Source organism: Nocardia sp. CA-135953 (genome assembly GCF_050955735.1).
Classification (GTDB): Bacteria; Actinomycetota; Actinomycetes; order Mycobacteriales; family Mycobacteriaceae; genus Nocardia.
Window position 1 is genome coordinate 632,380 of record NZ_CP192082.1, and the last position, 56,741, is coordinate 689,120.

The 56,741-nt window shown below is 65.7% G+C and carries 53 protein-coding genes, 3 pseudogenes and 1 riboswitch (1 of these 57 running past the window's edge); of the genes and pseudogenes, 34 read left to right on the plus strand and 22 right to left on the minus strand.

What is annotated here, in order from left to right:
- Positions 1–472 precede the first annotated feature (472 nt).
- Positions 473–931, plus strand: coding sequence for a DUF2752 domain-containing protein (locus ACQPXH_RS02910; protein WP_433600786.1), 459 nt, complete (start codon positions 473–475; stop codon positions 929–931).
- A gap of 23 nt (positions 932–954) precedes the next feature.
- Positions 955–1,143: a hypothetical protein gene (locus ACQPXH_RS02915; RefSeq protein WP_433600787.1), complete on the plus strand. Its 189-nt coding sequence runs from the start codon at positions 955–957 to the stop codon at positions 1,141–1,143.
- Positions 1,144–1,150: 7 nt separating this feature from the next.
- Here ACQPXH_RS02915 and ACQPXH_RS02920 read toward each other — a convergent pair whose 3' ends face one another.
- The 4 genes from ACQPXH_RS02920 to ACQPXH_RS02935 form a co-directional block, all read right to left on the minus strand.
- Positions 1,151–2,506 carry a M1 family metallopeptidase gene (locus ACQPXH_RS02920; protein ID WP_433600788.1) on the minus strand — a complete coding sequence of 452 codons (1,356 nt, stop codon included), beginning with the start codon at positions 2,504–2,506 and terminating at the stop codon, positions 1,151–1,153.
- On the minus strand, positions 2,506–6,537 hold the full coding sequence (locus ACQPXH_RS02925; RefSeq protein WP_433603275.1) for a Pls/PosA family non-ribosomal peptide synthetase: 4,032 nt from the start codon (positions 6,535–6,537) through the stop codon (positions 2,506–2,508). The genes ACQPXH_RS02920 and ACQPXH_RS02925 overlap by 1 nt, the downstream gene beginning before the upstream one ends.
- Before the next feature lie 62 nt (positions 6,538–6,599).
- A complete protein-coding gene (locus ACQPXH_RS02930; RefSeq protein WP_433603276.1) occupies positions 6,600–6,959 on the minus strand; it encodes a MarR family winged helix-turn-helix transcriptional regulator in 360 nt (119 codons plus the stop codon).
- A gap of 153 nt (positions 6,960–7,112) precedes the next feature.
- Positions 7,113–7,748: a LysE family translocator gene (locus ACQPXH_RS02935; RefSeq protein ID WP_433600789.1), complete on the minus strand. Its 636-nt coding sequence runs from the start codon at positions 7,746–7,748 to the stop codon at positions 7,113–7,115.
- Between the two features lie 114 nt (positions 7,749–7,862).
- Positions 7,863–7,976, plus strand: a riboswitch (SAM riboswitch).
- 45 nt (positions 7,977–8,021) lie between these two features.
- On the opposite strand from ACQPXH_RS02935, the gene ACQPXH_RS02940 reads away from it, so the two are divergent.
- Positions 8,022–9,377 (plus strand): aminotransferase class V-fold PLP-dependent enzyme, encoded by a 1,356-nt coding sequence (locus ACQPXH_RS02940; RefSeq protein WP_433600790.1) that lies wholly within the window; start codon positions 8,022–8,024, stop codon positions 9,375–9,377.
- Positions 9,378–9,470: 93 nt separating this feature from the next.
- Here the strand turns inward: ACQPXH_RS02940 and ACQPXH_RS02945 are convergent, their stop codons facing one another.
- Both ACQPXH_RS02945 and ACQPXH_RS02950 read right to left on the minus strand, forming a co-directional pair.
- The gene (locus ACQPXH_RS02945; protein ID WP_433603277.1) at positions 9,471–9,938 is read right to left on the minus strand and encodes a flavin reductase family protein; all 468 of its coding nucleotides are present in this window, start codon (positions 9,936–9,938) and stop codon (positions 9,471–9,473) included.
- A gap of 185 nt (positions 9,939–10,123) precedes the next feature.
- Positions 10,124–10,597: a YbaK/EbsC family protein gene (locus ACQPXH_RS02950; protein WP_433600791.1), complete on the minus strand. Its 474-nt coding sequence runs from the start codon at positions 10,595–10,597 to the stop codon at positions 10,124–10,126.
- A 163-nt stretch (positions 10,598–10,760) separates the two neighbouring features.
- Here ACQPXH_RS02950 and ACQPXH_RS02955 point away from each other — a divergent pair, with 163 nt between their 5' ends.
- The 3 genes from ACQPXH_RS02955 to ACQPXH_RS02965 all read left to right on the plus strand — a co-directional run bounded on the left by ACQPXH_RS02955 (position 10,761) and on the right by ACQPXH_RS02965 (position 13,977).
- Positions 10,761–11,582, plus strand: a complete 822-nt coding sequence (locus ACQPXH_RS02955; protein WP_433600792.1) for a crotonase/enoyl-CoA hydratase family protein — start codon at positions 10,761–10,763, stop codon at positions 11,580–11,582.
- Positions 11,583–11,671: 89 nt separating this feature from the next.
- A complete protein-coding gene (locus tag ACQPXH_RS02960) occupies positions 11,672–12,178 on the plus strand; it encodes a MarR family winged helix-turn-helix transcriptional regulator (protein WP_433600793.1) in 507 nt (168 codons plus the stop codon).
- Positions 12,175–13,977, plus strand: coding sequence for an MDR family MFS transporter (locus tag ACQPXH_RS02965; protein ID WP_433600794.1), 1,803 nt, complete (start codon positions 12,175–12,177; stop codon positions 13,975–13,977). Before ACQPXH_RS02960 ends, ACQPXH_RS02965 begins: the two co-directional genes overlap by 4 nt.
- A gap of 137 nt (positions 13,978–14,114) precedes the next feature.
- Here ACQPXH_RS02965 and ACQPXH_RS02970 read toward each other — a convergent pair whose 3' ends face one another.
- The 8 genes from ACQPXH_RS02970 to ACQPXH_RS03005 form a co-directional block, all read right to left on the minus strand.
- Positions 14,115–14,633, minus strand: coding sequence for a hypothetical protein (locus tag ACQPXH_RS02970; RefSeq protein WP_433600795.1), 519 nt, complete (start codon positions 14,631–14,633; stop codon positions 14,115–14,117).
- 23 nt (positions 14,634–14,656) lie between these two features.
- The gene (locus ACQPXH_RS02975) at positions 14,657–14,998 is read right to left on the minus strand and encodes a hypothetical protein (protein WP_433600796.1); all 342 of its coding nucleotides are present in this window, start codon (positions 14,996–14,998) and stop codon (positions 14,657–14,659) included.
- Positions 14,999–15,389: 391 nt separating this feature from the next.
- A complete protein-coding gene (locus ACQPXH_RS02980; protein WP_433600797.1) occupies positions 15,390–16,193 on the minus strand; it encodes an ESX secretion-associated protein EspG in 804 nt (267 codons plus the stop codon).
- Between the two features lie 575 nt (positions 16,194–16,768).
- Entirely contained in the window at positions 16,769–18,046 is a 1,278-nt protein-coding gene (locus ACQPXH_RS02985; RefSeq protein ID WP_433600798.1) for a hypothetical protein, read from the minus strand.
- Positions 18,043–18,420, minus strand: a complete 378-nt coding sequence (locus tag ACQPXH_RS02990; protein ID WP_433600799.1) for a hypothetical protein — start codon at positions 18,418–18,420, stop codon at positions 18,043–18,045. Before ACQPXH_RS02990 ends, ACQPXH_RS02985 begins: the two co-directional genes overlap by 4 nt.
- Positions 18,421–18,430: 10 nt before the next feature.
- On the minus strand, positions 18,431–19,024 hold the full coding sequence (locus ACQPXH_RS02995) for a DUF3558 domain-containing protein (RefSeq protein WP_433600800.1): 594 nt from the start codon (positions 19,022–19,024) through the stop codon (positions 18,431–18,433).
- A 163-nt stretch (positions 19,025–19,187) separates the two neighbouring features.
- On the minus strand, positions 19,188–19,406 hold the full coding sequence (locus ACQPXH_RS03000) for a DUF397 domain-containing protein (protein ID WP_433600801.1): 219 nt from the start codon (positions 19,404–19,406) through the stop codon (positions 19,188–19,190).
- Complete coding sequence (locus tag ACQPXH_RS03005; protein WP_433600802.1) at positions 19,375–20,283, minus strand: helix-turn-helix domain-containing protein; 909 nt, start codon at positions 20,281–20,283, stop codon at positions 19,375–19,377. The genes ACQPXH_RS03000 and ACQPXH_RS03005 overlap by 32 nt, the downstream gene beginning before the upstream one ends.
- Before the next feature lie 620 nt (positions 20,284–20,903).
- Here ACQPXH_RS03005 and ACQPXH_RS03010 point away from each other — a divergent pair.
- From ACQPXH_RS03010 to ACQPXH_RS03020, 3 genes and pseudogenes are all read left to right on the plus strand, one after another.
- The gene (locus ACQPXH_RS03010) at positions 20,904–21,329 is read left to right on the plus strand and encodes a DUF4254 domain-containing protein (protein WP_433600803.1); all 426 of its coding nucleotides are present in this window, start codon (positions 20,904–20,906) and stop codon (positions 21,327–21,329) included.
- Between the two features lie 28 nt (positions 21,330–21,357).
- Positions 21,358–21,447 (plus strand): annotated as a pseudogene (locus ACQPXH_RS03015) (DUF1542 domain-containing protein); the annotation flags it as partial.
- A gap of 468 nt (positions 21,448–21,915) precedes the next feature.
- A complete protein-coding gene (locus ACQPXH_RS03020) occupies positions 21,916–22,134 on the plus strand; it encodes a hypothetical protein (RefSeq protein WP_433600804.1) in 219 nt (72 codons plus the stop codon).
- 121 nt (positions 22,135–22,255) lie between these two features.
- Here the strand turns inward: ACQPXH_RS03020 and ACQPXH_RS03025 are convergent, their stop codons facing one another.
- Complete coding sequence (locus ACQPXH_RS03025; RefSeq protein WP_433600805.1) at positions 22,256–22,747, minus strand: inorganic diphosphatase; 492 nt, start codon at positions 22,745–22,747, stop codon at positions 22,256–22,258.
- 203 nt (positions 22,748–22,950) lie between these two features.
- On the opposite strand from ACQPXH_RS03025, the gene ACQPXH_RS03030 reads away from it, so the two are divergent.
- The 4 genes from ACQPXH_RS03030 (at position 22,951) to hpt (ending at position 27,300) form a co-directional block, all read left to right on the plus strand.
- Positions 22,951–24,390, plus strand: a complete 1,440-nt coding sequence (locus ACQPXH_RS03030) for a D-alanyl-D-alanine carboxypeptidase/D-alanyl-D-alanine-endopeptidase (protein ID WP_433603278.1) — start codon at positions 22,951–22,953, stop codon at positions 24,388–24,390.
- Positions 24,391–24,403: 13 nt separating this feature from the next.
- The gene (locus ACQPXH_RS03035) at positions 24,404–25,528 is read left to right on the plus strand and encodes a zinc-dependent metalloprotease (RefSeq protein ID WP_433600806.1); all 1,125 of its coding nucleotides are present in this window, start codon (positions 24,404–24,406) and stop codon (positions 25,526–25,528) included.
- A 68-nt stretch (positions 25,529–25,596) separates the two neighbouring features.
- On the plus strand, positions 25,597–26,622 hold the full coding sequence (gene tilS / locus ACQPXH_RS03040) for a tRNA lysidine(34) synthetase TilS (protein WP_433600807.1): 1,026 nt from the start codon (positions 25,597–25,599) through the stop codon (positions 26,620–26,622).
- A 120-nt stretch (positions 26,623–26,742) separates the two neighbouring features.
- The gene (gene hpt / locus ACQPXH_RS03045) at positions 26,743–27,300 is read left to right on the plus strand and encodes a hypoxanthine phosphoribosyltransferase (protein ID WP_063042806.1); all 558 of its coding nucleotides are present in this window, start codon (positions 26,743–26,745) and stop codon (positions 27,298–27,300) included.
- 70 nt (positions 27,301–27,370) lie between these two features.
- Here the strand turns inward: hpt and ACQPXH_RS03050 are convergent, their stop codons facing one another.
- Genes ACQPXH_RS03050 through ACQPXH_RS03060 form a run of 3 tightly spaced genes read right to left on the minus strand, consistent with a single transcriptional unit; the run spans position 27,371 to position 32,957 of the window.
- Entirely contained in the window at positions 27,371–28,093 is a 723-nt protein-coding gene (locus tag ACQPXH_RS03050) for a cyclase family protein (protein WP_433600808.1), read from the minus strand.
- Positions 28,090–30,330 carry a protein kinase domain-containing protein gene (locus ACQPXH_RS03055; RefSeq protein WP_433600809.1) on the minus strand — a complete coding sequence of 747 codons (2,241 nt, stop codon included), beginning with the start codon at positions 30,328–30,330 and terminating at the stop codon, positions 28,090–28,092. Before ACQPXH_RS03055 ends, ACQPXH_RS03050 begins: the two co-directional genes overlap by 4 nt.
- Positions 30,327–32,957: a protein kinase domain-containing protein gene (locus tag ACQPXH_RS03060; RefSeq protein ID WP_433600810.1), complete on the minus strand. Its 2,631-nt coding sequence runs from the start codon at positions 32,955–32,957 to the stop codon at positions 30,327–30,329. The genes ACQPXH_RS03055 and ACQPXH_RS03060 overlap by 4 nt, the downstream gene beginning before the upstream one ends.
- An 800-nt stretch (positions 32,958–33,757) precedes the next feature.
- Here ACQPXH_RS03060 and ACQPXH_RS03065 point away from each other — a divergent pair.
- Entirely contained in the window at positions 33,758–35,131 is a 1,374-nt protein-coding gene (locus tag ACQPXH_RS03065) for an amidase (RefSeq protein WP_433603279.1), read from the plus strand.
- 582 nt (positions 35,132–35,713) lie between these two features.
- On the opposite strand, the gene ACQPXH_RS03070 is transcribed toward ACQPXH_RS03065, so the two are convergent.
- The gene (locus ACQPXH_RS03070) at positions 35,714–36,604 is read right to left on the minus strand and encodes a LysR family transcriptional regulator (protein ID WP_433600811.1); all 891 of its coding nucleotides are present in this window, start codon (positions 36,602–36,604) and stop codon (positions 35,714–35,716) included.
- Positions 36,605–37,345: 741 nt separating this feature from the next.
- Here ACQPXH_RS03070 and ACQPXH_RS03075 point away from each other — a divergent pair.
- On the plus strand, positions 37,346–37,498 hold the full coding sequence (locus tag ACQPXH_RS03075) for a helix-turn-helix domain-containing protein (protein WP_433600812.1): 153 nt from the start codon (positions 37,346–37,348) through the stop codon (positions 37,496–37,498).
- 11 nt (positions 37,499–37,509) lie between these two features.
- On the opposite strand, the gene ACQPXH_RS03080 is transcribed toward ACQPXH_RS03075, so the two are convergent.
- Entirely contained in the window at positions 37,510–37,761 is a 252-nt protein-coding gene (locus tag ACQPXH_RS03080; RefSeq protein WP_433600813.1) for a DUF2277 domain-containing protein, read from the minus strand.
- A gap of 109 nt (positions 37,762–37,870) precedes the next feature.
- Between ACQPXH_RS03080 and ACQPXH_RS03085 the strand changes: the two genes are divergently transcribed.
- Positions 37,871–38,704, plus strand: coding sequence for a DUF1266 domain-containing protein (locus ACQPXH_RS03085; RefSeq protein WP_433600814.1), 834 nt, complete (start codon positions 37,871–37,873; stop codon positions 38,702–38,704).
- Here the strand turns inward: ACQPXH_RS03085 and ACQPXH_RS03090 are convergent.
- Positions 38,684–39,631 carry a hypothetical protein gene (locus tag ACQPXH_RS03090; RefSeq protein WP_433600815.1) on the minus strand — a complete coding sequence of 316 codons (948 nt, stop codon included), beginning with the start codon at positions 39,629–39,631 and terminating at the stop codon, positions 38,684–38,686. The two genes, ACQPXH_RS03085 and ACQPXH_RS03090, sit on opposite strands and share 21 nt — an antisense overlap.
- A 356-nt stretch (positions 39,632–39,987) precedes the next feature.
- On the opposite strand from ACQPXH_RS03090, the gene ftsH reads away from it, so the two are divergent.
- The 12 genes and pseudogenes from ftsH to ACQPXH_RS03150 form a co-directional block, all read left to right on the plus strand.
- Positions 39,988–42,369, plus strand: coding sequence for an ATP-dependent zinc metalloprotease FtsH (gene ftsH, locus ACQPXH_RS03095; protein ID WP_433600816.1), 2,382 nt, complete (start codon positions 39,988–39,990; stop codon positions 42,367–42,369).
- Positions 42,370–42,568: 199 nt separating this feature from the next.
- Positions 42,569–43,159, plus strand: a complete 591-nt coding sequence (gene folE / locus ACQPXH_RS03100; protein ID WP_433603280.1) for a GTP cyclohydrolase I FolE — start codon at positions 42,569–42,571, stop codon at positions 43,157–43,159.
- A gap of 80 nt (positions 43,160–43,239) precedes the next feature.
- Positions 43,240–44,067, plus strand: coding sequence for a dihydropteroate synthase (folP, locus tag ACQPXH_RS03105; RefSeq protein ID WP_433603281.1), 828 nt, complete (start codon positions 43,240–43,242; stop codon positions 44,065–44,067).
- Positions 44,068–44,090: 23 nt separating this feature from the next.
- Positions 44,091–44,492 (plus strand): annotated as a pseudogene (gene folB / locus ACQPXH_RS03110) (dihydroneopterin aldolase); the annotation flags it as partial.
- A 154-nt stretch (positions 44,493–44,646) separates the two neighbouring features.
- Positions 44,647–45,183: a 2-amino-4-hydroxy-6-hydroxymethyldihydropteridine diphosphokinase gene (gene folK / locus ACQPXH_RS03115; RefSeq protein ID WP_433600817.1), complete on the plus strand. Its 537-nt coding sequence runs from the start codon at positions 44,647–44,649 to the stop codon at positions 45,181–45,183.
- A gap of 2 nt (positions 45,184–45,185) precedes the next feature.
- Positions 45,186–45,656 (plus strand): DUF3180 domain-containing protein, encoded by a 471-nt coding sequence (locus tag ACQPXH_RS03120; RefSeq protein WP_387294284.1) that lies wholly within the window; start codon positions 45,186–45,188, stop codon positions 45,654–45,656.
- Between the two features lie 70 nt (positions 45,657–45,726).
- The gene (locus ACQPXH_RS03125) at positions 45,727–46,773 is read left to right on the plus strand and encodes a DUF6779 domain-containing protein (protein WP_433600818.1); all 1,047 of its coding nucleotides are present in this window, start codon (positions 45,727–45,729) and stop codon (positions 46,771–46,773) included.
- A 724-nt stretch (positions 46,774–47,497) separates the two neighbouring features.
- Positions 47,498–48,442 carry a Rossmann-like and DUF2520 domain-containing protein gene (locus ACQPXH_RS03130; RefSeq protein ID WP_433600819.1) on the plus strand — a complete coding sequence of 315 codons (945 nt, stop codon included), beginning with the start codon at positions 47,498–47,500 and terminating at the stop codon, positions 48,440–48,442.
- Complete coding sequence (gene panC / locus ACQPXH_RS03135; RefSeq protein WP_433600820.1) at positions 48,439–49,467, plus strand: pantoate--beta-alanine ligase; 1,029 nt, start codon at positions 48,439–48,441, stop codon at positions 49,465–49,467. Before ACQPXH_RS03130 ends, panC begins: the two co-directional genes overlap by 4 nt.
- A gap of 13 nt (positions 49,468–49,480) precedes the next feature.
- A complete protein-coding gene (gene panD / locus ACQPXH_RS03140) occupies positions 49,481–49,900 on the plus strand; it encodes an aspartate 1-decarboxylase (RefSeq protein WP_040686161.1) in 420 nt (139 codons plus the stop codon).
- Entirely contained in the window at positions 49,900–50,694 is a 795-nt protein-coding gene (locus ACQPXH_RS03145; RefSeq protein WP_433600821.1) for a type III pantothenate kinase, read from the plus strand. Before panD ends, ACQPXH_RS03145 begins: the two co-directional genes overlap by 1 nt.
- Before the next feature lie 179 nt (positions 50,695–50,873).
- Positions 50,874–51,116 (plus strand): annotated as a pseudogene (locus ACQPXH_RS03150) (cysteine dioxygenase); the annotation flags it as partial.
- Between the two features lie 5 nt (positions 51,117–51,121).
- On the opposite strand, the gene ACQPXH_RS03155 reads toward ACQPXH_RS03150, so the two are convergent.
- On the minus strand, positions 51,122–51,886 hold the full coding sequence (locus ACQPXH_RS03155) for a transposase family protein (RefSeq protein WP_433600729.1): 765 nt from the start codon (positions 51,884–51,886) through the stop codon (positions 51,122–51,124).
- Positions 51,887–51,997: 111 nt separating this feature from the next.
- On the opposite strand from ACQPXH_RS03155, the gene ACQPXH_RS03160 reads away from it, so the two are divergent.
- The 6 genes from ACQPXH_RS03160 to ACQPXH_RS03185 all read left to right on the plus strand — a co-directional run.
- Positions 51,998–52,471, plus strand: a complete 474-nt coding sequence (locus ACQPXH_RS03160; protein WP_433603282.1) for a hypothetical protein — start codon at positions 51,998–52,000, stop codon at positions 52,469–52,471.
- On the plus strand, positions 52,471–52,902 hold the full coding sequence (locus ACQPXH_RS03165) for a rhodanese-like domain-containing protein (RefSeq protein WP_433600822.1): 432 nt from the start codon (positions 52,471–52,473) through the stop codon (positions 52,900–52,902). The genes ACQPXH_RS03160 and ACQPXH_RS03165 overlap by 1 nt, the downstream gene beginning before the upstream one ends.
- Positions 52,903–53,211: 309 nt before the next feature.
- Positions 53,212–54,678, plus strand: a complete 1,467-nt coding sequence (gene lysS, locus ACQPXH_RS03170) for a lysine--tRNA ligase (protein WP_433603283.1) — start codon at positions 53,212–53,214, stop codon at positions 54,676–54,678.
- 115 nt (positions 54,679–54,793) lie between these two features.
- Positions 54,794–55,153, plus strand: coding sequence for a histone-like nucleoid-structuring protein Lsr2 (locus tag ACQPXH_RS03175; protein WP_040686163.1), 360 nt, complete (start codon positions 54,794–54,796; stop codon positions 55,151–55,153).
- Between the two features lie 251 nt (positions 55,154–55,404).
- Positions 55,405–55,965 (plus strand): FHA domain-containing protein, encoded by a 561-nt coding sequence (locus ACQPXH_RS03180; protein ID WP_245672443.1) that lies wholly within the window; start codon positions 55,405–55,407, stop codon positions 55,963–55,965.
- A gap of 136 nt (positions 55,966–56,101) precedes the next feature.
- Positions 56,102–56,741: the 5' portion of a DUF1772 domain-containing protein gene (locus ACQPXH_RS03185; protein WP_433600823.1), read on the plus strand. Its footprint extends 17 nt past the window's final position; 640 of the gene's 657 nt are visible here — the first part of the coding sequence; the start codon lies at positions 56,102–56,104; its stop codon lies off the right edge, out of view.

Here is a 56,741-nt window from a genome sequence, read left to right on the forward strand (position 1 = left end):
AACATCGGGCACGAGCTCTTCTTCCTGGATATCGCCTGTGCCCGAGGCAGCCGTTACCCCCGCCGCCCACCCTGTCTTGCCCCGATCCCCTTGCCTCACCCCACAATCGCGCGCCCGTTCTCGGGATCGGCCCGGTTCTGTGGCGCGGAGCCCGACAAAGGGGCGGCGGTCAGCTGGGGGTCAGGAAATCAGCGATATCGTCGGGCATCACCAGGCAGACCTGATCGTCCGGATGGAAATCACCGGGGATGTCGCGGCGGTTGGGGGCGCGCACGAAAACGACAACGGACGCACCGTCTCCGGGGTCTATTTCGACCGCGACCGAGCCGGAGAAATCGCTGTCCGTGGGTGCGTGCCAGTGGCCCGCAGGCTCGAATTCGAGCCTGCGGGCCGCGCTGCCCCCGAATCCGTCGAGCCGGCATGAGCTGTGGCGGGCGTGGGGCGACCGCGGCTACCGTTGGTGCTTGTGGAGATGAGTCATGCGGTACCGGTCGTACACCAGGAAGCGGTGGCGGAACAACCGAGGCGCACCGGCCTGCGCGCCTTGGGGTGGCCGGTGGTGGCGGCGGGCGTCGGGGTCGGTGCCGCGGTCCTGCTGCATTTCCGGGATCCGCACGGCGAAGGCTCCTATGGAATCTGCCCGGTCTACGCACTGACGGGGTTGTATTGTCCCGGCTGCGGCGGCATGCGGGGCATGCACAATCTGACCGACGGCCGAATTCTCGATGCGGTACACAGCAATCTGCTCGTACTGCCGCTGGTGCTGGCCTTCGTGCTGTGGATCGGTGACTGGTCGATCCGTGCCTGGCGCGGTGAGCGGATGCGACTACCTCGGATCGGTCGCAGCACGATGTGGGTGTTCTTCGCGCTGCTCATCGGCTATACCGTGTTGCGAAATACGCCGTGGGGGACCTGGCTCACGCCGGTCTAGCGGTTTTCAGGCAGGCTTCGTATATGAGTGATTCGCTGAAGGAACGCGTGCGGGCGAAACTATTGCGCCAGCTCGCCGAGGACGGCACGCCCGACTCGGAACAGGATGATCCGCGCCTGATCTCGGTCGAGTCCGATCTCGATACGCTGAACAGCGTCGCCGATGACGATCCGTTGGTCGAAGAATTGGCCACGCGCTACTTGGTCTTCTGACGGCGCTTCAGCGCGATGTCTTATCGACCTGCCCGCCGGAGGGCGGCAGTTGCGGCAGCGGCTCACCGAGCAGCCACGCATCCCAGAGCGGCCGCAGCGGCACCAGACTGTAGTGGCCCGCCAGATCGGTGAATTCCTCCGTGGTGACCGAGCCGTGTCGGTAGCGGATCGTCCACTCGCGCAGCAGATCCCAGAAGGCGAGTTCGCCGAGTTCCAGGCGCAGAGTATGCAGGGTAAGTGCGCCGCGTTTGTACACGCGGTCGTCGAACATACGTCGCGGGCCGGGGTCGCCGATGATGATGTCCTGCGGTTCGCGGGACAGGTTGTGCCGGGCGGCGCGGGCCAATTGGTCCGCGGTGGGCCCGCCCGCGGCTTCGGACCAGATCCATTCGGCGTAACAGGCGAAGCCTTCGTGTAGCCAGATGTCACGCCACTGCCAGATGGTGAGGCTGTTGCCGAACCACTGGTGCGCGAGTTCGTGTGCGACAAGGCGTTCCGCGCCCCGGCGGCCGTCGCAGTGGTTGGCGCCGAAGACGGAGATGCCCTGGGCCTCGATCGGGATCTCGAGATCGTCATCGGTGATCACGACGGTGTACGCCTCGAACGGATACGGGCCGAACTTCTCGGTGAACAGCTCCATCATCTGCGGCTGGCGCTCGAAGTCGTGTTCGAAATTCGCGCGCAGTCGTGGCGGGATCACCGCCTGCATCGGCACCGAACCGCGCGGGCTGCCGATCCGGTGTTTCCGGTACTGCCCGATCTGGATGGTGGCCAGATAGGTCGACATGGGCTCGGACTGTTCGTAAACCCAGGTGGTCTGGCTGGCCTTGGTCTGCTTGCGCATCAAGGTGCCGTTGGCGAGCGCGTAGTACGGGGTGTCGGTGGTGATCGAAATCCGGTAGCTGGCTTTGGAACTCGGATGGTCGTCGCAGGGGAACCAGGACGCGGCGCCGTTGGGCTGGCTGGCCACCAGCGCGCCCTCGGTCAGTTCCTCCCAGCCCACCTCGCCCCACGGCCCGCGCACCGGCTTCGGCAGCCCGGCGTATTGGATGACCAGCTCGAGCAGCCCACCCGCGGGGATGCGGTGCTGCGGCGTCATGACGAGCTTGCCGCGCTGGTGGGAGTATTTCGCGGCCTTGGTGCCGTTGACGAGCACCTTGGACACGGTGAGCGACTGGGACAGGTCGAGCGCGAAACGGTCACGGACGGCGTCGGTCACCGCGATGATCCGAGCTCGGCCTGCCATGCGATTACTGGCGACCTTATAAGTGATCTCGAGTTCGTACCGCGATACCCGGTAGCCCCAATTTCCGTTCTGCGGTAGGTATTCGTCGACGGGCTCTTCGTAGTACTTGCCCGCCATCAGGAGGCCGCTCCCGCCTCGCTGAGGCTCGGCGCCGCACTCGACCACGGCGCTATCGGATTGCCCCACCAGCGGGTGGACGGCGGCACGGTGTCACCCCGCATGACCAGCGAGGCGGGGCCGACGGTCGCGCCCGCGCCGATGCCCGCGGCGGGCAGGGCGACGCAGTGCGGCCCGAGGGTGGCGCCCGCGTCGAGGGTGACGGTGTCCATGGCCATGATCCGATCGTGGAAGAGGTGGGTCTGCACAACACAGCCGCGTTCCACGGTCGCGCCGTCACCGAGTGTCACCAGGTCCGCCTCCGGTAGCCAATAGGACTCGCACCATACCCCGCGTCCGATCTTCGCGCCGAGTCCACGAAGCCACAGATTCAGTACGGGGGTACCAGTCGCGGCGCGCGCGAACCACGGCGCGGCGACGGTTTCGACGAAGGTGTCGGCAACCTCGTTGCGCCACACGAACGAACTCCACAGCGGATGCTCCTCGGCGCGAATTCGCCCGACCAGTAACCACTTCGCGGTGACCGCACTGGCCCCCGCGATGGCACCGGCGCCCATCAGGACAAAACCGCAGAGCAGTCCGGCGACCAGGTATCCGGCCGATTCCGCGATCCAGGCCAGCGTGAACAGCACACCGAGGCCGATGGCGAAACTCACGAGCACCGGGACGAGCCGGCAGGTCTCGACTATGCCGCGGAACACCTTCAGCCGCAGCGGCGGATCGAAGGTGCGTTCGGTATCGCCGCTTTCGGAGGCGCGCCGCAGTCGCACCGGTGGGCTGCCGAGCCAGGACGAACCCGCCTTGGCCTTGGACGGTGCGGCCGATAGCACGGCGACCAGCCCGTTTTTCGGCACCCGTCGACCGGGTGCGGTCATACCGGAATTGCCGAGGAAGGCGCGCTTGCCGACCTTCGCGTCGCCGATGTGCAGCCAGCCGCCGCCGAGTTCGTAGCTGGCGATCATGGTGTCGTCGGCGAGGAACGCGCCGTCGGCGACCGTGGTGAATTTCGGCAGCAGCAGCACGGTGGACGCCTCGACGCTCTTACCGATCTTCGCGCCGAGCAGACGCAGCCACAGCGGGGTCAGCAAGCTTGCGTAGAGCGGGAACAGGAAGGTGCGCGCCGAATCCAGCAGCCGTTCGGTGGCCCAGGCCTGCCAGCCGACCCGGCTGCGCACGGGATGATGGCCCTCGGTGAGTCCGATGCTGAGCAGCCGGACCGCGATGACCGTGGCCACCGCGTACACGGCGAGGCTCAGCAGCGTTGCGACGGGCAGGATCGCGAAACCCTTGCCGAGCGCACCCGCGAGTGTGCGGGCGTCGCGGATGAACCATGCGAGGAATGCGCCGCCGGTGGCCAGACCGAGAATGGGCATGGCCGCCAATGCCATCGAGGTCGCGCCGAAAATCGCGACCCAGTGCGCGGCCCGTGCCGGAGTATGCGACGGCCAACGATGCTGGGCCTTACCGACTTTCGTGGCGGGCGAGCCTGCCCACTCCTGTTCGGCCTTCACCCTGCCCGATACCGAAGATCCGGCCGCGATCTCGGCATTCTTACCGATTTTGCTGCCGGGCAACAGGATCGAGCGGGCGCCGATCACCGCGCCCGCACCGATGGTGATCGGTCCGATGTGCACCACATCGCCGTCGATCCAATAGCCGGACAGGTCGACCTCGGGCTCCACACTGCACCCGTCACCGAGTTCGAGCATGCCGGTGACCGGCGGCAGGGTGTGCAGATCGACGCCCGTGCCGATCTTCGCGCCGAGCGCCCGTGCGAACGGCACCATCCACGGTGCGCCGGAGAGACTCTCGGCGCCGCTGGCCTCCGAGAGCCGCACCGCCGTCCACAGTCGCAGGTGCTCCGATCCGCCGCGGGCATAACTGCCGGGCCGCACGCCGCGCAGCAGAATCCGAGCGCCGGTCGCGCAGATCACCATGCGACCGGGCGGCGAGATGAACAGCAGGAAGGCGGCCAGCGTCCACCACCAGGACAGATGCGGCAACCACGGCAGCGAGCCGGACCAGCCCGCGATATTGCCGACAATGGCCAACCAGGTGAGCCACTGCAGTCCGGTGAGGGTGGTCAGCGGGATGGTGGCCAGCACCTGGGTCCACTGGGCGCGCAGCGGCGTCGGGCGCACGATGCGTTCCTCGACGGCGGCGCTCGGCGCGGTCTCGTCGAGCAGTCCGGCCAGTGCGCCGAGGCGAGGATGGTCGTAGAGATCGGCGACAGTGATCTGCGGATAACGTTCGCGCAGTGCGGTGACCAGTTGCGCCGCCGATAGCGAACCACCACCGAGATCGAAGAAGTCGGTATCCGGACCGGTGATTTCGGCGCCGAGAATCGAATCCCACAGTCCGGCAATCCATTGCTCGGTTTCGGTGAGATCGCCGGTCGCGGTTTCGGTTTCGGCGGTGTTCGGCAGCGGCCACGGCAGGGCGTCGCGATCGACCTTGCCGGAGGTACGGGTGGGCAGGTCGGCGACGATGGCGAGCCGGGGGACCAGCGGGGCCGGAAGTTGTTCGGCGAGTTGGGCTCTGGCGGCCTTTAGGTCGAAATCGGGTCCGGTGCCGGTCAGGTAGCCGACCAGGATCTTATTGCCCGCCTTGGTGGTTCGGATCGCGGCCGCGGCACCGGTGACGCCGGGTAGGTGCTGCAGGGCGTTGTCGAGTTCGCCGAGTTCGATGCGGCGGCCGCCGAGTTTGATCTGATCGTCGGCGCGGCCGAGAAAGACCAGACCCGCGCTGTCCTTGCGAACCAGGTCGCCGCTGCGATAGGCGCGCTCCCAGCCGAGTGACGGTAGCGGAGCGTACTTTTCGGCGTCCTTGGCCGGATCGAGGTAGCGGGCCAGGCCGACGCCGCCGATCACGAGTTCACCGGATTCGCCCTCGTCCACTGGATTTCCGGCGGCATCGACGACGGCGAGATCCCAGCCGTCCAACGGTAGTCCGATCCGGACCGGGAAGCCGCCGTCGAGCAGCGCCGCACAGGCCACCACCGTTGCTTCGGTAGGGCCGTAGGTATTCCAGACCTCGCGCTCGGAATCTGTGTCTGATTTGCGGCGTTCGCCGGGCCGTGCGTCGTTACGCTCCGCTACCTCCTCCGGGCCCGTCGCTCGCGCCGCGGGGTTTCCGGCAAGGCGTTCGGCAAGTTCGGGCGGCACCGCCTCACCGCCGAAGATCAGCAGCCGGACCGGGTCGAGCGCCTCGGCGGGCCAGGTCGCGGCGAGTGTGGGAACCGTCGAGACGATGCTGATTTCGCGGCGCACCAGCCAGGGACCGAGATCCGCGCCGGTGCGGACCAGGGCGCGCGGCGCGGGCACAAGACACGCGCCGTTGCGCCAGGCCAGCCACATTTCCTCGCAGGAGGCGTCGAAGGCGACCGAGAGTCCGGCGAGAACCCGGTCGTCCGGACCGATCGGGGCATCCGGCAGGAACAGGCGCGCTTCCGCGTCGACGAAGGCGGCGGCATTGCGGTGGGTGACCGCGACGCCCTTCGGGGTTCCGGTGGATCCGGAGGTGAAGATGATCCACGCGTCGTCGCCTGGGGTGGGGCGAACGGTCGAGGCGTCAGTGGACGTTGGCCGTTCGACGGCCGTCGGCTCGATGCCTGCCGCGGTCACGATCGCGGTGACGCGGGCCTCACCGAAGACGAGCCGGGCGCGCTCGTCCGGATCGTCGGCGTCCACCGGGACGTAAGCCGCACCGGCAAAAAGAATCGCCAGAATAGTGACGTAAAGCTCATGTGTGCCGGATGGCATTCGCACGCCGACGCGGTCGCCGGGGCGCACACCCGCCGCGGTCAAACGCACGACTCCGGCGTCGATTTCGGCCAGCAATTCGGTGTAGCTGAGCACTATGCGACCGTCATCGATCGCGGGCGCCTCCGGATGGGCTTGCGCGGTGCTGTTCAGGATGTCGACAAGGGTCCTGGCCTGCGGCGCGAGTGCGGCGCGTAGCAAGGGTTCGGGGGTGCGGAGCCGGTCGGTCGGGCCTGTGCCCACCGCCGTGTCGACCTGCGGCCGCAGCATCACGTCCTGCCCACCTCTCATTGACACGCCTTGCGCTTCCTCGTTGTTGTTTCACAGCAGGGTTACCAGTGGGCAAACGCCATGGTGACCAACTGTCTACGGTACCTGCGGTATCGGTCAGAGTTCTTCGCCCAGTGCTTCAGCGCAAGGCGACGCAGGGTCTGCCGCTCGTCCTCGTCGAGGCGATACAGCACCCGCTCGGCGGCCTCTTCGATGAGTTCGTCGGTCTTGCGGCGCTCGGCGCGTCCGGCCTGGGGGATGGACAGCCGGTATTTACGCCGGTCCGCCGAATCGCGGGTTCGGATGACGAAACCGGACTCCTCGAGGCCGTCGATCAGCCGGACCACCTCGCTGCGGTCGATGCCGAGCGCGGTGGACACCTGCTGCTGGGACAGGTCGTCGAATTCCTCTGGACAGCCCAGTACCCATTGCCGGGTTCCGGCAGGCGTTCTGGTGGCTCACGGCCGCGTCGTCATCTCGTTGATCGCATCACTATTGTTGTGGCGCAAGGAGATTCAGCCGAACCGGTGACACTTTGCGCCTGGTCGGTGGCGGCCGGCCCGGCGCATTTCGGATTACGCGGCAGACGCGGCCGTGCCGATGCCGAGCGCGGCGAGTACGGCCGCGCTGATCTGTTCGAGCCGATCGCGAACCTGTGGGCGGCGCAACATGGCAACCGCTCGTGACGCCAGCATGGCGAGCAGGATCATCTCGACGGCGGCAATGGAGCATTCGATGGCGCCGAGGGCGAGGGTGTTCAGAAATGTGACATCGGTCAGGAATTGCGGCAGTACCGCCAGGTAGAACAGCCCGACCTTCGGGTTGAACACGCACGACACCACGCCAGCGGCGAATGCCGAGCGGATCGAGGCGGGAGCCTGCGCGGCCAACTGTCCGGACGCCGCGGCGGTGCCCGCTCTGCGCTGCTTGCGGTGATCGATCAGCGCGCGAATTCCCAAGTACACCAGATAGATTCCGCCGATGACCTTGAGTGTGCGGTAGGCCGTCGCGGACTGTTCCAGCAGAGCGGCGACACCTGCCGCGACCACCACCGCCCACACGATCCCGCCCAATGCCGAGCCGATCGCCGCGGCAATGCCGGGTCGCGCGTCCACGATCGAGAAGCGCAGCACCAGAAACGAATCCGGGCCGGGCGTGATCGACAGCAGAATGCACAGGCCGATAAAGCTGAGCAGCAGGGAAAGCGTCACCTCTCGATCAGATCGCACATCACTCGGCATTGCAAGGTTATTTATTTGACTGCATGTATATGCAGCGATGGACCCGGTTGACAGGGCGGTGCGGTATCTGCCAATCTCGGTTCAGGTCATGAGTACCAGCGTCAAGCCCCGGCTAGCTGGTCGGCAACCCTCCTCCGCGGTGGGGTGCTCCGGGTGACGACCGGGCCGCAGCCCGACCGGGTGCGGCAAGCGCGGACTCGGATGATCAGCTGATTTCGGGTCCTACAGCCGATGGGATTTGTGATGACCGCTGTAATCGAGCAGAGCTCTGTTTACCCGCCCTGCCGACTGCCGTCCCCCTGTGCCGCCCTTGCCCGGGTTTCCGGCGACGATCTCCAAGTGCCGCTGGTACAGGGCGGAACGACCACCTACGCGAACTTCGACTATGCCGCTAGCGCACCGGCATTGGCGCAGGTAACCGACCGCGTGCAGCAGCTGCTGCCGTTCTACGCGAGCGTGCACCGCGGCGCCGGTTACGCCTCGCGGATCTCGACCGAGTGCTACGAGGCCGCGCGCGGTTCGGTCACCCGCTTCCTCGACGCCGCCGACGACCAAGTCGTGGTGTTCACCCGCAACACCACCGATTCGCTGAATCTGCTCGCTGCCTGTGTGCCCGGCGACACCGTGGTGCTGGATATCGAACATCATGCGAACTTCCTGCCCTGGACCCGGCACGGTCGCCGCGTCGTCAAGGCCGCGGCGACCGTCGAGGAGACGATCCGCCAGCTGATCGCCGAATTGTGCAGTAAGCCGGCGGCATTGCTCGCGGTCACCGGCGCGTCCAATGTGACCGGTGAGGTGCTGCCGCTCGAGCGCCTGGCCACCATCGCGCACCAGTGCGGTGCGCGCATTCTCGTCGATGCCGCGCAACTGGCACCGCATCGTCGAATCAGCCTGCGCGCCACCGGAATCGACTACCTCGCCTTTTCCGGTCACAAACTCTACGCACCGTTCGGCGCGGGAGTGCTTGTCGGACGCCGGGATTGGCTCGATGCCGCCGAACCATATCTGGCGGGCGGCGGGGCGGTCCGCGAGGTCACCACCACCAGGGCGGAATGGGCATCGGCGCCGCAGCGTCACGAGGCCGGTTCGCCGAATGTCCTGGGCGCGGCCGCACTCGCCGCCGCATGTGAGGCGCTGTGCGCGATCGATCCGAAAACCCTTGCCGCGCATGAGCGACAGCTCGCCGATCGCCTGCGCGCCGGGCTGTCCGCGATTGCGGGGGTCGAACTGCTGCGCATCTGGGACGACAGCCCCGACACCGTCGGCATTGTCGCCTTCACCCTGGACGGATTCGTCCCAGGCCACGTCGCGGCCTATCTCTCCGCCGAACACGGCATCGGCATTCGCGACGGCCGCTTCTGCGCCCACCCGCTGCTCGAGCGGCTCGGCCTCGACGGTGCGCTGCGTGCCAGTATCGGCCTCGGCACCAGCACCGCCGATGTGGATCGGCTGGTCGAGGCCATCGCCACTCTTGTCGACAAGGGTGCGTCGTGGAATTACGCCAGTACTGACGGACTTTGGAACCCGACACCGGAGACCCGCGCCTTCGCCCACCCCCAAACCAACGACGGCGCCGCGCCGTGCTCGATCGGCTGATCTGCGCCGTCCGCAACTTTCACATCGAGGTGCGCACCTGGCTCATCGCTCGATCTATAGCGTTGCCGCGCAGGTGAATCCGCCCGGCCGCGTTCAGTCTTCGAGCGAGGTCGGGCGGTAGTAGCGGCCGCGGTAGTAGAGCAGGGGAGCGGCGCTCGGCTGTTCGTCGGTGTTGTCGTGGACCCGGGTCACCAGGCCGACGACGAGGGTGTGGTCGCCGATGGGGATCAACTGCTGGATGTTGGCGCGGATCCAGATGGGCGTGCCGTGCAGCACGGGCTCACCGGTGTCCAGGGTGGTCCACAGCGAGCGGTCGCTGAAGCGTTGGTCGGCAGTGCGGGCGAATCGCTTGGCCAGATCGTGCTGGTGTTCGCCGAGGAAATGGACCACAACGGAGTCGGCCGCCTGCAATGCCGTCAGGCTCGACGAGGTGTGGGCGATATTGAAGGAGACCAGCGGCGGCTCCAGGGACAGCGATGCGAAGGAGGTCGCGGTGAAGCCGACCGGGCCGTTCACGGAGCCCAGGGTGACGACGGTGACGCCCGCCGGATAGTGCCGCATGGAGGCGCGGTACAACTCGGCGGTGATACCGCTCAGATCATCGGGAATCCGGATGTCCGTGGCGGGGGGTTGACCTTCGCTCACAGCTGCGCCTCGCTGGCGCTCGGGTCCGCTGCGACCGTTGGTGCTGTGTTGATGGTTCGCTCGCTCACATGACGAAACTACGCCGAGCGTCTGAGTGGCGCTTAGTCCACGTCTATCGGGAGCCCGGCGGTGATGCGTACCAGTTCGCGAAACGAGGTGCGGAACACGGTATTCGGATGGCCGCCCGCGGCCCAGACCTCCTGGTGCGTGGACAGCACGTTGTCCACCCAGGTCGGCAGGTTGGTGGGATGGCCGACCGGCGCGATGCCGCCGATGGGCTGACCGGTCACCGCCTGCACCATCGCGGCGGGGGCGCGGGTGAGCTTGCCTTCCAGCCGTTCGCCGGTGCGCCCGAGATCGACCTGGTGTGCACCGGAGACCAGCAGCAGCACCGGATCGTCATCCAGGAGGAACACCAGTGATTTCGTGATGGCGCCCACATCGATGCCGAGTGCCCGCGCGGCATCGGCGGCAGTGGGTGTGGGGGCGGGCTGAGTGACGATGACACCATGGTGGCCGCGCGCGATCAGGGTATCCGCGACCCGGCATGCGACTGGTGGAAGCGACCTGCGCATGAAACCAGAGTAGAGCGATTGCGGGCAGTGTGCCGGTCGAGTTTTCGGTCAGTGGTCGCGATGTCCGATGGGAGAACCGGTGCGGCGCACCGACTTTGCACAGCATTTGCGCGCGGCACGGACTGGTCGGCTGGCTAGAGCACTTCTGCTTTACGCTATACGAATGACTGATTGGCAGGCTTTCACCGTTGCGACCAAGGACCACATCGCGCAGGTCACGCTGACCGGCCCCGGCAAGGGCAATGCCATGGGTCCGGATTTCTGGCGGGAGCTGCCGGAGATTTTCCGCGGGCTGGACGCCGATCCCGAGGTTCGCGCCATTGTGCTCACCGGTTCCGGAAAACATTTCTCCTACGGACTCGACCTGCCCGCGATGACCGGCACATTCGGTCCGCTGATGGCGGATAGGGCGCTGGCCGCACCGCGCACCGACTTCCTCTACGAGGTGCGCAGTATGCAGGCCTCGGTGACCGCGGTGGCCGATTGCCGCAAGCCGGTCATCGCCGCGGTTTCCGGCTGGTGCATCGGCGGCGGGCTGGATCTGATCGCCGCCGCCGATATCCGCTATGCGAGCGCGGACGCGAAGTTCAGCCTGCGTGAGGCGAAGGTCGCGATCGTCGCCGATATCGGATCGCTGCACCGGCTGCCCGGCATCATCGGTGAGGGCCATTTGCGCGAACTCGCCTACACCGGTAAAGACATCGACGCGGCGCGTGCCGAGAAGATCGGCCTGGTCAACGATGTATTCGCCGATCAGGAGGCGGTACTGGACGCGGCGCACGCCGTCGCCCGCGAGATCGCCGCGAATCCGCCGCTGGTGGTGCAGGGTGCGAAGGATGTGCTCGAGCAGCGCACCAAGGATCAGGTGGCCGCCGGGTTGCGCTATGTCTCCGCGTGGAACTCCGCATTCCTGCCGTCCGAGGATCTGACCGAGGCCATCCAGTCGGTGTTCGAGAAGCGCGCTCCGAAGTTCAAGGGCCGGTAAAGGCCGCATATTCGCTTGCCCTAGCCGTTGGCTCGCACACATACTTGTATCACGCAATTAGTTGATTGACGCAAGTAAAGGTGAGTCGAGTGGATGAGGACGGGCTGGCGGTCGAGGCGATCGCGATGCAGCTCACCCGGCTACAGCGAATGCGCGAACGGACCGCGGCGCAGCTGCGCAGCCGGGACGGCGTGGATCCCGCAGCCTTCGCGATTCTGTTCCGGCTGCTCTGTGACGGGCCGATGCGGTCGGGTGCACTCGCCGATGCGGTGCATTCGGATGCGTCGACGGTCAGTCGGCACATCGCCCATCTGGTCGAACGGAAGCTGGTCGAGCGGCAGGCCGATCGCAATGACGGCCGCGCCACCGTACTGGTCGTCACCGAGCACGGTCGGGAGGTCGCCGAGCGGATCCGCAGGCGTCGACACGAAAACCTGACCCGGGTGATGGCGGCTTGGACGTCGCAGGACCGGGCCACCTTCGCCGGGCTGCTGCGGAAGTTCGTCGACGACTACGAGCAGGCCAAGCCCGCCATGATCGCGGCCATGCGCCAAGACCACAACCTCTACGACCTTCGGACGGAGAACGATTCGTGACCGCACCGGCCACCGTGGCGGAGCCCACGGGTTTCACCCACAGACAGATCCTGACCATCATGAGCGGTCTGCTGCTCGGCATGCTGCTCGCGGCGCTGGACCAGACGATCGTCTCCACCGCGATCCGCACCATCGCCGACGATCTCGACGGCTATTCGATGCAGGCCTGGGCGACCACCGCCTACCTGATCACCGCGACGCTCGCGACGCCGCTGTACGGCAAGTTGTCCGATATGTTCGGCCGCAAGCCCTTCTTCATGGCGGCGATCTCGATCTTCGTGCTCGGTTCGCTGCTGTGCACGCTGGCGCAGTCGATGTACGAGCTCGCGGCTTTCCGCGCATTCCAGGGACTCGGTGCGGGCGGCCTGATGTCGCTGGCGCTGACCATCCTCGGCGATATCGTCAGCCCGCGCGAACGCGCCAAGTACCAGGGCTACTTCCTCGCGGTATTCGGCACCTCCAGCGTGATCGGCCCGGTGCTCGGCGGTGTGCTGGCCGGACAGGACAGCATCCTCGGGATCAGCGGCTGGCGCTGGGTCTTCCTCGTCAACGTGCCGATCGGACTGGTCGCGCTCGGCGTCGTCTCCAAAGTGCTCAAGCTGCCGAAGCGGCCGCATTCCACCGACCGGGTCGACTGGTGGGGTGTGCTCGTGCTGGCGATCGGACTGGTGCCGCTGCTCATCGTTGCCGAGCAGGGGCGCGAATGGGGTTGGGGCAGTGGACGATCCATCCTCTGCTATGTGATCGGTGTGCTCGGTGTCATCGGGTTCGTGCTGGTCGAGAAGACTATGAAGGATAAGGCGCTGATTCCGCTGCGGATGTTCGCCAATAAGACTTTCGCGCTCGGCGTGGTGATCTCGGTCGTGGTCGGCTCGGCGATGTTCGGCGGTATTTCGCTGCTGCCGCAGTACCTGCAGGTGGTGCGCGGATCCAGTCCGACACTGGCAGGGCTGCAGATGCTGCCGATGGTGCTCGGGATGATGACCGGCTCGATCGTCTCCGGCCAGCTGATCTCGCGTACCGGTCGTTACCGGATCTTCCCGCTCATCGGCGCGACCGTGTTGACGCTCGGCCTGTTCCTACTGCACTTCGTGAATGCCGACAGCCCACTGTGGGTCACGATGATCTTCATGGCCGCCACCGGCTTCGGACTCGGCAACCTCATGCAGCCGCTCACCATAGCGGTGCAGAATGCGTTGCCGCCCAAGGATATGGGCGTATCCACTGCCGCCGCGACGTTCTTCCGGCAGATCGGCGGCACGATGGGTGTCGCGGTATTCCTTTCGATCCTCTTCGCGCAGTTGACGCCGAATATCTCCACCGAGATGAAATCCGCAGCCGCCGATCCGGCATTCCAGCACGCGGTGGTCGAGGCAGCACAGAGCGGCAATCCCGCCGATGCCGCGCTCGCGAAAGGTCTACTCGCGCAGGACACCTCGGCGGCCGGTGGAGTACTGAAGGACAGCTCGATCGTGCAGCAGCTCAGCCCGGAACTGGCGCGGCCGTTCAAGGTCGGCTTCGCGGAATCGATGTCGACGGTGTTCCTGTCGGTGACCGGTATGGCACTGCTCGGGCTGATCCTGGTGCTGTTCTGGAAGGAAGTGCCGCTGCGTACGGTCGGCGGTATCGAGGCGGCCAAGGGTGATCCGTCGGCGAACGGATCCGACGTTCTCGAGCACACCGAGTTGTCGACCGGGGGCGGCGAAACATCGAGTCCATCCGAGGCGAAGGTGGATGCCATGGTGAGTTCGACGAACGGTGTCAAACCGCAATCAACGGGTGCCGCTGGTTCGGCGTGAATCCATCGGATGTGCCCGCGCCCGGTGCCGATAGGTACCGGGCGCGGACATCCGGCTACTGGCCGATTTCTCGCCGAGAGCGGAAGCGAATTCTCGCCGTACCGCGAATTCAATTGCCGTCGTAGCGCATTCGAAGGCTAGTTCTTCAATGCACGAATCATTTGCACGAGTGTCTCCGCGCCTGCTTGTATCGTTTGCTCGTCGCGGCCCACTAGTTCGAACTCGCCTCGCCAGCCGTCAATAGTTGCAGACAGCAGTGCGTATTGCGCCGGGTCGTTTCTGAACGGAGGTAAGGCTGGCTGCGTTAGCGGGGTATCCGTGACGGAAATACCGTCAACCATCAAGATGCGTGGAGTGCCGCTTTCTGCATGAGAATTCGACGGTGCCGCAGGGGGGGCATCGAGAAATATATATCCGAGATAATTCGAGTCCGCGCTATGGTAATCGCACCCATTTCCGGTACCGATCTGCTCGGTAAGTGGCTTTGTTGCAATGACACCCACGCCAAGGTTTTCGGCATGATACTTCGCAGCATAGAACTGCTTCGGGTAGTCGCACAATTCTTGGAGCGTGTGACTACTTGTTTTGATTTCGCTGGGACTGTCGGTGTGAGATTTCGGCAGCAGCCCGCAGCTCGAAAGAAGTAATGTAAGCATTACCAAAGATATGGATCTTGTGTTCATTCTGCCGCCGTCCACGCTGGAGTCGGATTACTGGCATCGAATTCGGTGGAAGCGCTTTGCGGCCAATGATCGTTGTAGATCCCCTTCGGGTTGCTTATGGAATATTTTATGTTATTAATACTGTCCACTTCGGCACTGAGCGCGCTGAAGTTTCCGGTAGCGATGATGGCCGCATCGCGTATCCACAGCGCTTTGTAGTAGCCGGTCATAGCGGCAGTCGAGAAGTCTCGTGCATCCAAGTGGCTGTGCAGGTTTCGGTTCACATCGACCTGGACAGGAAGGCGGCCGTCGTCGAGTGTCATCTCGAATAGCCCCACCCCGACCAAAGAAGTATTCATGCTGTTATTCACTCCCCTTGCTATCGAATCTCGCGTTCAGTCGAGTGCTGGTTCGGTGTCCGGTTGGCCGCGTGGACGAGCTCGGTACCCGACTTCGCCAGCGCCGGTGATAATCCGCACTGCGAGGGGACGGACGCGGACGCACCCTTATCTGTCCAGCGCGTGTTCGCCAACTGTTCCCCCTCATTTGATCTTCGACACCGATCCTATCGAGAACTCAACAGGCTGGTGCGGCAACCAGCTAGCCTCCGCTGTATCGAGCTTGCGGCCCGGGAATTCCGTCGAACGTAGTCGAATTGTGGTCGCCCACGGCGTGTTCCACCGCCATATCGCTACGCTGGGCGGAGCGGCCTGAGCTATCTCGATGTTGCGGAAGCCCGAGCAGCGGGGGTCAGTGGCGGGTGCGGAGGTATTCGTCGTGTTCGCGGTCTTCTTGGTGGTAGCGCTGGGTGAGGGTGGTGAGGCGATGGATTTCGGTGGCCATGGCTTGGGGGGCTATGGGTTTGGCGATTATGGGGTCGCCGGTTTTTGCGTAGTAGCGGCCGTCGGGGTAGTCCATCCACCAGAAGCCGCGGGCGGGGGTGGGGCGGGCGTCGAGGGCGGGGCCGGGGCAGATGGTTATTTCGCCGAAGGCGGAGCGGGGGCGCTGGAAGATGCGGTCCAGTTGGTCGATGGGACCGAGGTCGTGGGCGTGGCGGATGTGGCGGTCGCGGTCGGCGGCGATTTCCGCGCGCCGGATCTCCAGCGGCGGGTGGGTGCCGGGGCCGCACGTGGGGAGTGCGATCACCGCCTGCCGGGCGACTTGCTCTGCGGCGCAATAGGTTACGAAGACGTCGCCGCCGGTGTCCGGATTCGGGCCGGGGAGTTGATGCAGGGCGGCCCCGGCTTGCGCGCGAACCGCGCCGTGGAACCGGTGGGTGTGCGATAGGTCGGTACCGTCGAACCCCTTCGACTCGACTCGCACATCCGGCTCGAGCAGAACCTCGATGGCGCGTTCCAGTTCGGGCGAATACTTCGCGAGCAGGGAACTGACGGCGGCATCGCGGTGGCGCTTCAGCTCATCGAAGTCGGCGATCTCCGTCCGATAATGCAGCGGATAGGGCAAGCGATCGCGACCATATGCGGCCCAAAGTATTTCGAACTCCAGACCGCTGAGCCTGTGCGCACCCACGCCATCGCCTCCGTCGACTGCCATCCCGCTGTCCTTCCCCACTCTGCCACCTTCACCGATTGCCATTCCCGCGCTTACCCACTCTGTCAGCTGCTGCCGTATCGCTGCTCAGGCCCGGGGTTTCGTCGAACGTAGTCGAATGGTGGTCGCCCACACCGAATTCGGCCGCCATATCATTACGCTCGGCGAGCTGCCGGCGGTGGACAGCGCAGCAAGCGATCTGGGCGCGGCGGCAGGTCGGTTTGCTGGCGCGCGTCGATTCGGGTGGTGCGCACGTTTTGGCTGGTGAATTGGTGTGTGGCGTGCGGATCGGTGCGTAGGGCTGACTGACTTGTGCTCCGCGCGTGCTGTATTGCTCGGGGTGGTGCCGCGTGCCGGTTGGTTTGCCGTGTGTGTTGGTTGGGTTGACCTGTTGGTGTGTGCCGATTCGCGTGCTGCGGATGTTTCGGCCAGCGATTTGGTTCGTGGCGTGCGAATCGTTGTGCGGGGGTGCGGTATCGGGATGTAGGCCGCTGCGCCACGATTCCGAACGATCTACGCGAGGATTCGAAGATTGGTTCGCCCAGCATTGTCGGTGGGGTGACCGGGTGGGCACGGGTTCAGTCCCGGGTCGGGGCGTCGGGGTCGGCGCCGATCACCGGGGGGACGGTTTTGGGTTGGGAGTCCAGGCCGGTGAGCTGTTCGCCGTGCTCGGCGGTGATCAGGTAGTCGGGAACGCTCTTCTTGCGGTCGTCGTCGTTGCCCTTGCTCTGGCCGGGAGCACCCATGCCGGACATGCCGGAGCGGCCCGATGTGCCGGTGCTCTGGCGAGTGGTCGCGGCGGACGTGGTTGTCGCGGTCGTGGGCGTGCCTGCGATGCTGCGGCCGGGGCTGGGTTGGGTGGTGCCCGGGGTGCCGGGGGTGCCGGTGCTGGTTGGGCGGCCGGTGGTGGTTCCGATGCCGGGGGTATTGAGGCTCGGGGTGGACGTGCTCGGTGCAGCGGTGGTGGGGGAAGTGGATTGGGTTGTCGCAGTTGTGCTTTGGGGCGCGGTGCCGGCCGCGGTGGTGGCATCCGGTGACGCTGTCGACGGGGTCGTGTCGGTGCCCGCCTGCTGACCCGAGCCCTGGCCCTGGTTGCTCGAGCCGTCCGAGCCGTCGCCACCGGAATCCGACGAACCGTCATCGGAACCCGAAGGTCCGTGCGTGCCACCGGAATCGACTCCCGGTATGACCGGGCCCGGGCCGTCGGTGATCGTCGGCGCGGTCGGCATATAGGGCACCCCGACATCGGTCTGCCCCGCGACCTGGCCGTACACCGTGCGCAGGATTCTGCGCCCCTCCTGCTCGGCTTCGGTGCTGGTGTATTCGCCGGTCTTCATGACGCCGTCTTTGGGCAGCGTCTTTCCCGCTATATCCGGGCGTTCGGTCAGCCCCGGCATCAATGCCTGGGTCTGCTCCAGGCCGGTCTTCATTTCCGAGAGTTTGAGACTGGTCAGCGTGGCCGCCTGTGCGAGCGGAACGGACTTGTCGTAGTAGTTGTTCACCGCGGTGGTGGCTGCCTGAGCTGCGGCACCGGTCCATCCGGCGTGGCCGTTCTGGCCGGTAATGGTGCGACCGAATTCGCGCTTGAAGACCTCGAAGGTGCCGGTCAGGTCCGCGCCGATGTTTGCCCACATGGTGACCGCATCATCGACGAGCTTCGGTTTCATCGCCGAGACGGCGGTCTGCATTTGCTCGAGGGTGAGGTGGTCGTAGCTGTCGGGAGTCGTGATGTGCGGTGGTTGCGTCTCGCCGTCGAAACCGATGTAGCCCGACTCGGTTTTGTAGATCCAGTCGCGGTCTCGGTTCCATTGCTCTTGGGCCTCGATGACCCGGCGCTGGTAGTCCTCGTAGGTCATTCCGGAGTCACCTGCGCAAACTGGGAGGCGCGGTCTTGGTCTTGGGCGACGAAGTTCGCAATTGCTTGCGCCACAACCTGTTTCACGGTTTCGACCGTCTCGATGTGCTGCTTGATCACTGCGTCCAGCGACCGGTCGGTCCCGGCAGCGGTTTCGGAGAACTTCTTCTCGAGAATCTTGCCGGAGTTGAAATCGCCGAATCCCGTTATTAGGCTTATGTTGCCGATCTTGTCCAGCACCGTATTCAGCCTGTCGATTTGGTCGTCGCAGACCTTGTCCAGGTCCTTTCCGACTTCAGGGTCCAGTGAGAGCGCACCGATGTTGGCCTGGTCAAGTAGCCGATTCCATTCCCCCGGATCGACACCGTTGGTCATTCCCCCTCCTTCAATGTTCAGGCAGGTACGGAGCCAAGGCTTCGCTGAGACGATGTACTTCAGCGCATGGTTCACCAGCGCTGGCGCCGACAGTCCCGGACCGGTTCATTACCTTGAAGTCGACTATCCCACGCGGCACCTCGACGGCGAGCCAGCAAGTCTGGTCATGCGTGGCGCCGCGTGGGCGAAATTGGAGTGCCGTTCGGGAACCAACAGTCGTCGACACATAGTCCACGTAATCGGTCCTCTGTCTGCTCTCCTCTAAGGTGTGTTCCGACGACAAGATTCCGAAGTTGTAGGTTTTCGCTGCGGATAGCCAACCGCAGACCTTCCAGCCTGTCGGGTCGACTCCGGCGACTGTGGTGTCCTTGCTGGCGGCGTTCAGTCCGAGCGCGGATATCGCCGAATCCGGTATGTCGCAGGGATTCCAGATCGCTGCTTCAGGATCTTTCGATGTGGTGGCGGTTACCGAAGTGGCTGCCGATGCTTTCGTGCTGCTCGGCGTCGGAGCGCTATCGCTTGAGCTGCTATTGCATCCGGCAAGTGCCAGCGCCGCGCCAAGGATCAGGGCCGCGACGCGCGGCATCTTTGCTTTACCAGCCATCCGCGAACCCCTTCGCTGCCACGCGTCCCGAGGGCAACACGCAATCCCCCATTGCTCCGCAACCCTACCGGCTCTCGCGGGAGACCGGCAATGAGACGAGCCGATGTTCAGGCACCGAAAGCCTCCCGCACTCGCATCGTGCGGGAGGCTGCGTATCGATCACTCAGGACTGGCTGAACTTTCCATCGGAGACGGCCGCAGTGAAGGCATCCCACTGATCGGAGGTGAACACCAGTGCCGGACCAGCCGGGTTCTTCGAGTCCCGCATACCGACGAAGGAGTCGACCAGGAAGGCGACTTCAACGCAATCTTTACCGCCCGAGCTGCGGATACTCTTGAACCACTGAGCTTCAGATAGGTCGACGTCGTACTTGTTGGTCACCGCCGTACTCCCTTGCGATCTGCCGAAGCAGGCTCCTGCTTGCGGTCTCGTCCAGCGCTCGCCGCCAGATGGCGTCATGGGCAACATGGTAGCGCTGGACATGATGTGGTGACTCCAAATACAAATCCCCCGTGAAGTTTTCGAGGTAGACAACCGATGGCTCGATCGGCTCTCCCTTCTTGTCGACGTCGAAGTCGACGATCGTGAACAGCCCGATGGGATCACCCAAGGGGATGCCAGCTGAGTGCGGAAGGATTCGCAGCGAGACGTTCGGCAATGTGGAAACGTCGGCAAGATGCTTCAACTGTGCGCTCATCGTCCTTGCATCGCCGACGACGCGGCGCAGTGCGCACTCCAAAAGCACTATCTTCAGTTCGATTGGCCGCCGTTTGCGAGTGATCGCGCGCTGTCGCCGAAGCTTCAATTGCACGCGGCGATTGATTTCGTCATCAGTGTCGGTCGGGAACACGTCGCGAGCGAGTACACGCGCATAGCCGGGAGTCTGCAGCAACCCCAACACGACATCCGGCGCATACGAAGTCAACCGCCGCGCCGCTGCCTCCAAACCCACATACACATCGAAGTCTTCAGGAATCAACTTCCCGTACTCATGCCACCAACACTTCCCCGACGCCTGCTGCGCCAACCCGAGCAGCCCTTCCGTGACCACCTCTTCCGCGTCATACACCGCGCACAGCTCTCGAATATCCAGCAGCCGAATCCGATTCGTCTGCCCGGTCTCCAACCGCTGCAAGGTCGTCTGACCGCGTTCGATCAACCGCGCCGCCTCCGGCATCGTCATCCCCGCCTGTAGGCGCAGGTCACGCAGATGGCGCCCCAGTTGTCGTCGCGGAACTGTACTTCCTGAATCCGTCATAGCCCCCTGCCTCAGTTTTCGGTAACGAGTGTGATGTGTCCACGGACGTGCCGATCCGCGGACACGGAACTTGTCCTCGCCTTTCGGCGCGATTCGAATGCAGACCCCATGTAGACGCTGACTCCTCCGCCTGTCGCGTGCTGTGCTGTTGCCGCGCCCGGCCGGAGAGCCGTAGGAAACTCGAGAAACCTATTGGATCACAACGGATTGCCGCGTATCCGCAGTTTCGGCCGGGCGCTTTCGAACTCACCGATACGAAGGAGGCATCCGATGGATCACCGAGACCGGCCGTGCGCCTCGGGGTTGGGTCGGGCGTATCCGAGCGCACCGAGGCGAGTTGTGGATTGCCGGGGCTGGTGGTGTGTTTCGGGGTTGGGTCGGGTGGATTCGAGCGCGTCGCGGCGAGTTGGGGGTGTCGTGGATTGCCGCGGCTGGTGGTGTGTTTCGGGGTTGGGCCGGGCGTATCCGAGCGCGCCGAGGCGCGTTGAGGGTGTCGTGGATTGCCGGGGCTGGCCGTGTATCTCGAGGTTCGCCCGTGCGCATCCGAGGGTGCCTGGGCGCATCGGGAATCCAGTGGGTGACAGCGCGGTCGCCGATGCGCCCAGGCCGGGCTCGCGACCTTGCTGATCGAACCTCTGCCGACGAAGGGTGAGGTGCTGCGTGCCTGTCGCGGCGTCGAGCAAGCCGCCCACCCGCTGCTGAGCGCCGCGTATGAACTCACCTGCCTGCACGAGAGTCGGCTCGTCGGCGGCTGCCGAATCACTGACATCGACAGTCGGAGAGCGAAATTGGTGCGTGAGATCAATCACTGGGTCCGTGCGCACCTACCGCCCGCACACGGCAGCGCCTCGGTGCACACCGAAACGCTGGGTGCGGTGCTCGACCGGCTCGCCCAATACACCGCTACCGCCTACGCCGCCCTGGCGAGCGCAGCGGACTACGACCTCGGCGACGTCTGGGAGTCGCTGGCCGAATTGGCCATCGGTTACGAGGATTTGGCAGCCGAGGTCAGCGCGGGCCGCCGCCGACTCCCCGGCGGCCCGTGACCATCCCCCGCCACGCCCGAACACAGCGGGCCGAGAGGTTGCGGGATCGTCGAATCCCGCAGCGGAGACGCCGGATTCCTATCCGGGCGGGCGCGTCGCCGGGCGGCCGGACCCCGCACCCTGATGGAGTTTCGGCTGGCGCGCGTCGGATCGACGGCGGCTGATGCGCTACTTCCCCGGTGGTGGGTGAATCTGTGCTGCCATTGCCGACGGCCGCATCCTGCATGGGGTTTCGGTTGTCGAGGGGTGCGTGTCGGATCGACGGCGGCTGATGCGCCACTTCCCCGGCGGTGCGTGAATCTGCGCTACCACTGCCGACTGCCGCACCCCGATGGTGTTCGGCTGTCGAGGGGCGCGCGGGTCGATCGTGCCACCCCGGCTGGCATTCCGATACCGGTGCCGAATTGATCGCCGAATGATGGGTTCGCCGAAAATCCTTCGGGCACACCGTCGAACGGACGCAGGGTGGGGAAGGTGGCATCGCCCAAGGGGGGATTCTTCGAGCCCTAGGGTTGGCTGTTCAGGGCGCGAATCCTCCCTAACGTAAGCGAGGTAATCAATCAACCTCGCTTTCAGGAGCAGTGAAATGCGAATCAAGTCCTTCATCGCGGCCGGTCTTCTCGCCACCGCCGCCGTCGCCGGGGTGTCGACGGCAGCAACCGCGTCCGCGGCCCCGGCCTACTACTACGGCACCTACGCCACTTCCGCCGCATGTGCGGCGGACGGCGCCTCCCCCACCACCGGCGGCTACTACTACGAGTGCGTCGAAACCTACAGCGGTTGGGATCTCTACATCTACTACTGAGTCGATCCGCCGATAGTCGAAATCGGCGGCACGACACAATGATCAAAAGCGGGAAGTCCGAACGCACCGGACTTCCCGCTTTCGTTGTGGGCAGGCGAATCATCCGCCAGCCCAGCAAGACTCAGTGGCCGCCGTTCTCCTGCAGCCGCTTGATCGAGGCCTCCACCTCGGCCTCGGCCTCGGCGCGGCCGACCCACTCCGAGCCCTTGACGAACTTGCCCGGCTCCAGATCCTTGTAGCGCTCGAAGAAGTGCTTGATCGCGGCCAGTTCGAACTCCGGCACATCGGCCAGGTCCTGGATGTGATCCCAGCGCTGGTCGCCCGCGGGCACGCACAGGACCTTGTCGTCGCCGCCCTTCTCGTCGACCATCTTGTACATCGCGACCGGACGCACCTCGATCAGGCAGCCCGGAAACACCGGCTCCGGCAGCAGGACCAGCGCGTCCAGCGGGTCGCCGTCCTCGCCGAGGGTGTTCTCGATGTAGCCGTAGTCGGCCGGGTAGACCATGGACGTGTAGAGGAAGCGGTCGAGCCGGACCCGACCGGTCTCGTGATCGACCTCGTACTTGTTCCGAGAACCCTTGGGGATCTCGATGGTGACGTCGAACTCCACGCCATCTCCTTACTGATGCTTCTGGGTGACTGTCGTCGGAACGCCGACTCGACAGGTGTTCGGGGGGAACGGTGCCGGAACGAGGATAGTGTGGTCCGCGGGCACTCGGGTGCGGTAGGTGGGTGGACCCGGCGACGGTGCGACGGTCGGGCGGTACGAGACGGAGAGACGGCGGGCACGTGGTGGGTGGCAGCAATAGGAATATCGGTAGCTTGGCCACCAAGCGACGCCGCAATATCTGGATCGGCGTCGCGTTCACGCTGGCCTTGCTGCTCGGTGCCGGGGCGGGCGTGGTGATCGCGGTCAAGCCGTGGACCGAGGAATTCCGACACGGCGGGCTCACCATCGCCGCGCCGCCCGAACCGATCAAACCGGTTCCGCGAGTCACGCCCGCGCCCTCGAATGCGCCCGCGCCGACTCCGTCCGGTGTCGCCGCCGCGCTCGCGCAGGTGGTCGCCAATCCGGACCTCGGTGCGTTCGCCGGTGAGGTCACCGATGCCGACTCCGCGACAGTGCTGTGGAGCGGCGAATCCGATAAGCCGATGATTCCGTCGTCCACCGCCAAGGTCCTCACCACCGCGGCCGCCCTGCTCACCCTGCCCGCGGATCATCGGGTGACTACCCGTGTCGTCACCGGATCCGCGCCCAATGAACTCGTGCTCGTCGGTGGTGGCGATCCGACACTGACCGCGCAGCCCGACGGCAAAGGGTATTACCCGAACGGGCCGCGGCTGTCGGATCTGGTGTCGCAGATCAAAGATTCCGGCCATCCCGTCGACACCATCGTGGTCGACACCTCCGCGTATTCCGGCCCGCCCATGGCCCCCGGCTGGGATCCGGTCGATATCGGCGAGGGTTCCATCGCACCGATGGATCCGGTGATGCTCGACGGCGGCCGTCTCGACCCGCTGGTGGAGTATTCGCCGCGCACCCCGACTCCGGCCCTGGCCACCGGACAGCGTCTGGCCACCGAACTCGGACTCGATCCCGCCAAGGTGCGGATCGGCAACGCCGCCGCCGATGCGACCGAGGTGGCGAGCGTGCAATCCGCGCCGCTGCGGGACCGCCTGCGCGACACCATGGTCCATTCCGACAATGTGCTCGCCGAGGCCATCGGCCGCGAGATCGCGGTTGCGTCCGGTAACGAGGCATCGTTCACCGGGGCTGTCGCCGCCCTCGAAACCGCGCTCGGCAAGGGCGGATTCGATCTCAACGGACTTTCGATGCGCGATAGCAGCGGCCTGTCGACCGAGGACCGGGTGCCTCCCCGGCTGCTCGACAAGATCATCTCGACCGCCGCGAAGCCGAGCGGGGCCAATGCCGCGCAACCGAGCAATACCAAGGCCAGGCCGGAGACCGACCGCATAGCGACCACCCTGGCGCCGCTGCTCGACGATCTGCCCATTGCGGGTGCGACGGGGTCGCTGAGCAGCCGTTATGTCACGCAGAACCGGGGCGGCGCGGGCTGGGTGCGGGCCAAGACCGGAACTCTCTCGGTGGCGAGCACGTTGGTCGGGTATGTGCTGGACAGCGACGGGCGGGTACTGACCTTCGCATTGATGTCGAACGATCGGCCACCGGAGCTGAGCCGGCCCGCATTGGACGCCATCGCCGGCACGCTGCGTAACTGTGGATGCTCGTGACGGGTGGTTGACCATGTTCGAAGGCACTGAAAAATCGGGCGCCGCGCCCGCCGTGAATTCGGGTGCGGACGATCCGGCCGAGCGCAGACGCTCCGGATTTTCCGGTGCCGTCGATTGGCGTCTTGCCGCGCGCACCGGCGCCGCGCTGGTGCCGTCCGGCCCGCGGACCTCGCGGTATTCGGCCGAGCAAGTAGTGAGCGAGCTGTCCGAGGCATCGGTGCGGGCGGAGGGGCCGGTTCGTGAGGTGACCGGTCTGCTCGACGACCAGCCGGTGCCCTCGGCCCTGGTCGTGGACCGACCCGGCTGGATCAATGCGGCCGCCGATTCGATGGCCCAGTTGACCGGCACCGGGCAGGCGTCGGACCAGGGCCTGCTCGCAGGCAAACCCGCCGGTGTGCAGGCCGGCGCGATGCTGGCCTTCCTGTCGACCGCGATCCTCGGCCAGTACGACCCGTTCACCGGACCCGATGGGACGCTGCTGCTCGTCGCGCCGAACATCATGGCCGTCGAGCGTGCACTCGGCGTCTCGCCGACCGACTTCCGCTTCTGGGTCTGCCTGCACGAGGTGACCCACCGGGTGCAGTTCTCCTCCGCGCCATGGCTGGCCGATTACATGCGCGCCAATGTCGACACCCTCGGCGAAGTCGGCGAAGAACCGCTCGCCGATATGCTCGGTCGCCTCGTCGAAGAGGTGCGCGACCGTCGCCGCGGCACCGGGCCGGCAGACCCGAATTCACGCGGTGTGGTCGGCCTGCTCCGCGCGACCCAGGCCCCGCCGCAGCGCGAAGCCCTGGACCGCCTGCTGATGCTCGGCACCCTCCTGGAAGGCCACGCCGACCACGTCATGGATGCCGTCGGCCCTGCCGTCATCCCCACCGTCGAACAAATCCGCGCCGCCTTCGACAAGCGCCGCAAACGCCCCACCAACCCCCTCCAACGCCTCCTGCGCGCCCTGCTCGGCGTGGACGCCAAGGTCGCTCAATACGTCCGCGGTAAGAAATTCGTCGACGCGGTGGTGGCCCAAGTCGGCATGGCCCAGTTCAACACCGTCTGGACCAACTCCGAAACCCTTCCGCTCGCAACGGAAATCGAGGCTCCTGAACGCTGGGTGGCGCGCGTCCTCGGGGGCGTCTCATGATCGGCGAAGGCTTCATCGCTCAGCTTCCCGAGCGAATCGCGGGCACTGATCATCGATAGTCTCCGGATATGAGCCGGAGGGCGGGAGCGATGCCCGGGAATTCGCGGCGGCTGCCCGAGACCGAGGCGGTGCTCGAAGTGCGGCGGGCGGTGCGGGGGTGGCTGGCCGATTTCGAGACGGGTGATGTGGCCGTCGCGTTGTCCGGTGGTGCGGATTCGCTGGCGTTGACGGCGGCTGCGGTGGTGGAGGCGGCACAGGTCGACGCACTGGTCGTGGATCATCAGTTGCAGGCGGGATCGGAAAAGGTAGCGGCTGAGGCGGCGGCCGCGGCGTTGGCGCTGGGGTGTCGGTCGGCACATGTGCTGACGGTCGAGGTCGGTGCGGACGGGGGATTGGAGGCGGCGGCGCGGGCGGCTCGGTATGCGGCGCTCGACGGGGCGCGGGGTGGGTTGCCGGTGCTGCTCGGGCACACGCTCGATGATCAGGCCGAGACCGTGTTGCTGGGGTTGGGGCGGGGATCGGGTGGGCGGTCGATTCAGGGGATGGCGGCATACGTTGATCCGTGGGGGCGGCCGCTATTGGCGGTCCGCCGGGCGGTGACCAGGCAGTTGTGTGTCGATATCGGACTGACGCCGTTCGAGGATCCGCACAATTCGGCGGCGGAGTTCACCAGGGTGCGGTTGCGGAATGAGGTTCTGCCGCTGCTGGAGGAGGTGCTCGGAGGTGGGGTCGCCGGGGCGTTGGCGCGGACGGCTGAGCAGTTGCGTGATGACGGTGCCGTATTGGATGAACTGGCCGACGAGTTGTTGCGGGCCGCGAGTACCGGTCCGGCGAGTAATGGGCCGACTCTCTCGATCGAGACCCTCGCCACTGCCCCCGCGGCCTTGCGCCGACGCGCAATCCGTGCATGGTTGCTGGCTGGTGGCGCTAAAGCCCTGACCAACAAGCATTTACAGGCGGTTGACGAATTGATTACCGCGTGGCGCGGGCAGGGCGGCGTCGCGGTGGGCGGCGGGCAGCCGGGACGCAGGTTGGTCGCGGCGCGCGAACATGGCAGGCTGACTTTGCGTCTGCAAGGATCCGGTGACACATAATGGATCGGCCGGGGAGGCACCCCGCGGCGCGAGCGACGGGCCCGGAGGCGTAGCGAAGCGCGTGACCACGAAGGCCCCGGGACTGCCGCAGATACAACACCGGAAGGGAAACCAACTGACGTGTACGAGGGCGATATCGCGTCGGTGCTGATCACCGAGGAACAGATCGCGGCCAAGACCCAGGAGTTGGCCGAGCTGATCGCCAAGCGCTATCCGGCCGACGCCCCCGAGGGGGATCTGTTGCTGGTCGGCGTGCTCAAGGGCGCCATCTTCTTCATGACCGATCTCGCGAAGGCGCTGCCGATTCCCACCCAGATGGAATTCATGGCCGTCTCCTCCTATGGCTCGTCCACCTCGTCCTCCGGTGTCGTGCGCATCATGAAGGACCTGGACAAGGACATCGCGGGCCGCAATGTGCTGATCGTCGAGGACATCATCGACTCCGGTCTCACGCTGTCCTGGCTCAAGCGCAATCTGTCCACCCGCAATCCGGCCTCGCTCGAGGTCGTCACGCTGCTGCGCAAGCCGGACGCGCTACGCACCCACGTGGAAGTCGCGCACGTCGGCTTCGATATTCCGAACGAGTTCGTCGTCGGCTACGGCCTCGACTATGCGGAGCGCTACCGCGACCTGCCGTATATCGGCACCCTCGACCCGAAGGTCTACGGCGGCGCGTAATCACGGCATGAGCGAACGCAGTGAGTGAACAGAAAACGCAGCCGCCCAGCGGTTATGCCGGAGCCGAGCGCTAGCGAGGCGCAGGCATAACCGCGAATATCGTTGCGGGCGAACCGGACCCGCCGCTGTAGAGCGCACCGCCGACCAATACCCAGGCACCGGTGACGGGTAGTTCGGCGAGATTCGCCAGACATTCCAAGCTGATCCGATGTTCGCGATACAGCAGCTTCGACACCTCATAGGTGTCGTCGGTCCCCAGATCGGGTCCGAACGTATCGATACCGAGCGCGCCACGCCGCCCCAGCCGCCCGGTCCGCAATAGCCATTTGACCGTCTCGGCCGCGAATCCCGGTTGGTGATCGGCACTTTCACCGGTTCCGATGAATTCCGGCGTCCCCCATTTCTCGTCCCACCCGGTCCAGGCCACCAACGCCGACCCGTCGGGTATCCGCCCGTGCCGACCCTCCCATTCCCGCACATCAGCGATGTCGATCGCGTAATCCCGATCGTTCGCACATTGGTCCCGCACATCGATTTTCACCGCGGGCAACAAGAGATCGTCGAGATCCAATTCGTCGGCGGCCAGTCCGTCGGCATGGAAGTGGATCGGTGCGCCCCAATGGGTTCCGGTGTGCTCGCCCTGCTGGATACAGCGCAGGTAATAACCGTCGTTCGCGACCGTCGCGACAATATCGGTCCGGAATTCGGGATCACCGGGAAACAGCGGCGCCGTCGCCGGATCGTGGACATGGGAAAGGCTGACCAGCCGTCCGAACGGCCGCGGGCCGGTCATCGCTTCCGCTGCGGAATCGCACGTGCCAAGGCCAGCAGATCGGCCTCGAGCATCCGGAACAACCGATAGGTGAGCACGAATGCCAGGATGCCACCCACGCTGAGCACCCGCACCGAAACGATCACCAAATCCAGATCGGCGGCGTCGACGAAGGTCGCACTCGCCACGCCGAGCAGCGGAACCGATGCGGCGACGCCCAGATAGAAGTTTCCGCGCTTGGCGAGTTTGCGCAGCTGCTGCTCGTCCTCGGCGCCGATACCGCCGCGCACAAGCAGCTGTGGATAAATCGAACGCACCGCGTAAACCATGATCGGGAAGAACGGATATGCCAGCGCGATCGCGGCGCACACCACCTGTGCTGCGAAGAAATGCAGAAAGGTCGCGCGCGGTAGCTCGACCCCGAAGAAGACCGGCGCCAAAGGCCACACCAGCCCGGCGAGCAGCCAGAACACGAACGGCACCCAGACCGCCCAGTCACCCATCTGCAGGGTGTCGCGCCGGGCGGCGGCCAGCGTGCGCGGGGAGTATTCGTGACCGCGCGCCAGCCGGAATCCGATCGTGAGCGGGCGGCGGGTGAGGAAAAGCAGCAGCAATCCGGCGATCGGAAAGGCGATGAGATTTGTGATCAGGCCGCCCGTGGCGAACCGTTCCTGATCTGCCGCCGTCATCCGATCGATGATCAGTGAGTTGTTCAAGTTGATGTTGTAGACGCTGGCGAGGAAATTCGGCACCCCGACGCACAGCGTGAGGATCGGTATGAGCCAGCCTCGCGACCGGTACGCCAGGCTGGACGGTGCCGGATCGACCAGTTCCCTGGCGCGCTCGTCGAGGCACAGATCCAGTTGCGCGGCCAGTTCGGCGCCATTGCGCCAGCGGCGCTGCGGATCGGCCCGCAGACATTCCAGCAGCACCCGCCGCAGCGCATTCGGGGTATCCGGGGGCAGTTGCTCCAGCGTCGCCGCGGTGACGCCGCGCTCGCGCAGGGCGACCATGGTCGCGATGGTTTCGGCGCGGGCGTCCGGATCGGCGGCCATCGGCGGATCGTCGAACGGCATCGCGCCGGTGAGCATTTCCCACAGCAGCGCGCCGAGGGAGTAGATATCGCTGCTCGAACCGGGCGGCGGTGCGGCCGGATCGAGGAGTTCGGCGAGTTGTTCGGGGGAGCGGTACGGCAGCGAATCCGGTTCGGCGGCCAGCGGATTCGCCGCCGTGCGAGGTGCCGCCGTGCGCGCGGCGAAATCGGCGAACTTGGGAATACCCTCCGCGGTGAACAGCACATTCGCCGGTTTGACATCGCGATGCATTACGCCGTGCTGCTCGGCGTAATGGAGCGCGTCGGCCAGTCGTCTGCCGATCCAGGCCACCGTCTCCGGCCAGCTGAGTGCGGCGATTTCGGCGCGCACACTCGAATCCGACGGCCGGATCTCGCCCCTGGCCTCCATGGCGGCATCGATGGCGCGCAGCAGCAGGGCGCCGCCCTCGGATTCCGGGCCGCGCCGCCGCTCGGCGAGCACTCCGGCCGCGGTACCGCCGGGCAGGTACTGCATGTAGACCAGCCGGGTCGATGCGGGGGCCTCCGGTGTCGCGGCAGTGACCAGGCGCTGATCGAAAACCCGCACCAGATGCGGATGATCCAGTTGCGCCATGCTGTGCCCGCCGGCCGCACGGCCCGCCGAAAGGCGCACGGCGACAAGACGTTGCATGGAACGCTGCCTGGCGAGAAAGACCCGGCCGAGGGTGCCGGTGCCCAGATCGGTGAGCAGATCGAAGTCATCGATCCGATGCCCCGGTACCAGACCGGCGACCAGTGCGGCGGTTCGTTCGGTATCGGCCGCGGTATCGTCGTCGTCGGCGTAAACGGCCAGCCGCGCGCGCACATCCTGGGCCAGCTCCGGATATTCGGCGAGGAAATCCGCCAGTTCCAGCGAGCCGTACCGGCGTCGGGCCAGGAACTCCTCGCAGAGCAGATCGACCAATTCCGCACTGCGCTCGACCTCGGGAAATTCCTTGCGGTACTCGGCGATGCGTTTGCCGAGGCCCTCCCGATCCCAGCGGTGGCGCAGATCGATGCGAACCAGATCGGTGAGTACCGCCAGCCGCACCTGGGTGCCGTCGGGGACGTACTCCGCGATCGGAGGTGGTTCGGTCCGCTCGCCACGCAGGCAGTGCTGCCAATCTTCGGTGAATCTGGTTATGGGGTCGGTCTCGCCTCGATCCGCGAAATCGGCAGCTGTCACGATCGCGGCTCCGGCACGGCCGGCCTGCCGCGCTCCCGGTCCGCCGAAACATGATCGCGGTCAAGGGAATCCGCTGGCGCGACGACCCGCTCGAGCGCACGCAGATCGGCCTCCAGTGCCCGGAAGAGCAGGTAGGAGCCGATGAACGCGATGATGCCGCCCACACAGAGCACGCGCACCGCGGCGATCACCATCGGAATATCGCCGGGCGGCAGGAAGGTCACGCCCGCCACCGCGAGCAGCGGCACCGAGGCCGCGACCGCCAGATATCCGTTGGCGCGGCGATCCAGGCCGCGCAGCCACACCGCGTCCTCGGTACTGATTTCTCCGTGCCGCAGGAAGATCGGATAGATGCAGCGGACCATGAAGAAGCAGACCAGGAAGAACGGGTAGGCCATCGCGATCGCACCGCACACCACGATCGAGGTGAGGAAGTGCACCACCGCACGGGCGGGCACGTCCCCGGCCGCCAATTGCAGCGCGATCGGGAAGGTGAATCCGGCGAGCACCCACAGCGAGAAGACCACCCACACCGCTCGGTCGCCGAACAGCAGGGAATCCGCCCTGGCCAGCCGCAGTGTCTCGGCATCGTAGCGGCGGTGGCGGCGCAGCCCGCGCGGCACCGTGAGCATTCTTCGGGACATATAGAGGATCAGCGCCGCCCCGAGTGGGAAGAAGATTCCGTTCACCACGGTGGTGATGATCATGAAGGTACGCCCGGCGTCCTCGGGCAGCCGGTCCACGATCAGATGCTGGTTGTGCTGGATGTTGTACGCCGAGGCGAGGATATTCGGGATGCCAATGGCCAGCGACACGATCACCAGCCGCCACGCGCGCAACTTCAGCCGCCAACTGCCGGGCGGCGGGTCGACCAGATCTCGGGCTCTCGGGTCCATGCACAGGTCGAACTGCTTGGCCAGCACCCCGCCATTGGCCCAGCGCCGCGTCCGATCCGATTCCAGACAGGTCAGCAGCACCCGCCGCAGCGCCGCCGGGCAATTCGCCGGAACACGTTGCAGCGCAATGTCGTCCACTCCGGCGGTGCGGCGTTCGAGCATGCCTTCCAGCGCCGTATCGTCGCCTTGTTCGGTCGCGGTGGCATCGTCGAACGGTTTCGCGCCGGTGAGCAATTCCCACAGCACCACGCCGAGGGAGTAGATATCGGAGCGGGTGTCCAGATCCTCGGCCGTGCGCTCGCGACCGGGATGGCAGGCCTCCAATTGTTCGGGCGACATGTACGCCAGTGAACCGCCGAAATATGCCACCGGACTGGTGCCCGCCACATTGCGGCTGAAGCTGATATTGAAATCGGCCAGCTTCGGCACCGCCTCCGCCGTGAGCAGGATATTGGCCGGTTTCACATCCCGGTGCAGTACGCCGTGCGCGGAGGCGTATTCCAGCGCCTCGGCCAATCTGCGGCCCAGCCACGCCACGGTTTCCGGCCAGCTCAGCCCGGCGATCTCGGCGCGGACGCTGGAATCGGTCGGGCGGATTTCGCCCTTCTCCTCCATGGCCGCGTCGACCGCGTCGAGCAGGAGTTGTCCACTGCGTTCGGCCGGTGCGGTGGCACGCACCCAGCGCAGCACGCCGAGCAGGGTGCCGCCGGGCAGGAACTGCATGTACAGCAGTCGCAGTCGGCGCATGGCCGGATCGCGCGAGTCATCGGAGCCGAGCAGCCGCTGATCGAAGACGCGCACGATGTAGTCGTGGTCGAGCTGGGCCAGGGTCTGCGGCTCGGTGCCGTGGTCGGCGGAGATCTTCACCGCGACCAAGCGCTGCAATGATCGCTGCCTGGCCAGGAACACTCGGGCGAAGGCGCCGCTGCCGAGTCCGGTGAGCAGGTCGAAATCATCGATGGACTGACCGATCTCGATCCGGTCGAGGGCGTTGAATTTCCCCGGACCGGTTCCGATCGTGGTCGGAATGGCGGTCGCCGTCTCGGTCGGATCGACGGTCGTGCGCGTCACGTCAGTATTACGAACGGACTGCTGGGTTCGGTTCAGTCCGACGGTTTGATCGGCTTGGACGGTTCGGCTCAGTTCGGCCGCGGCGCGGGTATTGGCGAACTCGGTCAGCACCGAATCCTCGAGCGCCGCCCGGCGGGTGCTCTGGTCGATGTCATCGGTATTGAGCAGCGCGCGCAATTCCGCCGCTTGTTCCGGATATTCCCGCAGATAATCCTTCGGATCGACACGTTCACCGCTGTGTCTGCGGATGACGAACTCTTCGTACACCAAACCGGCCGGAATCTCGCCCGGTTCGAGTTCCGGAAACTCGGCGCAGTAGTCGAAAAGCCGTTTGCGCGGCGTCGGCGCGGTATTGGATTGGCGGCGCTCCCGGGGCGCTCCGTGGTCACGCTCTGCTACCGCCTCCGCGCCCGTCGCGGTGGGGAGCCGGATCCAGCGATGTCGCAGGTCGACGCGGATCAATTCGATCAGGGCGGCCCGGCGCAGGGATTCGGCATCAGGCAGAAAGTCGGCGATCTCCGGTGGCCGGCGCGCCGATTCCCATGCGGTCGAGAAGGCCTCGACCACATCGTTCTCGGTATGCGACGGCGACTCGCCCCAATCTCTGGTCGGCTCGGTGTCGAGATCGGTTCGGTGCGTATTTTCGGAATCAGCACTCATTTTCGGACCTACCTGCTGAGCGGATGTCGAGTATCCGCAGTGGCCGTTCGGTGGATGTGCCGCTGAATTTCCGCCACACCCGACGACATCGTCCCCCGAGCAGTAATCGAAATGATAACTTGCGCCACAACAGTGGATCACCCGATTTCGACAACGATGCGACGGGGAAGAACCAGCACATGAACAACACTGCGGCACGAGCGACGGGCGCGGAGGCGGTAGCGGAGCGTGACCACGGAGCGTCCCGGGAGTGCCGCCAATCCAATACCGCGGCGCGAGCGGCGGGCGCGGAGGCGGTTGCGGAGCGTGACCACGGAGCGTCCCGGGAGTGCCGCCAATCCAATACCGCGGCGCGAGCGGCGGGCGCGGAGGCGGTTGCGGAGCGTGACCACGGAGCGTCCCGGGAGTGCCGCCAATCCAATACCGCGGCGCGAGCGGCGGGCGCGGAGGCGGTTGCGGAGCGTGACCACGGAGCGTCCCGGGAGAGCCGCCAATCCAATCCTGCGGCGCGAGCGGCGGGCGCGGAGGCGGTTGCGGAGCGTGACCACGGAGCGTCCCGGGAGAGCCGCCAATCCAATCCTGCGGCGCGAGTGACGGGCGCGGAGGCGGTTGCGGAGCGTGACCACCAAAAAAGCCGGGAGCAGCGCTGTAAATCGAATACCGTGACTGTCGCGGCGGGTGGCGTCGCGGCGACGGATCCGACAGCGACGGATCCGACCGCTCCGGAGGCTGCTGAAGCCCTGGAGGTGCAGGCCGCTCGTGGGGTCGCGGTAGGCGGGACCGACGCCGTACATGCTTCGATGGATTCCAGCATGCCACGCGAAACCGGCCTGTCACGAGGTCCGGCGGCGGCAATCGCGGCGAGTGTGCGTGACGGCTCGCTGACGCCGACCGAAACCGTCGATACCGCCCTGGATCTGATCGCCGCCGAGAACCGAAAGACGAATGCGTTCACGGTCGTTCGCTCCGCTAAGGCACGGGCCGAGGCACTCGCGCTGGAACAGCGTTCCGATCTGGATCTGCTGCCGCTGGCGGGGGTGCCCGTCGCGATAAAACACAATATCGCGGTCGAGGGTGAATCGATCCTCGCCGGTTCCACCGCGACCGATACCCGCCCGGCAACCACCGACCATCCGGTGGTGTGCAGGCTGCGGGCCGCGGGCGCGGTGGTGGTCGGGCTGACCGCGGTCCCCGAACTGGGCCTGTGGGCTACGACCGAGAGCGAGGGCCGCATCGGCCGGAACCCGTGGAACTCCGCACGCAGCTCCGGTGGCTCCTCCGGCGGTTCGGCCGCGGCCGTGGCGGCCGGGTTGGTGCCGGTGGCACACGGCAACGACGGGCTCGGTTCGGTGCGCATTCCCGCGGCCTGTTGCGGGGTGTTCGGGATCAAGCCGGGGCGGCATACCGTACCGGCCGAGGTAGGCGTCGATTCCTGGTCCGGGATGGTCGAAAACGGTGTGCTCGCAACGACAGTCGGCGATGCCGCGCTCATGCTGTCCGTACTGGCCGCGCGCCCGGACCTAGCCGAGTTGGAGCCGCCGGGCCGACTACGCATCGGGCTGGCCGTGGCGCCACCGTCCCGGATGTTCCGGGTCGATCGGCACTGGACCGCGGCGGCCCGCACCGCTGCTTCGGCCGCCGCCGCGGCCGGGCACCTGGTGGAAGCGGTGACACTGCCCTACGGCGAATCGCTCGTTTCGGTCGGCCTGCGCTGGTTGGCATTCGGCGCGCGGGAGGCCGTGAATCTCATCCGCCCCGAACGTCTGCAGCGGCGCACCCGCCGCCACATCGCACTCGGTCGGCTCGTCCAGCGGCTGCGGCTGGTGCGACCGGCGCAGGTAGACCGGGTCGAGGCGCAACTGCTGGATTTCTTCGAGCGCTACCACGTGGTGATCACCCCGACGCTCGCCGCGCCGCCACCGCGGGCCAGGGCCTGGCACACTCTCGGTTGGCTCGCGAATGTTGTTGTCAGCGCTCGGTATTCACCGTTCACACCGCTGTGGAATCTGGTCGGCTGGCCCGCCGCGTCGATCCCGATGGGAATGCACCCGAGATCCGAAACGCCCGTCGCCGCCCAACTCACGGCACCGCCCGGCAGTGAATCGATCCTGCTGCGCCTCGCGGCTCAACTCGAGTCGATCCACCCCTGGAAGCGAACGGTGGACTGTGTTTGATTTGCCGCGCCTTCGGCGCGGCGGGTTCGCGGCCCCCTGGTGTCTCGCGTCCGAGCCGTCGAGACTCGCGACTTCGTCGCATCGCTTCGACGGCTCGGACGCGAGACGGGCCGCGAACGGGTCGCTCGTAAGACTCGCTCCGTGGTGGTTGGTGATGGGGGATCGTTCGGCACCGGATGCGCGCCTCGGATGGTCGAGACTCCCGACCTCGTCGCATCGCTTCGACGGCTCGGACGCGAGACGGGCCGCGAACGGTCGCTCGTAGGACTCGCTCCGTGGTGGTTGGTGACGACGGATCGTTCGGCACCGGATGCGCGCGTCGGGTGCGAGACTCGCGCCTGGGTCGCATCGCTTCGACGGCTCGGACGCGAGACAGGCCGCGAACGGGTCGCTCGTAAGACAGCTCCGCTCCGTGGTCGTCACTGACGACGGATCGTTCGGCACCGGATGCGCGCGTCGGGTGGTCGAGGCTCGCGCCTGGGGCGCATCGCTTCGACGGCTCGGACGCGAGACAGGCCGCGAACGGGTCGCTCGTAAGCATCTCGGTCCGTTGGGGCTGATAGAGGCTTGAAGGGCGAGCGACTAACCGGCGATCGCGGGCTGATGCTGCACTGCGAAACCGCCGTCCACCGCGCGTGCGGCGAATTCGAGAATGGTGGGCCGATTGTCGTCGGCGCGCCAGGCCACCGCCAGTTCGCACGGGGTGAGTCCGGCGAGCGGTCGGGCGGTCAGACCCGGCCAGCGGTACATCGGCACATTGTTCTCGGCCAGTAAGCAGACACCGAGGCCGAGGCTCACGGCCTCCAGCTTGTCCTCGGGGGTCGCCGCCTCGGCGCCGATCTTGGGCTGACGGCCGTTGCGGGCATCGTTGCCGAGCCAGAAGTCGCGCACCGCACCGGCCTCGGTGGGCAGTGCGATGAACGGTTCGTCCAACAGGTCGGCGAAGTCGATGGTGTCGTTCTCGGCCAGCGGATGGTTCTCCGGCAGCAGCACCCAGCGCGGCTCGGTGCGCAGCACCTGCCAGCGGTATCGGTTCGGATCGGGTAGCGGAAGCCAGACAAGCGCGAGGTCGGCCTGTCGACCGGCCAGACCGCTGGACGGGTCGGTCCAGGAGGCGGCGTGCAGCGCCAAGCGGTGCCCGCTCGCGCTCTCCAGATCGTTGAGCAGCCCGCGGCCGAGCGCGGATTGGATGCCGACGCGCAGCACCTCACCCGCCTCCTGTAGGGAGACGTTGGTGACCTCCCACAGCTCCAGGATCTTGCGGGCGCCTTCGAGCAGCTCCTTACCCGCGACGGTCAGCGCGACGCTGCGCTGGTTGCGGTCGAACAGGACCACGTCGAGCTGACGTTCCAGCTGACGAATCTGACGCGACAGGGTGGGTTGAGCGATATGCAGCCGCTGAGCGGCGTTGGTGAAGTGCAGTTCCTCAGCGACGGCGACGAAATACCGCAGGTCGCGCAAATGCGGGTCCATAGCCCCTTGCTATCAGAATCGGTCCTGAATTTCCAGCCTATTGAGGCCGGAAAGTCTGGATATGGCAGCCGAAACAGTCGGCAGGTTTGTTAGACACAGCATATGGCTTGTCATGGTCATTTGCATCATCGACTCCGCGAATCTCCAGCACTCGCGACCCGTGCTGCCGCGCGCAAGTTAGTTGGGCATATGACCAGCAACGATGCGGCGAAGAGTGGGTCTGCGGACCGCGCCTGGGAGGTGCTGAAGTGTGGCCGGTCACTGTCGGGAAACCGGGCCGCAACGAGAGTGATGCTTTTACGGGTAGGTGAAGTGATGTTAGTCACAATTGCGTTTTGCAGTCTCGTTCGAGCGTCCGGGGACGGCAAGCCGAGTGGGGCGTTCGAACGTGCGACGGCGCCGCGGTCGATAACCCGACCACGGCGCCGTCGTCGACCGCTCAGAGGCTGCGTGCCCGAACCTCGTAGGCCTTGCGCTCGGCCACGTCCACATCGCCGAGGAAGGCATTGCTCGACCCCAGCGCCCCGGCCAGTCCATCGGCCATCGAGCGCGGGTCACCGCATATCGCGAGGTGGAGATCGCCTATCTGGCGGGCGCCGACGACGCGGCCGTGCGCGGTCTGATCGGGCGCGAATTACGCGCGCTGGCGGGCCGTGATGTCAATGCCACACGACAGCGCGAAACACTGCACCCATATCTGAAAAGCCATCGCAGCCCAGAGGCCACGGCGAATTACTCGGTGTGCACAAGAACCTTCGGGTGCACAAGAACACGGTCCGCTATCGGATCCAGCGGATCGAGGAACAACTCGGCCATCCGATCGAAGCGCGCAGTCTGCCGCGGGAGATCGCACTGACCTGCGTCGCCACCTACGGCGCAGACGCCCTACCTTGAAACGCTACGAACTATTCCGCCTCCGCGACCTGGCGTAGTGGCGGTTCGGTGACCGGTGCGACCCGCACATCCGGCAAATCCGCGAGCAATTGCGTGGTCGCCACCGCAATGGCGTTCACCGCCTTGTCGACGGCTGCCTTGGTGGTGGTGCTCAGTCCGGACACGCCACCGACCGTGCGCACGTACTGCAGTGCGGCAGCATAGATTTCCTGCTCGGTAGGCGCAGGATCCAGGCCACGAAGGAGGGTGATGTTGCTACTCATGGGAGCACACTACTGCCCAATGTCGGGCTGAGGCAGGCCAAGAAACAGATCCGACGAAGCCGAGCGATTACACAGGTCCATCCAAGATCGATGGGGAACAATCGAAGGTATGCCTGCCCGCGGTGTACCCACCTTGACAACATTCCCCTACGACGAGCTCGACAAGCGGGAAGAGGACCACTGGTCCGGCGCGGCGGTATCGGATGACGAGCTGCGTGCGCTCGCACTCGGCGGCTTCTATTCGGCGCGCTGGGATGCCTTCCACGACGCGCTGCTACTCGGTCCCGAGCGCGACCATCCGCTCGGTGACCGGCGTGAACTCGCCATCGATACGCTCACCGGCGCATGGGGCATCACCGACGGCACCGAGGCGCGGGCCTCCATGGAGCAGCTGCTCGAAGGTATGCACGCGCCGCTGTACGCGATGGTGCATCCGCTGGTGATGGCATCGATCAATGCCAGTGAACGCGACCGGTTCGGTGAGCGGGCCGATCGGCACCGCGCCTTCCTGCGGCAGGTGGGCTCGTTCCGGGGGATGGACAATCCGGAGGCGCTGGTCCGCGATTACGACATCTGGTCGCAGGCGATCAAAATCGGTTTCACCGATCATCTGGCCCGTCCGCTGCCGAGCGATATCCATGCCTGGGATCTGGCCCGGGTGGTCGCGGTGGCCCGAATGGCCTTTACCGCGGGCTATCTCGACACCGAGGTGGCCTGGGATTATCTGATGCGGGCACTGCCGCTGGCTCAGCGCAAATACCAGAATTGGCGCCAATTCGGCGATGCCTACCTGACCGGCTGGACCTACTGGCAGGCCTGTGAGGATCTGGCCGAACTCAAGAACGGCGGCGTCGATCGGCGCATGGAACTGCTGCGCCTGTGGTTGCGTCCGACCAGCCCGTGGCGGCGGATCACGCTGCAATCAGTTCCCGTCGGGGAGTGAGCGCAGAATCCCGCGGCCGTAGCGCTGGAACTGTCCGTCATCGACCATGCCGAGGGAATGCCGCTCCACCAGCAATTCCCATTCGGAATACAACTGGGCGACGCCAGGATCGGCCGGACCGGCCGCACTGTCGGCCGAATCGCGCCGGACGGCGAAATTCACCGCGCAGGTGACGCGCTCGGTATCGGCCCGATCGGTGCCGGTGAAATGCAACGTGACGTTTCCGTCGTGCACATCGATTCCGGTCTCCCCGCGCGCCGAGCCGATCTCACCGGGTGTCGTCACGGCGCCGTCGGTGGTGCGCGCCCACATGACGACCGGAATGGGTAGCTCGTGGGCGTACCTGTCGCCGGGGCCGATGGAAATGAACAGCAGCCGTCCGGTGGTCGCGGCCAGCAGGCCGGGACCGGTGCCTGCGGGCGGATGTGCCATGACGATGGCGGTCTCCAGCACGTATTCGTCGATGGTGACGTAGCGATGCAGAGCGGCGATCGCCGCCTTGGCTTCGCGTTTGGGGGCCATCCGCCGCACGGCTCGATCGACATCGGCTCTGGTCGGCCCGCTCTTACCCCACTGCGGGGCGGGCGGCTGTAGATCGGGTGCGGCCACATCGATGCGCTGGCTGGCCAGGATCTGACCGTTGATGCGCTCGACGATCTCGGCAGCCGCTGGGAAATCGTGTTCAGCTATCAATACCGGTAGCGGGGTGCGGTCGGCGGGCACGCCGGTGAGCACGGGCGTCGGATAACGCAGATAGATCTCGATGACGACGGCATCGTCGGCACGGCGGTTCAGGCGAACCTTGAGCAGATCGGTGACCGGCACGTCGAGGACGCGCTCGCCATCGCTGCCCGGGCGTAGCACGATCAGTCGTCCACGGCCGTGCCGCAGTATCGCTGTGGGTGTCCGTAGCTCAACTATGTCCATACCCCCTGCGCTCTGTTTGATTCGCGGTGCTTCCGGGGCCCTACGTGGTTACGCAAGCTACCGCTTTCGGGCCCGTCGCTCGCACCGCGGCTATGTGTCGTCGCTCACGATAGGCCGAACATGACATGATTGTGACCACTTGGCGTAACCCGACCGGAGACTTCGGGAACCACGGACGTTCCCCGACCGTTTACCTGTCGAACCACACCAGCTGCCGAACTGCGCGATGTATCGACTAGACCGTACGCGGTAACGTGGCATGTCCGCATCCGAACCACCGGACGGGACGCGCCCGACGCCACGCTAGGCATGCACCGGAGACACCCGGAAAGGACTGGCCGCCCGGCCTAAGCTCTATGAACCGCAAGACTGTGTTTCGCACCCTGGCCATAGTCTCGGGCATTTTGCTCGTGATCTATGCGTTCAGCTATTTCGGCAACGACACGCGCGGCTGGAAGAGCGTCGATACCTCGGTGGCGTTGAGTCAGCTGAACGACAAGAGCAACGTCAAGAACGTACAGATCGACGATCGCGAGCAGCAGCTGCGCATCGAGCTGAACAACGGGAACGACGCGACTTCCGGCTCCAAGAAGATCATTGCCAAGTATCCGGGCGGCAGTGAGACCTCCAACCAGGTCTTCGACACCGTGCAGAAGTCCGGCGCACCGTTCAACACCGTGGTGAAGCAGGACAGCTGGTTCACCCAGATCCTGCTGTTCGTGCTGCCGATGGTGATCTTGTTGGGCCTGTTCATCTTTGTGATGTCGCGCATGCAGGGCGGTGGTCGCGGCGGCATGATGGGCTTCGGCAAGTCCAAGGCCAAACAGCTGTCCAAGGACATGCCCAAGACCACCTTCGCGGATGTGGCCGGCGCCGACGAGGCCGTCGAAGAGCTCTACGAAATCAAGGACTTCCTGCAGAACCCGGTCCGCTACCAGGCACTGGGCGCGAAGATCCCGAAGGGCGTGCTGCTCTACGGCCCGCCCGGTACCGGTAAGACCCTGCTGGCGCGCGCCGTCGCGGGCGAGGCCGGGGTGCCGTTCTTCACCATCTCCGGTTCGGACTTCGTCGAAATGTTCGTCGGCGTCGGCGCCTCCCGCGTGCGCGACCTATTCGAACAGGCCAAGCAGAACAGCCCGTGCATCATCTTCGTCGACGAGATCGACGCGGTCGGCCGCCAGCGCGGCGCCGGCCTCGGCGGCGGCCACGACGAGCGCGAGCAGACCCTGAACCAGTTGCTCGTCGAGATGGACGGCTTCGGCGATCGCACCGGCATCATCCTGATCGCCGCGACCAACCGCCCCGACATCCTCGATCCAGCGCTGCTACGGCCGGGCCGCTTCGACCGGCAGATCCCGGTCAGCAATCCGGATCTGGCCGGACGGCGCGCCATCCTGCGGGTGCATTCGCAGGGCAAGCCGATTTCGCCCGAGGCCGATCTCGACGGTCTGGCCAAGCGCACCGTCGGCATGTCCGGCGCGGATCTGGCCAATGTCGTCAACGAGGCCGCCCTGCTCACCGCACGTGAGAACGGCGCGGTGATCAGCGGCGAGCAGCTAGAGGAATCGGTGGACCGGGTCATCGGTGGTCCGCGCCGCAAGAGCCGCATCATCAGCGAGCACGAGAAGAAGATCACCGCCTACCACGAGGGCGGCCACACCCTGGCCGCCTGGGCGATGCCGGATATCGAGCCGGTCTACAAGGTCACCATCCTGGCCCGCGGCCGCACCGGCGGTCACGCCATGACGGTGCCCGAGGACGACAAGGGCCTGATGACCCGCTCGGAGATGATCGCCCGCCTGGTCATGGCGATGGGCGGCCGCGCGGCCGAGGAACTGGTGTTCCACGAGCCGACCACCGGGGCGTCCTCGGATATCGACCAGGCCACCAAGATCGCGCGCGCGATGGTCACCGAATACGGCATGAGCGCGCGGCTTGGCGCGGTGCGCTACGGCCAAGAGCAGGGCGACCCGTTCCTCGGACGTTCGATGGGCATGGGTTCGGATTACTCGCACGAGGTTGCCGGTGCCATCGACGAGGAGGTGCGCAACCTCATCGAAGCCGCGCACACCGAGGCGTGGGCCATCCTCAACGAATACCGTGATGTGCTCGATGTGCTCGCCACGGCGTTGCTGGAGCGGGAGACCTTGCACCGCAAGGATCTGGAGGAGATCCTCGCCGCGGTGGAGAAGCGTCCGCGCATCACCGCGTTCAACGATTTCGGCGATCGTGTGCCGTCGGATAAGCCACCGGTGAAGACCCCGGGTGAACTGGCCGCCGAACGCGGCGAGCCGTGGCCCCCGCAGGCGCCGGGCCTGCCGAAGCTGCCACAGCGCGAAGCCGCGGCGGCCAATGGCTATCCGGACGGTGGCTATCAGGAACCGCGCTACGGCGGCGGTCACCCCCAGCAGCCCGCGTCCGGCTACCCCTTGCCGCAGGCCCCCTCCCCGGCATATCCGCGACAAGGCGCTACGCACGGCTCGCGGCCGGATTACGGTGCTCCGGCCGGGTGGTCCGCCCCGGGCTGGCCGCCCCGCGACGAGCCGCAGCAGCAGTCGGGTCAGCCGGGCTACGGCGGCTGGCAGGGTGCGCCGCAGCCGCGGCACGGCTACCCGCAGCCGCAGCAGCCATGGGGTCAGCCGGGCAGCGGCAACGACGGATATGACGAGCCCGCCAACGGCACCGGGAATAACGAGGGCGAGAACCACGATTGGGATGGACCGAACGGTCGGCGCTGATGCGTGCCGATTAGGCTCGACCATCTGGGTGCGGGGAGATTGCTCGCGCCCGAGATTTTGGAGGTGTCCTCGATTGTCGGCCAACAATCACGTCGGTGGGCCCGGGCATGTGAGCGGCGGTGCCGTTGCCAATGCCAAGGCTTTCGACGAATTCGACGAACCAGTCAAGTACAACGGTGCGGGCCCGGCGGAGCCGGATCTGATCGCACTGGAGACCGGCAGCCCGTTCGATCAGCCCCGAGCCGAGGCCGCGATCCGAGAATTGCTGATCGCGGTCGGCGAGAATCCGGACCGGCCCGGCCTGATCGATACGCCCGCGCGGGTCGCCCGCGCCTATCGGGAGATGTTCGCCGGGCTCTTCACCGAGCCGGATGCGGTGCTGAACACCACCTTCGACGAGGGGCACCAGGAACTGGTGCTGGTTCGCGATATTCCGCTGTATTCGACCTGTGAGCACCATCTGGTGTCGTTCCACGGCGTCGCGCACGTCGGCTACATTCCGGGCCTGCACGGCCGGGTGACCGGGCTGTCCAAACTGGCCAGGCTGGTCGATCTGTACGCCAAGCGTCCGCAGGTGCAGGAGCGGCTGACCAGCCAGGTCGCAGATGCCGTCATGCGCAAGCTGGATCCGCGCGGCGCCATCGTCGTGATCGAGGCCGAGCACCTGTGCATGGCCATGCGCGGTATCCGCAAGCCCGGCGCAAGCACCACCACCTCCGCTGTGCGCGGTCTGTTGCAGTCCAACGCCGCCTCGCGAGCCGAGGCCCTCGATCTGATCCTGCGGAAGTGAGGCACCGCGCGGTGTCGACCCATGCCCCCGATCTCCTCCGGAGCAGAGTCGCGCCGCGCGATAGCCGATCCTGCGTGGTGATGGGCGTCGTGAACGTCACCAGCGATTCGTTCTCCGATGGCGGCCGCTACCTCGATCCGAGCCTGGCCATCGCACACGGCATCGAACTGTACGAGGCGGGCGCCGACATCATCGATATCGGTGGCGAGTCGACCCGGCCCGGTGCGGTGCGGATCGACCCGGAAACCGAGGTCGCGCGGGTGGTTCCGGTCATTCGCGGCTTGGTAGTTGCCGGTGTGCCGACCAGTGTGGACACCATGCGGGCCGGTGTCGCCGAGGCGGCGATCGCGGCCGGAGTTTCGGTCGTCAACGATGTCTCCGGTGGCCGCGCCGATCCGGATATGGTGAAAGTCGTTGCGGCAGCGGAGGTTCCGTGGATCCTCATGCACTGGCGGGCGGACGCGGACTATCGGCACACCGGTCCGGCCGACCACTACGACGATGTGGTCGCCGAGGTGCTCGCCGAGTTGACCGCACAGGTGGACCTGGCCATAGCGGCCGGTGTGGATCGGTCCCGGCTGGTACTCGATCCCGGCCTCGGTTTCGCCAAGAATGCCGAACACAATTGGGCGCTGCTCGGGGCACTGCCCGAACTGGTCGGTCACGGGCTACCGATTCTCATCGGCGCCTCCCGTAAACGATTCCTCGGCGCCCTGCTCGCCGATGCCGAGGGGCCGCGCCCGCCCGACGGCCGGGAGACCGCCACCGCGACGGTGTCGGCGCTGGCCGCCCTGCACGGCGCCTGGGGTGTCCGCGTCCACGATGTGCGCGCCTCGCTGGATGCTATTGCCGTGACCGACGCCTGGCTGCGTGCCGCCCGAAACAGCACCCGAGGAGCCGATCTATGACCGCAGCATCGCGCAGCGATTCGATGAGGGGTGGTGGCCGGGAGGCGAGTCGGCCCGAGCGACTGGACCGGATCGAGCTGCGCGGCCTGCGCGCCTTCGGCTATCACGGGTGCTTCGACTACGAACGCCGCGACGGCCAGGAGTTCCTGGTCGATCTGACGGTATGGACCGATTTCGCCGCCGCCGCGGCCACCGACGACCTCGCGAACACCATCGACTACGGCGCCCTCGCCGAGCGCGCCGTGCAGATCATCCAGGGCCCGCCGCGCAATCTCATCGAGAAGGTGGTCGCCGAGATCGCCGACGATGTGATGACCGATCCCCGCATCCAGTCGGTCGAGGTCGTCGTGCACAAACCGTCCGCGCCGATTCCGCATGCCTTCGCCGATGTCCGCGTGGTCACCTCGCGCCAGCGAGGTGCAGCCGTGAGCGAGCGGAGCGAGGGAATCAATAACTCTGCGCCTGCGGCGATGGCGGAACCGAGCGCCAGCGAGGTGCAGCCGTGAGCGAGCGGAGCGAGGGAATCAATAACTCTGCGCCTGCGGCGATGGCGGAACCGAGCGCCAGCGAGGTGCAGCCGTGAGCCGCGCCGTCTTGTCGATCGGCTCGAATCTGGGCGATCGGCTCGCACATCTGCGCAGTGTCGTCGAGGGGTTGGGGGATCGGGTGGTCGCGGTTTCGCCGGTGTACTCGACTGCGCCGTGGGGCGGGGTCGAACAGGACGACTATCTCAATGCCGTTGTGCTGGCTGATGATCCGGAGTTCGGCGCGCACGATTGGCTGCGCCTGGGGCAACAGTTGGAGCAGGCCGCTGGGCGGGTGCGTGAGGTGCGTTGGGGGGCGCGCACTCTCGATGTCGACGTGGTGTGGTGTGCCGAGGGCGGTGCGGTCTGCCGCAGCGCCGATCCGGAATTGACCCTGCCGCATCCACAGGCACACAATCGGGCCTTCGTGCTCATCCCCTGGCTGGATGTGCAGCCGGACGCGGAACTCGATGTCGATGGAACCGTGCGGCCGGTGCGCGGCTGGCTCGCCGAACTCGACGAGGCCGAACGCGCCGGGGTCCGGCCGACCGAATTCGTGTTGTCGGCTGCCGCGGAGGGATCGGCGTCGTGAAACTGAAGCCGACCCGGATACTCGATCTCATCGCCAATGTCGTTATCGCGGCGCTCATCGCTTGGGTGCTCACGCGGATGGCCTATGGCAGTTTCCCGCCGATCTCGATTTACGCGGGCGCATCGCTTTATCCGGTCGCCGCGATCGAAGTCGCGCTCGGCTTCGTAATTCGCGGACGGGTCAGTGAACATCAGATCGGCGACGGCAGCCACCAATTGCATCCGATCACCGCGGCCCGCGCGGTCGCGTTGGCGAAGGCGTCGGCGCAGGTCGGCTCGCTTGCCGCCGGTGTCTGGCTGGGGTTCCTTTTCTGGGTGTATCCACAGCGCGACACTTTGAATGCGGCGGGTGCGGATAGTCCCGGCGCCATTGTCGGGATGCTGGCGGGGGTGGCTTTGGTAGCTGCGGCGCTGTGGCTGGAGTATTGCTGTCGGGCTCCCGAGGACCCTTCAGATGATCCGGCTACTACATAGCAAATAAACCCGTCGGAAACACGGCGCGGGAATCTGGGCGCGGCTGGCTGATCACGCTACCCTGGCGTGCATGGTTTCACCCTCCCGCAGCAGCACCTCTCGTCGACGGCGGGACGACGCGGGAAAATTGTTCATCGGCGTATTGATTCTGCTCGGTCTGGTTGCCAGCGTTTTCTTGGTTTTCAGCGACCGTCTGCAGTTTGTTCGGATCGGCTTGGTGGCGGCGCTGTGGGCGGCCGTCATCGGCGCTTTGGCCGCGACGCGGTACCGCAAGGAAGCCACGATCGATAAGGCCAAGGTCCGTGACCTGCAGACGGTGTACGAACTCCAGTTGGAACGCGAGGTGACCGCCCGGCGCGAATACGAGCTCGGCGTCGAGGCGCGGGTGCGCGCGGAAGTGGGTGCCGATGCGGCCGAAATGGCCGCGCTGCGCGCCGAACTGACCGTGCTCCGCGAGAGTCTGCAGCGGCTCTTCGACGGTGATCTGCCGATGGATCGACCCGCATTGCGCGCCGATGCGACCCGGATTCAAGAGTTGCCGAGCGCATTCGGAAATTCGGCCAACAATAGCTCGGCGAATGCCGACACCTGGCTGGACATGGCATTCCAGCAATCTCCCAGCACCTTTACCCCGGTCTTCGAATCGGATCATCCGGAGCCGCCGCGATTCGCCAGCCCCTTCGACGATCCGGTGACCGCGGAGACCGCGATCGTCTCCCTCGACGATCTCGATGATGCGGAAATCGCCGACGCCGAGGTCGACAACGACCCGCTCACCACGGGCGGCTGGGCCGACGCGTTCACCGAGGATCCGGAAAAGACCGGAGTCCCGCCGCGGTTGCAGCCGTTGGAGTACACCGTGCCGCCGCGCCTGCCGGAGCCGGAGCCGTCCGAACCCGAGTCGCATGACCACTCGACACCGGAGCCGTCCACCCCGACCCCACACCCGGAGCCCACCCCGCAGCCGACGACCGCGGTCCCGCCCATCGGCGCCAGCTCCCGCCGCCGTCGCCGAGTAGATCCGGATGGCGACTCCGGCAACTCGTCACGCCGACTTTCGGTCGCCGAGATCATGGCCAACCTGCAGTCCGAAGAGAAGGGCCGTACGGGGCGCTGATCCGCGCCGAGCAGTGACGGTTCCGCACCAGCGGCCACCACGGAGCGGCCCGTCTCGCGTCCGAGCCGTCGAGGCGCATGTCTTGCACGCATGGAGCTCGACCGGCGCGTGTGCATCGGTGGCCGAACGATCCGTCGTCAGTGACCATCACGGAGCGAGTTTTGCGAGCGACCGTTCGCGGCCTGTCTCGCGTCGGAGTCGTCGAAGCGATGCGCCGCAGGCGCGAGTCTCGACCACCAGAGACGAGTGCACCAGGCGCCGAACGATCCACCATCACCAACCACCACGGAGCGAGTTTTGCGAGCGACCCGTTCGCGGCCCGTCTCGCGTCCGAGCCGTCGAAGCGATGCGACGAAGTCGCGAGTCTCGACCATCCGATGCGAGCGCATCCGGTCCCGAACACCCCGTCATCACCGACCACCACGGAGCGAGTTTTGCGAGCGACCCGTTCGCGGCCCGTCTCGCGTCCGAGCCGTCGAAGCGATGCGACGAAGTCGCGAGTCTCGACGGCTCGGACGCGAGACACCAGGGGGCCGCGAACACGCCGCGGCCACGCGGCCAAAAACAGAGCCGCGAACCCGCAGCGCCGCAGGCGCTGCCATCAAACACTGCGTTGTAAATCACGCGGTGCCCCGTGGCGTCGGTGAACCATGGGCCGATATTCTCAGTGCGGAACGTCTGGTACCCGGCTGTCCGGGACTGGAACGACATCGAGAGGACAACGTTGACCTCGAGAAGCGTCAACCCTGACAACGCTGCTTCGGGTGACCCCGCGCCTGCACGCTTGACGGTGGGAATCGTCTCGGCGGGACGCGTCGGCTCAGCACTCGGCGCGGCCCTCGAGCGCGCCGGACACGTGGTGTTCGGCGTGGCCGCCATTTCCGATGCCTCGGTGCATCGGGCCCGCACTCGACTACCCGAGTCCGAGATCCTGCCGGTCGAGGAGGTGGCCGCACGCAGCGAACTGCTGCTGCTGGCCGTACCCGACGCCGAACTGGCCGGGCTGGTACGCGGACTCGCATCCGCGGGTGTGGTCCGGGCAGGCACCATCGTCGCGCACACCTCCGGCGCCAATGGCGTCGGCGTGCTTGCTCCGCTGGCCGAGCGCGGCGCACTGCCGCTGGCCATCCATCCGGCCATGACCTTCACCGGACACGACGAGGACGTCGTCAGGCTCGGCAATGCCTGCTTCGGCGTTACCGCCGCCGACGAAATCGGATTCGCCATCGCACAATCGCTGGTGATCGAAATGGGCGGCGAGCCGGTTCGGGTGCAGGAAGAAAATCGCCAGCTCTATCACGCCGCGCTCGCACACGGCAGTAATCACCTGGTCACGGTCATCCTGGACGCGGTCGACGCACTGCGCGCCGCCTTGGCGGGCCCCGGCCTGCTCGGCCAGCAGATCGTCGACGATCAACCCAACGGTCTGGCCGAACGCCTGCTCGCCCCTTTGGCCTCCGCCGCGCTCGACAATGCCCTGCGCCGCGGTCAGTCCGCGCTGACCGGCCCGGTGGCGCGTGGCGATGCGGATGCCGTTGCCGCCCATCTGACCGCTCTGGAAGCGGTCGATATCCGGCTGGCCGCGGGCTATCGCGCCATGTCGCTGCGCACCGCCGAACGCGCCAAGACCAATCCGGCTCTGATCGAGCTGTTGGAGGGAGGCCGATGATGGACCCCGAACTGCCCGCCGCGAGCGACGGGCCCGGAGCAGGCAGCTCGCGTAACGACGGAGGGCCCGGCGAGCGGCGTATCGGGTCCAGCGCATACCGGCGCGGCGAACTGACCGTGCACCACGATCCCGAGGTGATCGCGGCGGTCTCCAAGGCGCTGCGGGGCGTCGGCCGTACCGTCGGCCTGGTGCCGACCATGGGCGCACTGCACGAGGGGCATCTCGAGATCGTGCGTCGGGCCAAGCGGACCAATCAGGTGGTCATCGTCTCGATTTTCGTGAATCCCCTGCAGTTCGGTGCGAACGAGGATCTGGACAAGTACCCGCGGACCCTCGACGCCGACGTCGAGTTGCTGCGCAACGAGGGTGTAGAGCAGGTATTCGCGCCGAGCGCGTCGGATATGTATCCGGACGGGCCGCGCACAACAGTGCATCCGGGCCCGATCGGCGCTGAGCTCGAAGGAGCCAGCCGACCGACGCATTTCGCGGGCATGCTGACCGTGGTCGCGAAGCTGCTGAATATCACGCGCCCGACCGAGGCGTTCTTCGGCGAGAAGGACTATCAGCAGCTCACGCTGATCCGGCAGATGGTGCGCGATCTGAATATGGACGTCAAGATCGTGCCGCTGCCGACGGTTCGCGAACCCGACGGCCTCGCACTGTCCTCACGCAATCGGTATCTCGATGCGGCACAGCGCGAATCGGCGCTGGCCCTGTCGGCGGCGCTGGCCGCGGGTCGGCATGCGGGCGCGCTCGGCGCCGATGCCGTGCTGGCGGCCGCCCGCGCGGTGCTCGACGCGACCCCAGGTGTCGATGTCGACTATCTCGAATTGCGGTCGTCCACGCTCGGCCCCGCCCCCGCGAACGGCAATGCGCGACTGCTCATCGCCGCCAGGGTCGGCTCGACCCGCCTGATCGACAACACGGCCGTCGCACTCGGCGCCCCGGTCGATGGCGGCCACCCCACACTTCCCGATTCGCGCACCGCCGCGACCGACTCCCAGCCTGCCCAGGCCAATATTTAGGAGGGCGACAGCGATGTTGCGCACCATGATGAAGTCGAAGATCCACCGCGCCACGGTGACCCACGCCGATCTGCACTATGTCGGCTCGGTGACGGTCGACCAGGATCTGCTCGACGCCGCAGATCTGCTCGAAGGTGAGCAGGTCTGCATTGTCGATATCGACAACGGCGCCCGGCTGGAGACCTATGTGATCGCCGGTGAGCGCGGTTCGGGTGTCATCGGGATCAATGGCGCCGCCGCCCATCTCGTGCATCCCGGCGATCTGGTCATCCTGATCGCCTACGGCATGATGGACGAGGCGGAGCTGAAGGAATACGCCCCGAAGGTCGTTTTCGTCGACGAGCACAATCGTGCGACCGATCTCGGTTCCGATCCGGCGCATGCCCCGGCGGGTTCCGGTCTGGTCACCCCGCGCTCACTGACCACCGTCTGATGCTGCTGGCCATCGATGTCCGGAATACGAGCATCGAGCTCGGATTGTTCTCGGGCAGTGGTAATCACGCGAAGTTGGTGCGGCAGTGGCGGATGCATACCAATCCGCTGCTGACCGCGGACGAATTCGCCATGCAGGTGCGCGGTTTGGTCGGTGATCAGGTCGAGGAGATCATCGGAGTTTCGGCGTTGTCCACCGTGCCACCGGTACTGCGCGAGATCAGATCGATGCTCACTCGCTATTGGGATCATGTGCCGCATGTGGTGGTGGAACCCGGTGTGCGAACCGGTATTCCGCTGCTCGTCGACAATCCCAAGGAAATCGGCGCGGACCGCATCGTGAACACCCTTGCCGCACATCATCGTTTCGGCACGGCCGCGATTGTCGTGGATTTCGGCACCGCCACCACCGTTGATCTGGTATCGGCCAAGGGCGAGTTTCTCGGCGGTGTGCTCGCACCCGGCGTGGAGATCTCCAGCGAGGCGCTCATCGAGCGTGCCGCATTGCGCCGGGTGGAGTTGGCTCGGCCGCGCTCGGTGGTCGGCAAGAACACCGTCGAGGCCATCCAATCCGGCGCGATATTCGGCTTCGCCGGTTTGGTGGACGGTCTGATCGATCGGATTCGCGATGAATTCGACGCATTCGCCGGTGACGATGTCGCGGTGGTCGCGACCGGCGCCACCGCACCGTTGATCGTGCCGGAATCGGAGACCATCGACCACCACGAGCCACATCTCACATTGACCGGATTGCGCCTGGTCTACGAGCGCAATCAGCGCCGTAAGGGCAGTTGATATGCCCACCCGGCGTGCTCACGCATGATCAGGCGCTTTGCCGCCGGTTTTCGCGCTGCTACACTCGCACCCGTGTATTCCCGCGTGAGCACCCAGGAGTGTTGTCGAGGCTGACCTGCCTCGACCGTTCGAGGCTGACCAAGTCCCTCGACCGTTGACATACTCCTGGAGATTCGCTGATGCGTTCCTCTGTTCTTTCCCTCGATTCCGCACGTAATGCCCTTTCGGCCACCCCGCCGCTGGATCGTGCCGTCTCCTCCCCATTACCCACCCGCCTGCGTCCCGCCGATCTGCTCCGGCTGACCGACGAGGGCGCCGAGGACGTACTCGAGGGACGCTATGACCATCTGTTGCCGGCCAATGGAATTTGGCCGACCGATGAGCGCTGGGCCACCCGGCTGCTTTCCGACGACGAGGTCGATGAGGGTTATTCAGCGTTGTTCCTGAAGAATTCGAGTCCTATCACAGCGGAGATCGTGGTGGCGAAGGTGTGAAACGGCCGTCGGTAGTCGGTGTGGAAGATGCGCCAGGTTTTGAGGTGGGCGATCACACGTTCGACCGTCGCGCGGACCGCGTTGAACGCGGTGTTGTATTCCGTGTCGCTATCGGCGAAGTCGTGGCCGCGGGGTTTCCGGACCGGTGTGAGTACACCGGTACCGAGATACCCGAGATCACCGAACCAGTTCGATAGATCCATTCCGTCGAGCACGCCGGGCAATCCGATCGCGGCACTGTCGTGGCGGCAGCCGTCCACCGGATCGGACACCCATCGCAAACGCCCATACACATCGCAGACGACCTGCACATTCACGCCGGTTGTTTTCCGCTTGCCCGAGTACAGCTCCGGCCGATCGACCCACGACCAGCACGGGAGCAACGTCCCATCCACAATGTACTGCTCATCGAGCGAAAGCTCCTCGGCCACTGGCACTTCCGGTACGAGCACCCGATCCAGCCACGGCGTGATACACGAGATCGCCCGTGAGATCGTCGGCTGCGAGGTCTCGTACTGTTCGGCAAGTTCGAACTGAGTCCGGTTGCGCCGTAAATACATCAGAGTTACGCACACGCCGCCGAACAGGCCCAGCGACGGCGGGCATCCGATCATCTCCCCGGCCTCGAAGGAGCACCGTTCAACAAGCTCGGTCAACTCGACGATCTCTTCCCGGCTCAACCCGGTGGTATGATACATGCGCAGCGGTCCTCATCAGCGAAATCTTTTGTGGTGAAACGATTTTCACTGATAACGGGCCGCTGCTTCGTTAGACACGCCGAGTCGTCAACCCATCATCCCAGCACCTGAATAACCCTCGATGTCTGGCTGATCAGCTGGACTCCAGGCAAATCCACCGAATTGCACGACCATGCCGGTTCGCTCGGCGCCTTGACCGTGCTCAGCGGCGCGCTCTCGGAATTCCGCTGGAACGGAAAGGAACTGCGCAGGCGCACGCTGACCGCGGGAGACCAGGCCTCGTTCCCGATCGGCTGGGTGCACGATGTGATGCGCGCGCCGGCCGCTGGCGACTGCTTGCAGGTCGCTCGAAATGGCGCCGCTGGCGACTGCTTGCAGGTCGCTCGAAACGGCGCCGGTGGCGACTGCTTGCAGGTCGCTCGAAATGGCACTGCCGTGGAATCTGTCGGTCCGCTCGATCCGACGCTCAGCGTGCACGCTTATTCACCGCCGCTCACCGCCATGTCCTATTACGAGGTGACCGGCCACGGCACCCTGCGGCGCTCCCGAACCGTCCTCACCGACCAGCCCGAAGGTGATATGTGATGACCCGTTTGTCCATCGATCAGATGCTCGAGAACGCGCGGGACCGCCTGAATCGGATCTATGCCTTCGAAACGCCGCAGGCGCTCGATCGAGGCGCGATTCTGGTCGATATCCGGCCGCAGGCGCAGCGCGCACATGAGGGCGCGCTGCCGGGCGCGCTGGTGATCGAACGGAATGTCCTGGAATGGCGTTTGGATCCGTCGAGTTCGGCCCGGCTGGCACTGGCCACCGATCACGATGTGGAATGGATCGTCGTCTGCTCGGAGGGCTTTACCTCCAGTCTCGCCGCGGCCGCGCTGCAGGAACTCGGTCTGCATCGGGCCACCGATGTGATCGGTGGCTATCAGGCATTGAAGGCGGCCGGTCTGCTCAGTGTGGGGGTTCGGGCGCCGCACTTCGCCCGCGAGGTCGAGGCGCTGGCAACACTGTAAATTCGGGCCGAACCATTTCCATCTCGAAACATACCGGCGCGCAATGGCTTTCGGATGATTGCCGGAGCGCGCCCGCTATTCGGCGTGCCGGAGAAGGTCGCGAAACAGGACATGACGGACTGTTCCGGGCACGGCTGATTCGTTGGCGATCGGTCGCGCCCGGGCGGCCCGCAAATCGATTTCCGGTGCCCGCTAGTGTTGTTGAACGTGAGCAACCCGAACACGCCTTCATCCGCTCGCTCCGTGGGTTCGGTGCCTGCGGGGCAAGCCAACCGTCCCGCGCCCGCCGCGGACGATGTTCCGGAGCAGATGCGGATTCGGCGTGAGAAGCGCGAGCGGTTGATCGCCGATGGCGGTGATGCCTATCCGGTGGTGGTGCCGCGCACACATACTCTCGCCGAAATTCGGGCGGCCTATCCGGAGCTCGAGCCGGACACCCGGACCGGTCTGCAGGCCGGTGTCGTCGGGCGCGTCATTTTCCTGCGTAATACCGGCAAGCTGTGTTTCGCGACGCTGCAGGAGGGTGACGGCACCAAACTGCAGGCGATGATCAGCCTCAACGGTGTCGGAGCCGAGGCACTGGCGGCCTGGAAGGCTGATGTAGACCTCGGAGACTTCGTATTTGTGCACGGTGAGGTGATCTCCTCACGAACCGGTGAATTGAGCGTTATGGCCGATTCCTGGGCCATGTCGGCCAAGGCCCTGCGGCCGCTGCCGGTGGCGCACAAGGAGATGAACGAGGAGTCGCGGGTTCGGCAGCGCTATGTCGATCTGATTGTGCGCCCAGAGGCCAGGGAAATGGCCAGGACCAGGGTCGCGGTGGTGCGCGCGATGCGCAACGCGCTCGAGCGCCGTGGCTTCCTCGAGGTGGAGACGCCGATGCTGCAGACGCTGCACGGCGGTGCGGCGGCACGACCGTTCGTCACGCATTCCAATGCCCTCGATATAGATCTCTACCTGCGAATTGCGCCCGAACTGTTCCTCAAGCGCTGTGTGGTGGGCGGCCTGGAACAGGTCTTCGAGATCAACAGGAACTTCCGTAACGAGGGGTCGGACTCCACGCATTCCCCGGAGTTCGCAATGTTGGAAACCTATGAGGCATACGGCACCTACGACGACTCCGCGCGGATGATTCGAGAATTGGTGCAGGAAGTTGCCGAGGAGGTCTTCGGCACGCAGGTGGTAACCCTTGCAGATGGCACCGAATACGATCTCCGCGGCGAGTGGGCGACGGTCGAGATGTACCCCTCGCTGTCGGATGCACTGGGTGTATCGGTGACTCCGGAAACGTCGATCGAGGAATTACTTGCACTCGCTGATCGGGTCGGACTCGAAATTCCCGAGGACAAGGGCTATGGCCACGGCAAACTTGTCGAAGAACTGTGGGAGCACCAGTACGGTGACAAGCTCTACGCCCCGACTTTCGTGCGTGACTTCCCGGTCGAGACATCACCGCTGACCAGACAGCATCGCAGCAAGCGCGGAGTTACCGAGAAGTGGGACCTCTATGTGCGCGGCTTCGAGTTGGCAACTGGCTATTCGGAGTTGGTCGATCCGGTGATCCAGCGCGAGCGGTTCGTGGATCAAGCGCGGCTCGCCGCACAAGGTGATGACGAGGCGATGGCACTCGACGAGGACTTCCTCGCAGCGATGGAGCACGGCATGCCTCCGACAACGGGTACAGGTATGGGAATCGATCGCTTGTTGATGGCACTCACGGGATTGGGAATCCGGGAAACGATACTGTTCCCAATTGTGCGTCCAGTCACTCGCTGACGATCGGATTGCATAGCTCGGCCCTCGTCTTGGAATTTTTCGAATTCGGGGTATTCTTGCCTCGGGTAATCGGCCTAGTATGCGGGTCGCACGATTTCGAGAGGACGTTCATCTCATGGCAAAGAAGGTCACCGTTAGCCTGATCGACGATGTCGATGGTGAGTCCATCGCGGACGAGACCATTGAGTTTGCGATCGACGGTGTGTCGTACGAGATCGACCTGTCGTCGGCAAATGCGGCGAAGCTGCGCGACGGCTTGGAAGAGTGGGTTTCGAGTGCTCGGCGGGTGAGTGGTCGGCGGCGGGTCAAGGCTGCGGTCGCTGCTCCCGGAGCCGCAAAGAGCAGGGTCTCGATCGATCGTGAACAAAGCGCTGCAATTCGCGAGTGGGCGCGCCGGAATGGACACAAGGTGTCCGCGCGGGGTCGTATCTCGGCAGACATCACCGATGCGTACAACAAGGCCGCGAAGGGCTGAGTTCTTATTTAATTGGGCTGCCGCCCGGGCGAATCGTGCGACGCCCGGGCGGCGGTGCGTTTGTGATAGGCCTTCGATATGAGGAAGGTTCGGAGTCGACTCGATCTTGCTCGCGGTACCAGGACGCGGCACCATGGAACTGTGCGAAGAGCGTCACTGGCGGTATGGAGAGATGAGGTATCGGCGCAGTGACTGGTTTCGTCGGATCGCTATTGCGATTCACTGATGACTCGGGTCGGCAGCAGGAGTTCATGCTCACCCCGGACCAGCAGCGCGTCACCATCGGGCGTTCCCCGCAGGCCGATCTGGCGCTGCGCTGGGACGCGGAGGTCTCGCGCCTGCATGCGGCGGTCGAATATCTCGGCGCGCACTGGACGATCGTCGATGACGGCCTGTCGCGCAACGGCACCTTTGTCAACGGCGAGCGCCTCGTCGGGCGGCGGCGGCTGATGGCGGGCGATCGGATCCGGGTCGGTACCTCGCTGGTCTCGTTCCACGATTTCGGCGGCGTTGTCGATGATGCGACGCGGACCTCGACCGGCACTATTCCGACGCTGCGCTCACTGACCGATACCCAGCGCGCGGTACTGGTCGCGCTGTGCCGTCCATACAAGAACGGTGCGGGTTTCGCGACCCCGGCTTCGAATCAACAGATCGCCGAGGAATTGTTCCTCAGCGTCGATGCGATCAAGACACATCTGCGGGCGCTGTTCGCCAAGTTCGGTGTGGAAAATCTGCCGCAGAATCAGAAAAGAGTCCGACTGGCCGGTTTGGCTATGCAAAGTGGGTTGATCTCCGACCGAGACTTGTGACGCGGGCGGGCGTGGACTCTCGCTTAGGCGGCCGAGCGCTTGAACCATGGATGGTCGCGACGGTTACCGGTGTACTCGAAACATCGCCGGACCGAGCAAATCGGATCAGGTCCGGGTTCCGAGGCAGGAGAAATTCATGTTCGCGCTACGACTCGCCGCGCTGGTGGCGGCCACCCTTGCAACCGGCTTGATCGCGGGCGTTTTCTACGCTTACGCGATATCGGTGATGCCCGCGCTGAACCGCACCGATGACCGCACGATCATCGATGTGATGCAGAAGATCAATGTGGTCATCATCAACCCGTGGTTCATGCTCGGGTTCCTCGGCACCGTCGGTTTCACCCTGCTCGCGGCGGCGCTGCACCTGGGCAAGGAACACCGCACCACCTTGATCTGGCTCGGTGTGGCCCTGGCACTCAATGTGATCGCCTTCGCGGTCACCTCCGGATTGAATGTTCCACTCAACGACCAACTCGCGGCGGCAGGCGACCCGGCCCAGATCGGTGACCTGGCAAAGGTGCGCGCCGATTTCGAATCCGCTTGGGTCCGTTGGAATATCCTCCGCGCCATCCTGCACACACTGGCCTTCCTGGTGCTGACCGGCGCGCTGTTCGTGGCCGGTGTCCAGCACGGGCGCATGCAGGCCGCGGGTGCGGTTGGTACGCAACAGGTTCCGCAAGCCCAGCTCGTGCCGCGGACCGCCGGTCAGCCGTACCGCGCGCCGATCATGGTTCAGCAGTACGGATTCGGACAGACCGGCTCGCAGCCGGTGGGGG

Bases quoted from the DNA above. Each gene is read 5' to 3' on its own strand.
- ACQPXH_RS02910 (WP_433600786.1), top strand. From the start codon at position 473: ATGAGTCATGCGGTACCGGTCGTACACCAGGAAGCGGTGGCGGAACAA.
- ACQPXH_RS02915 (WP_433600787.1), top strand. From the start codon at position 955: ATGAGTGATTCGCTGAAGGAACGCGTGCGGGCGAAACTATTGCGCCAG.
- ACQPXH_RS02920 (WP_433600788.1), bottom strand. From the start codon at position 2,506: ATGGCGGGCAAGTACTACGAAGAGCCCGTCGACGAATACCTACCGCAG.
- ACQPXH_RS02925 (WP_433603275.1), bottom strand. From the start codon at position 6,537: ATGCTGCGGCCGCAGGTCGACACGGCGGTGGGCACAGGCCCGACCGAC.
- ACQPXH_RS02940 (WP_433600790.1), top strand. From the start codon at position 8,022: ATGACCGCTGTAATCGAGCAGAGCTCTGTTTACCCGCCCTGCCGACTG.
- ACQPXH_RS02945 (WP_433603277.1), bottom strand. From the start codon at position 9,938: ATGCGGCACTATCCGGCGGGCGTCACCGTCGTCACCCTGGGCTCCGTG.
- ACQPXH_RS02950 (WP_433600791.1), bottom strand. From the start codon at position 10,597: ATGCGCAGGTCGCTTCCACCAGTCGCATGCCGGGTCGCGGATACCCTG.
- ACQPXH_RS02955 (WP_433600792.1), top strand. From the start codon at position 10,761: ATGACTGATTGGCAGGCTTTCACCGTTGCGACCAAGGACCACATCGCG.
- ACQPXH_RS02970 (WP_433600795.1), bottom strand. From the start codon at position 14,633: ATGCTTACATTACTTCTTTCGAGCTGCGGGCTGCTGCCGAAATCTCAC.
- ACQPXH_RS02975 (WP_433600796.1), bottom strand. From the start codon at position 14,998: ATGAATACTTCTTTGGTCGGGGTGGGGCTATTCGAGATGACACTCGAC.
- ACQPXH_RS02980 (WP_433600797.1), bottom strand. From the start codon at position 16,193: ATGGCAGTCGACGGAGGCGATGGCGTGGGTGCGCACAGGCTCAGCGGT.
- ACQPXH_RS02985 (WP_433600798.1), bottom strand. From the start codon at position 18,046: ATGACCTACGAGGACTACCAGCGCCGGGTCATCGAGGCCCAAGAGCAA.
- ACQPXH_RS02990 (WP_433600799.1), bottom strand. From the start codon at position 18,420: ATGACCAACGGTGTCGATCCGGGGGAATGGAATCGGCTACTTGACCAG.
- ACQPXH_RS02995 (WP_433600800.1), bottom strand. From the start codon at position 19,024: ATGGCTGGTAAAGCAAAGATGCCGCGCGTCGCGGCCCTGATCCTTGGC.
- ACQPXH_RS03005 (WP_433600802.1), bottom strand. From the start codon at position 20,283: ATGACGGATTCAGGAAGTACAGTTCCGCGACGACAACTGGGGCGCCAT.
- ACQPXH_RS03020 (WP_433600804.1), top strand. From the start codon at position 21,916: ATGCGAATCAAGTCCTTCATCGCGGCCGGTCTTCTCGCCACCGCCGCC.
- ACQPXH_RS03035 (WP_433600806.1), top strand. From the start codon at position 24,404: ATGTTCGAAGGCACTGAAAAATCGGGCGCCGCGCCCGCCGTGAATTCG.
- tilS (WP_433600807.1), top strand. From the start codon at position 25,597: ATGAGCCGGAGGGCGGGAGCGATGCCCGGGAATTCGCGGCGGCTGCCC.
- ACQPXH_RS03050 (WP_433600808.1), bottom strand. From the start codon at position 28,093: ATGACCGGCCCGCGGCCGTTCGGACGGCTGGTCAGCCTTTCCCATGTC.
- ACQPXH_RS03060 (WP_433600810.1), bottom strand. From the start codon at position 32,957: ATGAGTGCTGATTCCGAAAATACGCACCGAACCGATCTCGACACCGAG.
- ACQPXH_RS03065 (WP_433603279.1), top strand. From the start codon at position 33,758: ATGGATTCCAGCATGCCACGCGAAACCGGCCTGTCACGAGGTCCGGCG.
- ACQPXH_RS03070 (WP_433600811.1), bottom strand. From the start codon at position 36,604: ATGGACCCGCATTTGCGCGACCTGCGGTATTTCGTCGCCGTCGCTGAG.
- ACQPXH_RS03080 (WP_433600813.1), bottom strand. From the start codon at position 37,761: ATGAGTAGCAACATCACCCTCCTTCGTGGCCTGGATCCTGCGCCTACC.
- ACQPXH_RS03085 (WP_433600814.1), top strand. From the start codon at position 37,871: ATGCCTGCCCGCGGTGTACCCACCTTGACAACATTCCCCTACGACGAG.
- ACQPXH_RS03090 (WP_433600815.1), bottom strand. From the start codon at position 39,631: ATGGACATAGTTGAGCTACGGACACCCACAGCGATACTGCGGCACGGC.
- ftsH (WP_433600816.1), top strand. From the start codon at position 39,988: ATGAACCGCAAGACTGTGTTTCGCACCCTGGCCATAGTCTCGGGCATT.
- folP (WP_433603281.1), top strand. From the start codon at position 43,240: ATGGGCGTCGTGAACGTCACCAGCGATTCGTTCTCCGATGGCGGCCGC.
- ACQPXH_RS03125 (WP_433600818.1), top strand. From the start codon at position 45,727: ATGGTTTCACCCTCCCGCAGCAGCACCTCTCGTCGACGGCGGGACGAC.
- panC (WP_433600820.1), top strand. From the start codon at position 48,439: ATGATGGACCCCGAACTGCCCGCCGCGAGCGACGGGCCCGGAGCAGGC.
- panD (WP_040686161.1), top strand. From the start codon at position 49,481: ATGTTGCGCACCATGATGAAGTCGAAGATCCACCGCGCCACGGTGACC.
- ACQPXH_RS03145 (WP_433600821.1), top strand. From the start codon at position 49,900: ATGCTGCTGGCCATCGATGTCCGGAATACGAGCATCGAGCTCGGATTG.
- ACQPXH_RS03155 (WP_433600729.1), bottom strand. From the start codon at position 51,886: ATGTATCATACCACCGGGTTGAGCCGGGAAGAGATCGTCGAGTTGACC.
- ACQPXH_RS03165 (WP_433600822.1), top strand. From the start codon at position 52,471: ATGACCCGTTTGTCCATCGATCAGATGCTCGAGAACGCGCGGGACCGC.
- lysS (WP_433603283.1), top strand. From the start codon at position 53,212: ATGCGGATTCGGCGTGAGAAGCGCGAGCGGTTGATCGCCGATGGCGGT.
- ACQPXH_RS03175 (WP_040686163.1), top strand. From the start codon at position 54,794: ATGGCAAAGAAGGTCACCGTTAGCCTGATCGACGATGTCGATGGTGAG.
- ACQPXH_RS03180 (WP_245672443.1), top strand. From the start codon at position 55,405: ATGCTCACCCCGGACCAGCAGCGCGTCACCATCGGGCGTTCCCCGCAG.